The following is a 57671-nucleotide window of genomic DNA, read 5'->3' as shown; positions in this document are numbered from 1 at the left end:
GCCACTGCGTTGCCGCGTCTGTTTAGAGCATTTGAACGTATCGAATCGGCTTACAGCGGCATAGAAGGCACCGGCATCGGCCTGGCGTTATCCAAACGGCTGGTTGAAGCGATGCAGGGCGTGATCGGTGTGGAAAGCGTGGTGGGCGAAGGCAGCGTTTTCTGGGTCGAATTGCCCGCCGCCGAAGTAGTCAGTGATTGCCCGGCATCGGTTGCCTCCGGCGCCGACGCGGTACAGAATAGTTATACCTCGGTGCGCACGCTGCTTTATGTTGAAGATAATCCGGCCAACCTGCGTCTGGTACGGGAAATCATCGCCACCCGCACCGGACTGAAGATGCTGGATGCACATACCGTTGAACTTGGATTGGAAATTGCCGGAATACAGCATCCCGATCTTATTCTGCTAGACATCAACCTGCCGGGCATGGACGGCTTTGAAGCTTTGCGCCGCTTACAAAATGACCCGGCCACCTCCGATATTCCTGTCGTTGCCGTCTCCGCCAACGCCATGGAGCGAGACATAGAAAAAGGCATGGCTGCCGGTTTTGCGGATTATCTGACCAAGCCGATCCAGATACCGCGTTTTCTCGAGCTGGTCGACAAGCTGATTGAAGCAAAATACGATTAACGGATATTCGAATGCAAGTTTTTACTAACATACCTGCCGCTGAAGAAACGGCGGCGATTCGCGCCGAACAGGTAAGATCGCTTTACGCCAACACGCCAACGGCGGTGGTCGGGAATGCGCTGGTAGCATTGATTTTTTCGGCTATGCAGTGGAATATTGTAGCCCCGTCTGCTGTCATCGCTTGGCTGATTCTGCTGATGGTTGCATTGGTCGCACGTATGCTGCTGTTTGTCGCGCATCGCCGCGCAGCGCAGGGTAATGATAGCGTCTGGTTGCAGCGTTTCCGTATCAGTATCGCTGCAATCGGCCTGGTGTGGGGGCTGGCAAGTTTATTGATGTTTCCCTCGCATGATCTTACGCATCAGGTATTTCTGACTTTTGCGCTGGGGGGGATGACCTCTGCGGCCATTACTACGCTGTCAAGCGACAGGATGTCCTTGCTGGCATTCTCATTACCTGCGCTTGCAACGGTGATTGTGCGCTTGTTACTCGAAGGCACGGAAATCCAGACTACTATGAGCGCGATGATTGCGCTGTTCCTGCTGCTGACTGACATGGTCGCGCAGCGTACCTATCGCACTCTGTGCGAGAACGTGATTCTGCGTATCTCCGTCGCCAGACGTGAACAGGAACTCCGCTCCCTGGTGGACAGTTCGCCGGACAATATCATCCGCTACGGCTTGGATTGCCGCGCGGTTTACGTTAACCGCATGATGGAGCAAACGGTGGACGTCAAGTCTGAATCGCTGATCGGCAAGACGCCGATGGAAAGCAGGTTCGACGGCTGTATAGGCGTAGAGAATTATCAGGCGAAGCTGGAACGGGTGATCGCCACCGGCGAACCGGGACATGTCGAAGTTATGGTATTAAGTCCAGACGGCGATCAGCGTATCCATCATGTCCGCTTTGTTGCCGAACGCGGCAGTGATGGCGAAATTATCGGGGCATTCGCCTTTGGCCGCGACATCAGCGAGCAAAAGCAGGCGTATGAGGCGGTGCGCCGTTCGGAGACAAAATTTCACACACTCTACGATATGACCGGCGACGCAATAATGCTGCTGGATGAGAAGGGCTTATTCGACTGTAATAAGTCGGCCCTGACTGTTTTTGGTTGCGCGACGCCGGGAGAGTTCTATTCAAAATATCCCGCCGATTTGTCGCCGCCGGAGCAAGCTTGCGGTACCGATTCAGTGATGCTGGCCGCCCGGCGGATCGTCACGGCAATCGAGAAAGGTACGCATCAGTTTGAGTGGATGCATAAGCGTGCCGATACCGGCGAGAGTTTTCCAGCCGATGTGCTGCTTAGCGCGATGGAGCTGGATGGCAAGACGGTTCTCCAGGCGGTTGTCCGCGACATCTCCGGGCGTAAGCAAGCGGAAGCGGATCTGCGCATCGCCGCAATTGCGCTGGAGTCCCTGGAAGCCATAGCCATCACCGATGCAAATCAGGTTATCCTGAAGGTCAATCAGGCCTTCACCCGGATCACCGGATACACTGCCGAAGAGGCCGTCGGCCAAACTCCCGGCCGCCTGCTTAAGTCCGGTCGTCAGGACGCCCGGTTCTACCGGTCTATGTGGGAGAGTTTGAATCGCAACAAGTGCTGGCAGGGGGAGATATTGAACCGACGCAAGAATGGCGAGGTTTACCCCCAATGGCTGAGCATTATCGCCGCGACTATTGAGGGTAAGCAGGTTACTCATTATGTCGCCACGTTTTCGGATATTTCCCAGAAAAAACAGGCCGAAGAAACGATTCATAATCTGGCGTTCTATGATCCGTTGACTAATTTGCCCAATCGCCGCCTGATGCAGGACAGGCTGCAACAAGCTTTGGCTTCCAGCGCACGAAGTCATAACCACGGCGCAATCCTGTTCATCGACTTGGATAATTTCAAGGAGTTGAACGATACCAAGGGGCATCATATCGGTGATTTGCTGCTGGTTGAGATCGCCGCCCGGATGCAGGCTTGTTTGCGCGAGAATGATACGGTTTCCCGGCTGGGCGGCGATGAATTTCTGGTTATTCTGTGTGAGCTCAGTGCGGTTGCCGAAGAGGCGGCGGTACAGGCCGAGGCTGTCGCCGAGAAAATTCGCGCGGCCATCAATCAGCCTTTCGATTTGCAGGGACACGAATACCATAGTTCATCCAGTATCGGCATTAGCTTATTCCTCAATCATGAACTCACGGTTGATGAATTGCTTAAGCGCTCCGACACAGCGATGTATCAAGCCAAACGGTCCGGTCGCAATGCGATCCGTTTTTTCGATCCCGCCACCCATGCCGCGATGGAGGCTAGGATAGCGCTTGAAGCGGAGCTACGCCGCGCCTTGCCCGAAAACCAGTTCAAGCTTTACTATCAGATGCAGGTTAATAATCTCGGTGCGGTCTTCGGCGCCGAGGCGTTGTTGCGTTGGCTACACCCGGAACGGGGAATGGTTTCACCCGCCCAGTTCATTCCTCTGGCGGAGGATACCGGATTGATTGTACCCATCGGGTTGTGGGTGCTGGAAACGGCTTGCCGTCAGCTCAAGGCTTGGGAATCCGATCCCGGCTTGAGTTGTTTGCACTTGGCCGTCAACGTCAGCGCCTGCCAGTTCCACCAAGCCGACTTTGTCGATCAGGTATCCACCCTGCTGACAGAGATCGCGATCGATCCCGATAAGCTCAAGTTGGAACTCACCGAAACTTTGGTGTTGGGCGACATTGACGATACTATTTTTAAGATGCAGGCGCTGAAGAAGATCGGCGTGCGCTTTTCCATAGACGATTTCGGCACCGGCTATTCATCGCTGGCTTATTTAACCCAACTTCCGCTTGATCAGTTGAAAATAGACCAGAGTTTTGTGCGTAATGTGGCCGTTAAACCGACCGATGCGGTGATCGTGCAGACCATCATCGGTATGGCCACCAATCTGGGTATCGAAGTTATTGCCGAAGGCGTGGAAACGGAAGAACAGCGGACTTTTCTGGAAAGCAACGGCTGTTTCACTTATCAGGGATTCTTGTTCGGCAAGCCGGTACCGGTAGAAGAGTTTGAAAGCGCGCTAAACGTAAAAATCGCAGCCAAGCTTTCCACATAAACGCGTTGCTTAGCCTGATTCAGCAGAAACCGGTTGAATAAAAAAAGGGGGCAGCCGCCCCCCTTTTTTTGTTAAGGATCGTGCATAAATTAATTTAGGCAATTACCATGAAGAGCATGAAGGACATGAAGACTTAAACCTTTCATGCCGCTTCATGTCCTTCATGGTTAAAAAATGAAAAATAAAACTTGCTCAAGTTATTTCATGCACGTTCCTAACTAAATGATTGAGCGTTGATTGAATTACCATCTTCTTTGGTAATTCCCGCCGATTTCATTGCCCAGAAAAGAACCTGCCGCCGCTCCCAGTCCGGTGGCGATAGGGTCGCCGCTGCCCAGTTCATAGCCGAACACGCTGCCTATGACGCCGCCGGCCAATCCCTGGTGCGAGCGTGGATCACTGGAATACCGCGGTTGTGGGTAATAACGAGCCGGTGGCGCTTGATAATAGTGAACCTGGGGCTGCGGGTAATAGTAATGCACTTCCGGTTGCGGATAATAGTCGTGGTGATGATGGTGGTGACGATGTCCCCAGCCGTGGCCACGGTGTCCCCAATCATCGGCATAGGATAGCGGCGAAAACAGGATTGCAGCAGCCGTTAATTGAAGTAACAAAAACAATTTTTTCATGGGATGTTTCCTCGTGTTATTGGGTTCGGTGTTGAGATAACAAAAATCAAACTTGCCGGTCGATCAAACAGGATTAACGTTTTCCAGCCACCCCATTGCCGAGGTAAGAGCCCGCGGCTGCGCCCAATCCGGTAGCAATCGGATTGCCGTTACCCATTTCATAGCCTAAAACGCCGCCTACAATACCGCCTGCTAACCCCTGGTGAGAGAGCGGGTCCTGATAGTTAGAATAACGGGGAGGTTCTGGATAATATCTCTCCTGCTCGGAATGATGATGTCCGCCATGTCTTTCCTTGTGATGCCCCTTACCCCCGGACGCGTAGGATAAACATGAATAGACAGCTGCAAGTGCACACACTGAGCTTAAAAAGAGCGGTTTTTTCATGGCAATCTTCCTTAAATGATGAGTTCTATATTCAGTCGGCAAAGGCGGTGAGGCCAGTGATAAACTTCGGATTCATATTATTCTCCGTAACCTTAATGACTGCTTAACGAATTCAATCGTTTGATGATTGTGTTCAAGCTAATCGCTGCAACATAATTGCCGGAATAATTCTGCCGTGTCGCTTATAATGGCGTCCTATTTGAACCCATATTAACTCAATGGCATTTTAGTAAATGGAACAGTTTATTCCCGGCCAACGCTGGATTAGTAACACCGAGTCAGAGCTCGGTTTAGGTCTTATTCTTGAAGTAGCGCACAAGCGGATTACGGTGCTTTTTTTGGCCTGCGACGAAAAGCGGATGTATGCGCAAGATAATGCGCCGTTAACCCGCGTCCGATTTTCGGCGGGCGACGTTATCGAATCAATCGATGAAGAGAAGGTCATCGTCACGGATTTAATCGAGCAGAACGGCTTGATTACTTATCTGGGCAAAAACGAGAACGGACAGGAAGTCCGTGTCGACGAGGTGGAACTGAATCATCATATTCAATTCAACAAGCCCCAGGACCGCCTGTTTATCGGCCAAGTCGATCCCACCGCCTGGTTTTTACTGCGTTACGAGACCTGGCGCAGATTGCAGCAACATCAGCAATCGCCGGTTAAAGGCTTGTTGGGCGGCCGTGCTTCGCTTATTCCTCATCAGTTGTTTATCGCGCATGAGTCGGCTAACCGGTCGGCGCCGAGAATCATGTTGGCCGATGAGGTGGGCTTGGGTAAAACGATAGAAGCCGGCCTGATTTTGCATCACCGGCTGATTAACGGCTTGAGCAACCGGGTCTTGATTATTGTGCCGGAAACGCTGTTGCATCAATGGCTGGTGGAAATGCTGCGGCGTTTCAACCTGCGTTTCAGCGTTTTTGACGAGGCGCGTTGTCTGGGCGCTTATGTTGAAGACGATATGCTCGCCGATGCCGAATCCTCCCTGAGGACTTTAGGTGGAGAGGATGCGAATTCCGACAATCCGTTTTTAACCGAACAGCTGATTCTATGCAGCCAGGGGTTTTTTTCCAATTATCCGCGCCGACAGCAGCAGGCGATAGATGCGGGCTGGGATATGGTGATTGTGGACGAAGCGCACCATCTGGAATGGAGCGAACAAGCCCCCAGTGCTGATTACCTGTTTGTCGAGCAACTGGCCCGGGTTTCCCCCAGCCTTATTTTATTGACGGCGACTCCCGAGCAATTGGGGAAGGAAAGCCATTTTGCCCGGTTAAGATTGCTTGACCCCGACCGGTTTTACAGTTTTGCAGCGTTTGTCGAAGAAGAGCGCTTGTTTGAGCCGGTGGCCAATGCGGCTAAATCGTTGTTGGCAAAGGAAGCGCTGAATGAAGAGGCGCAACACCATTTAACCGAATTGCTTAAGGATGACAATGTCGACGGTTTGTTGAAAAATCTTAACGACCCTGAAAAATCCGCAGCGGCGCGCGATGCGCTGGTTAACGTGCTGCTGGATCATCACGGCACCGGACGGATTCTGTTCAGGAATTCGCGGCAAACCGTGCAGGGCTTTCCCGAGCGTGAACGTTACGGCTATGCGTTATCAGGCCAGCCGAATAGCGACGATTTGCAGCAAGATCCGCGCTACCTGTGGTTGGTGGACAAGGTTAAGCAATTGGGCGGCATACACACCATCCCTGGCGATCGCCTCGCCAGTTCCCGACTGGCTGACGGCATACACACCATCCCTGGCGATAAAGCCCTGGTGATCTGCAAACACGCGCAAACCGCGATTGACCTGGAGCAAACCCTGAAAAACCGCGCCGGTATTGCCTCAGCCGTTTTCCATGAAGGCATGACCATTATCGAGCGCGACCGGGCGGCGGCATATTTCGCCGATCCTGACAGTGCGGCCAGGTTGTTGATCTGTTCCGAGATCGGCAGCGAAGGCAGGAACTTCCAGTTTGTGCATCATTTGATATTGATGGATTTACCGGTCAATCCCGATTTATTGCAGCAACGTATAGGCCGTCTTGACCGTATCGGCCAGAAACATGTTATCCAGATTCATGTGCCGTATCTGGAGCATAGCGACAATGCGGTGCTGTACCGCTGGTACGATGAAGGTTTGAATGCCTTTGCCAGCAACAGCTCATCGGCCCAACGGGTCGCGGATATTCTGCACGATGAACTGGCTGCTGTGCTGGAGAGTAAGGATTCCGCCGCTATCGATGCGCTTATCGTCAAGACTCAAGCACTTAGCGCCGAGCTTGAAACACAAATGCATAACGGCCGCGATCAATTGCTGGAGTTGAACTCCTGCCGCAAGGAATTGGCCGACGAGCTGATCGGCCAACTGAACAGCTACGAAAAGGAAGGTGTGCTTTGGCCCTATATGGAAGACGTCTTCGAATGTTACGGCGTGGATACCGAGTTCCATTCGCCGGATTGCTTCATTGTTCGTCCCAGCGATCATTTGCGCGTGTCGCATTTTCCCGGATTGACTGAAGACGGCATGACCGTTACCGTTGACCGGCAGATTGCGTTGGCGCGGGAAGACATGCAGTTTATGACCTGGGAGCATCCGATTGTCACTGCGTCGATGGATATGGTGTTGTCCTCTGAAACCGGCAACGCCGCTATCAGCGTGATCAAGCATAGCGATCTTAAAGCCGGACAGTTTTTGCTGGAGTGCCTGTTTATTGTCGAGTGCAGTGCGCCTGCGGAATTGCAGATCGGGCGGTTTCTGCCCCATACGCCGATCCGGGTGTTGATCGATCAAAACCAGAAGGATTTAAGCGCGGCTATCGATCATCGCGATCTGGTTGAAGCAGGCATCAAATTCGATAAACACAAGATTATTGCGTTTTTGAACAGCCAAAGACCGCATCTTATCAACCTGTTGAGCATGGCCGAGCAAACAGCCAAAGCCGGGATGCAGCAGTTAGTCGATGATGCGACTCAGGCCATGCTGGAGTCGTTAAGCAATGAGATCAAGCGTCTGGTCAGGCTGAAAAAAGTCAATCCGACCATCAGGACCGAAGAAATAGAACTGTTAAAGGATATGACCATGCTGGCGCATGAAAACATCCAGGCGGCGCAGCTAAGACTGGATGCGGTGCGGTTTGTGATTACCAGTTGATGTTGAAGATTTACCACGAACGAAGCTAAAAGGACTGACCCCGAAGGACACGAAGAAAAATATAAAACTTCGTGTTTTCGTGGTGAGTTAAAAACGCTTTGTTGAAAATGACGGAATGCATTAAACCCCAATCTATCCAATAAATTATGATAAATATCGGCAAAATAAATAAGCTGAACGTAGTCAAGCAACAGGGCGCTGATGTCTATCTCGATGACGGAACCTCGGGAAAAGTGCTGCTGGCGGACAGAAAATTGCCTGCGAACTGCAAGGTCGGCGATAGCCTGGACGTATTCGTTTACGTGGATTCGGAAGGTCATCTGGCAGCCACAACCAAAAAGCCGCTGGCCCAGGTAGGCGATATAGCCTGGCTGAAAGTGGTGTCTTTGAATTATGTCGGCGCGTTTCTGGATTGGGGCTTGCCGAAAGATTTGCTGGTTCCGTTCAGTGAGCAATATCACGAGATGGAAGTAGGGCGGTCTTATCTGGTCAAGGTGTTCCTCGACGAGCAAAACCGCATTGCAGCGACCACCAAGATTGATAAACTGCTCAGCGATGAATCGACCGATTTTGAAGTCGGCCAGAAAGTGTCGCTGATTATCGCCGATAGAACCGATCTGGGCGTTAAAGCCATCGTCAACAACAGCCACTGGGGCATGCTGTATGAGAACGAGTTGTTTCAGCCGGTCAGAAAAGGTCAAAAGCTGGACGGTTATATCAAGCAGATACGGGAAGACCGTAGAATCGACCTCAGTTTGCATCAGCCGGGATACGGCAAAGTCGTATCGCTGACCGACAGCATTCTGGCCAAACTGAAAGCCAATGACGGCGTGCTGATGCTGAGCGATAAAAGTCCGCCGGAAGCCATTTACGCCGCATTCGGGGTCAGTAAAAAGGTATTTAAACAGGCGATCGGCGCGCTGTACAAGCAACAGTTAATCACTATCGATAAAAGCGGAATCAGGCTTGTCAATTGATAACAGGTAACGGGATATTAAAAAACCGAAAACTGTATGGCTAAATTTAAAACTCACTACGACAACTTAAATGTGTCGCGCAATGCGCCCGCAAGCGTTATCAAGGCGGCTTATAAAGCGCTTTGTCAAAAGTACCATCCCGATAAATTTTCCGGCGGGCATGACGAAGCGGTGCGGATAATGAAAACCATCAATGCCGCTTATGCGGTTTTATCGGATACAGGGAAAAGAGCCGAGCATGATCAATGGATAGACAGGCAGGAAAGGGAACACGCGACCAGTGAAGCGCATCGGATAATGGAAATTATTACAAAGAATTATGTCGCCCCATCGGCAACGGTTAAAAACGAATCTCCCGCCGCTTACCGGATAACGATCAATAAGTTCTGGAACAAGATCTGTGACGGCGGCAAGAAGCTACGGTTCATCAGTTCCCGGTTATCAAAAAAAATAAACGGCTTTTTCTGGCTGGCAGCTGCTGCTTGCATCGTATTTGCGGCAATTATGCTTTACATGCCTGATTTAAAAACAACCTCAGTAGCGCCGGTTAATCAGGATGTTGCAAAAATATTAAGAAAGGCGGAGCTGTTAGTTAAACAAGGCCGAACAGCAAAAGCCTTGCCGCTTTATCTGCAGTTGGCGGAGCAGGGAAATGTTGATGCGCAGTTTCATGCAGGCTTGATATACGCCAACGGCCAAGGCGTGACCAAGGATGATAAACTGGCGGCCGGCTGGCTTGACAAGGCGGCTAAACAGGGCCATAGGGAAGCACAAACCAAATTAGGCTTTATGTATGCGACTGGAAAAGGCGTGGAGCAAAATTACAGCTCGGCCATATATTGGTGTTACAAGGCGGCTGAACAGGGAGACGTCATTGCGCAATATAATCTGGGTTTGATGTATGCAAAAGGGCAGGGCGTGGCGAAGGACAACAATATAGCCGCCTCCTGGTACAGTAAGGCGGCCGCACAGGGCGATGCGCGCGCCCAGTACTATTTGGCCGATATGTACGCTAAGGGAGAGGGCGTCGCAAAGGATGACGAACAGGCGGTTGTTTTGTATCGTAAGGCTGCAGAGCAGGGGTCGGCTGAGGCTATCGCCGCGTTGAAACAGTTGGAGGATAAGTAGAGCAATTAAGCGTTCGCCCTTCGACAAGTCCTGGGCGAAAGGTTATTTTTACGTTCTGTTTTCCAGATCTACGGTCTGCTGGTTCGCCGCATTTCGGGTTGCGGCATACCGATGTGATAGCCTTGAGCGTAATTGATGCCCATGTCTTTCAGCGCCTCCCAAATATTCTGGTTTTCGACAAACTCGGCCACCGTGAGGATATTCAGATCCTGGCATAATTTGGACAAATTATGCACCAAGGCATAGTCCACTTTAGAATTAAGGATATTTCGCACAAACGCACCGTCAATTTTGACGTATTCAAAATGTAGCTCGCGCAAATAATGAAACGAATTATAACCCGTGCCAAAATCGTCCAGCGCAAAAGCAAAACCTTTGCGGCGCAGATTGGTCAGGAACCGGCGCATGTTAGTCATGTCGCCGATCGCATCGCGTTCAAGCAGTTCAAATACAATGCTTTCGGGGGGGAGTTGCAACTCCTGGCAGAGTTCTTCGGCATAGCCCAGAATGCCTCGGCCTTGAATTTCCTGTACCGATAGGTTGATAAAGATTTTCGCGTTCGCTTCCGGGCGGTTGGCGTCCATGCAGGCACGTTTGGCGGCAAAAGAGTTGTTGATCATCGCGATGTCGAGTTCGCGCGCCAAACCGTATTTGTCGATGGTTTCGATAAACATCCCCGCCGAAGTCGTCTCTCCGGTCGGGGCTTTAAGCCGGGCCAGCGTTTCAAAGGCGAATAGTTCGCCGGTCTGGCAGTCGACAATCGATTGATAATAGGGAATGATCCGGCCTTCTTTCAACGCCTCGCGCAGATTTTCCGCGTTATCGCGGGTCTCGCGAATGCTGACGCGCGCTTCTGTCGCATCAAAAGCGCAGACGCCGTCCTTACCCATATCCTTGGCTTTGTACATGGCGGCGTCGACGCCCTCCAACAGGGTGTCTATGGTTTGTCCATCCATCGGGTAACTGCTCACGCCGATGGAGACGGTTAGATGAAAACGGTTGCCTTGTGCCGAGGTGATGGCCATTTCCCGCAGTGCGCGGCCTACATTTTCGGCGACTACGCGCGAGCCTTTGGGGCCGGTTTCGGTCAGGATTATGGCAAACTCGTCTCCGCCGATGCGGGCGCATAAATCGCCATTGCGCGTATGTTCGAGCAAAACATTGGCGATTGAGCACAGCGCCGTATCGCCGGTCGGATGTCCATAGGAATCGTTGATGTCTTTAAAGTCGTCCAGGTCCAGCATCAGTACGCTGAACTCATGTTTATGGCGTTCGGAACGGCCGATTTCATAATGCAGAATATCGTTGAACTGGCGGCGGTTGTGCAGCCCGGTCAAAGGGTCATGCACGGCGTAGTATTCAAGCTCCAGCAGCGTGCGCGACAGCACCTTGCTGGAACCCACCACCATGACCATAACCGCAAGTATCGAGCGGATAACGCTGGCTTCCTGCGCCGACAAATTGTTTTCAGAGGCGTAAGCGACCCCTAATAAACCGGCCAAATTCGGCGAATGGTCAGGTACAGGTACGCTGATCAACCGAATATCGAAATCCTGTTTGATGTGGGCGCCGCAATGGATGTTAAATTCTTCAATATCCAGCGCCGCATCGGGAGGCAGGCCAATGCTTCGAAGCATCTGTTGACTCAATAGGCCACGCGCTTTTACGCGTATGTCATCCGAACACTGGCCCAGATAATACAAATAGAGTGACAGGCCGTTTTCTTCGGCAAAGGCGATGTAAAAAAAGTTGAACGGGAAGATGGCGTAAAAATCCACCAGAATTTCCTGCACAAATTCTTTCCATTGCGAGATGTGTTCGTGCGACAGGATGATGCGTTCCAACACCCGGCTTTGCCGTTCCAGCAAGTCTTTTTCAATCAAAACCGAAGAAAGCTCAAGCAAGGTTTGATTAAACTCGAACATTAAATTTTGGACGTGCTGTTCATTAGCCGCCCACTGCTTGCCGCGTTGTCGGAATAGTAAGTTAAGGCTGCGGTCGAGCCGGGTGCAGGTATTAATGATGTGCGTAATCGTGGGGATCATCGCAATCATGGCGGCGGAATCGTCGGTCGCTATCGTAGCCATAGCCGCCATCAATTTACTGATAATCTCTTGATGCACGTTATGATTAAGCTCGGACAAGCTTGCTGCATAGCGCTGGGTGTGTGACTGGTTTTCCAGGATTTCGGCAATCTGGCTGATCACCTTGAAGCGCAACTCCTCCAGATGATTGGTCTCGGCAATTGCTCCCTGCATTGCTCTACCTCCTGCATCCGTGCAGTCGTGCGATAGATTACTCATGCTCAGTCCACCAGCGGAAATTGCCCGCCAGGCTGCATCAAGTCGATGCCGCATTGCAGTTCGCTGAACCAAGCCAGAAAATCCTGCACTGCTGCGCCCCGGTAAATCGGGCCGTGCTGCGGGGCGATCATCGTGATATCCAGATCGGCGATTGTGTCCAGCCAGCAGCGTATCGCCTTGTTGGAGCACATATAGCGCCGGTGAAAGCCGTTGATATAAGGGATGTGATCGGCAAAATCGTCTACAAATGCATCGTTTTTATCCATAGGCAGCATAGCAGCCCCGATATCGCCGGTGAACAGAATTTTAGAAACCGGGTCGTAAACATTCACTTGCCCTTCGGAATGCAGAAAATGCGCGGGTACTATTTTGAGTTTAAAGCCGGGTGATGGTTCGCAGTCCATGCCTTCGTTCGGCACTCCGATAAAGCGGGTCATGTCTTTCAGACCGTAATGGGGCAAAAAGCGTAGCCAGATGCTGGAGACATAAACGGGGGAGTGGCACAGTTCCAGCCAAGTTGACAGGCCGCCGACGATGTCGGGGTCTTGATGCGACAGAAAAATAGCCTTGATTTGTTCGGGCACCACATAACGCAACATTTCTACAAGAACCCGAGGCATCACCCCAAAACCGCCCGGATCAAGCAACACGCCATCATTATGATGCATGATCAGATATTGGTTGGAACGCACGCCGTCTTCTTCGCCGGGCTCACTCTCGTTGAGTAAAATAAAACGATGCTCGGGAGATTCAAATAATTTAATATTGCGCATATTTTCCTTAATTTTCTGCTTAATTATAATTTTTATATTTCCGTAGTTTACTTCAGGTTATTCTTTAAAGTATAGATGGTTTTTTGTAACTACGCCCTCCAGTCTATCTGATAAGCATCTGATAACCAGCGATTCCGAATCGTCAAAGTAAGCTTTAACTCCAAATATTGGCTTTAAAGCTTGCTCGGTAACTTTACAAAATCACGTTTTTTGCCGGTTTTTTATCGCTGGCTTTGCGTGTTGTTTAACAGAAGCGGTAAGGAAAGAACGATCAGGCACATCAGCCATATCATCAGTTGACAATTGGTGGCGGTATAAACAAAAGCCACGCCGATTCTTTCGGCGACATTCGGATAAGCAAGAATAAAATCGCGGCTCACGATGAAGGCTTTGGTTTCCCAGATAACAAGAATCAAACCCACGATCAGCAACGCGTAACCCAGGATCTTGTCGTGATCTGCTTTGGCCTTAAGGTGTCCTGCCAAGCGGTTAATCTCAATATTACTTAATGGCCATGGACGTTTGGCAATATAACTGAAGAGCATTAAACCGAGCATGCCGGCAACGGGAATATAAACAGCGACGATGGGGAAGCTGATGTAACGCCCATTGATCGCCAAGCCGAAGGTTTTATAAACGGCATATCCGGCAAACACGATATAGAGCGTGTATATCCAGGCGCCGAATTTGGGATTGGCGGTCCGGTTGGCTAACAGGCCGTAGCCGCGCTGCAATATCAAACCGGCCAAGATTGTATTTAAGCCGACGATTAACAGGGTCTGAAAACGTTGCCAGTCGCTATAACTGGTGTACCACAGGTTTTCGAGCATGTTGGGCAGCAAAAAGGACAGCAGCTGCGCAAAAGCTAAGAAAAACGCCAGACGCATTGTGGATAAGGACCGTAACGGCTTCCAGCAATAGGCAACGATGATCAGGAAAAGTATCGTTGACGCGATAACGCCGTTACGCCAATCAGGATTTTCATAGACTTTGCCGGTTAAAGGAAAAACCTCCTTGCGATCGACCGAATAAAGTCCCCAGTTCGCGCCAACCACACCTTCAAGTTCGCTTTTCCAGGATTGGTTAAAGGCTTCGACAATGTTGTAGTCGAAACCGTTTTTATTGGCGACTTCAATTAATGCGCGGATGAATTTCGCTTCGTTGACCACGCTAGGCACTGACCAACCGCGTTGACGGCCTTCACCCGGCCACCCCGATTCGCCGATCAGTATGGGTTTGCCGGGGGCGATTGCTTCGGCTTCCTGTTGAACCTGCTTGAAGATACGCTCAATATGGGCCGGCGCCTGGTCTACGGTGATAGGCTCGTCCTCCCAGTAAGGCAGGATGTGGATGGTGATAAAATCCACTTCCCTGATTAACTCCGGGTATTTCATGTACATAGACCACACATCGGCATAAGAAACCGGCTGTTTGACGGCGCGTTTTACTTCCCGTATGTACTCAATCAGCTGTCCCGATTGCAGGTCGCCTCTAAGCAGCACTTCATTACCGACGATAACACGCTTGACCACATCGGGGTTTGCGTTGGCGGAGCGGATCAGTTCGGCGACTTCGACTTTATTATCTGCTTTTAGGCCGCCTAGCCATGCGCCTTGAATCATCTTCAAGCCATGCTTTTGCGCCAATGCGGGAATGGACGGCATACTGCCTTCCGCACTCGCATAGGTGCGGATCGAGTGGGTTTTTTCCCCCATCAACTGCAAATCGGCGTCAATTTGTTCGGGGCTAGGGAACTTCTCGTCTATAGGTCCTTGACCTTCCCGGAACGGGGCGAACGAGAGACTGTTGAGTTTTCCTGACGGGACGTCCGGTCCAACATCTTGAGGCAAGTTGAATGACCAGCCCAGCAAGCCGTTAAGCAAAACAACCAATACAGCGAATGAAGCAATTTTCATAAATATAAAAGCAATACAAAAAGTTTTAAAGAAGCACGCCATAAAACGTACCGGATATATCTTCGTCAACATCATCTCATAATTGCCACATTTTGAATACGGGTAGCCTTTTTACGGCGGAGACTACGCAAATTCTAAGCGTTCAGCTAAAATGCGTTCCTTTTTGCTTTTTGAAAGATGATGGCTAGAGATATTCGTATTGAAAGATGTAACGGCCCCGCTCTGGAACAATATATTCCCGAGCTTGCCCGGCTTAGAATTGAAGTGTTCCGTGATTTCCCGTATTTGTATGACGGGAATATCGATTATGAAAAAAAATATTTACAGACTTATATCGATTGCCCGGAAAGTGTGATTGTGATTGCCTTCGATGGCGACACAGTGGTTGGTGCATCGACCGCAATCCCGATGAAATACGAAACCGAGGAGCTGAAAAAGCCGTTTCTCGATCATGGCTACAATTTGGACGAAGTTTTTTATTGCAGCGAATCGGTGCTGGACAAGAATTATCGCGGCCTGGGTATCGGCGTTCGGTTTTTTGAGGAAAGAGAGGCGCATGCCGAGGAATTGGGCGGCTTCAAGCATATTTGTTTTTGCTGCGTGGAACGGCCAGTCGACCATCCCAGACGTCCTGCCGATTATGTGCCGTTGGATCAATTTTGGACCAAGCGCGGTTATGTTAAACACCCTGAGCTTCACACGACCTATATTTGGAAAGATTTGGATGACGTTGATGAAACACCTAAACCGATGACTTTTTGGCTGAAACATGAACGTTAAGATTGCAACAGCTCAATACGACATCAGTTTCCTGGAAAACTGGCAGCACTATCAAAGCAAGGCTGAACGCTGGGTTACAGAAGCCGTAGAACAGGATGCGAAGATTCTGCTTTTCCCCGAGTATGCGAGCATGGAACTGGCCTCGCTATTTGGCAAAGACGTTTATTCATCCTTAAGCAAGCAGCTGGCTGCGATGCAGTCATTGCATGACGATTATCTGGATGTGTTCCAGACGTTGGCTAAAAAATACCAATGCATCGTTCAAGCAGGCTCGTTCCCGGTAAGAATAGAATCCGGCGCTTACCGAAACCGGGCTTATTTGTTTATCCCGGACGGACGGATTGAGTATCAGGATAAGCTGATGATGACCCGTTTCGAAAACGAGCAATGGCTGATTCAGAAAGGCGATCAGCTCAAATGCTTCGACACCGATTACGGAAAAATAGCGATCAGCATCTGCTATGACAGCGAGTTCCCGATGCTGGCAAGAAAGCAGGTTGAAGCCGGAGCTAACCTGATTTTAGTACCCAGTTGCACCGATACCCTTGCCGGTTATAACCGCGTTAAAATAGGCTGTCAGGCAAGAGCCTTGGAAAACCAGTGTTACGTGGTTCAATCTCCTGTGGTAGGCAATGCGCCGTGGTCCGAAGCCGTGGACGTCAATGTCGGTGCGGCGGCTATTTATACGCCTGTGGACTATGGTTTTCCTGACGACGGTATTCTGGCCGTTGGCGAGCTTAATGCGGTGCAATGGGTTGTTGCCGAAGTGTCGCTCAGCGCTTGCGCGACAATCCGGGAACAAGGGCAGGTCTTTAACTACAGGGACTGGCCGTTGCAGAATGCGTTTTAGGTTCAAGGTTCAAGGTTCAAGGTAACAGGTTCAAGGTTCAAGGTTCAAAAGATTTTGCACCTTGAACCTGTTACCTTGATTAAAAATCAATTAAAAATAGCTTCAAAAGAATAGCCGTTAAACTCCAGAATTTCTTTCATTTTTTTCAAACCATCCATCTGGATTTGTCTGACACGTTCCCTGGTGACGCCCAACTCCTGAGCGACCTGCTCAAGGGTTGAGCCCTCATAACCGCAAAGCCCATAGCGGCGGCAAAGAACTTCGCGCTGTTTTTCGGAAAGCTGGAACACCCATTTGACGATATTGTGTTTAATGCCGTCTTCTTGTATTTTTTCGGCAGGCGACAAGCTCTCGCCGTCGGAAATGGATTCCACCAGCGGCTTGTCGAAATCCTTGCCGCCCGGCATATCGATAGAGGTAACGCGCTCATTGAGTTTGAGCATTTTTTCGACTTTATTGACCGGTATATCCAAATGGACGGCTATATCTTCGGCATTGGGTTCGTGGTCGAGCGATTGCGCCAAATGGCGTTGGGCTTTAAGGTAAGTATTCATTTCTTTGACAATATGAATCGGTAAGCGAATGGTTCGCGTCTGATTCATAATGGCCCGTTCAATCGTTTGTCTGATCCACCAGGTTGCATAGGTTGAAAACCTGAATCCTCTTTCAGGATCGAATTTTTCAACGGCGCGCATCAAGCCCAGATTGCCTTCCTCAATCAGATCCAGCAGGGGCAAGCCCCGGTTTAGGTAACGGCGGGAAATTTTAACGACCAGCCGCAAATTGCTTTCGATCATTATATTGCGGGCCGCTTCATCGCCCAGCAAAGCCCTGGAACCGTAGATTTTTTCCTGATCGGCGGTCAGTAATTGAGAGCGCGCCAGTTCATTCAAATAAACCCGCGTCGCGTCCATGCTTTTTTCTTGCCGCGATTCAATGGCAATTATCTCATCAATATCTAAGGCTTCGCTGGCGACGGGGGGTGTCTGGAGATCATCATCGTCAAAAGACAAATCGTCATCGAATAATACACAAACATCATCGTCCAATAGATCAACTAATTCCGCCTTCATGATAACCTCGCATTATCCGGCTTGAGCCGGAATGGTTTTATTATTTCCCCGGTAAAAGGCTAAGCGGATTTACCGGTTTTCCGTTTTTTCGTATTTCAAAATGCAGCGATGCCTTGTTTGATCCGGCTTGGCCGACCTTGGCAATAAGTTCGCCTTTTTCCACTTGGTGTCCTTCCGCAACGAGCAACCGGCTGTTATTGGCGTAAGCGCTTAAATACAAATCGTTGTGCTTGATAATAAGCAAATTACCGTAGCCAATCAGACCTTGGCCGCTATATACAACTTTGCCGGCTTCAGCAGCGCTCACGTCTTGCCCCATTTCACCGGCTATATCGATGCCTTTGCTATCAGCGCGAGAAAATGACTTTAAGATTTTCCCTTTTATCGGCCATTGAAAGTTTAACATTAACATATTTTCATTATCAATTGAAATAGTTGATTTTTTTTGTGGATCACTTCCGCTTTTTTCAATGGAATTCCTAATCGGTTTGGTGTCGGACGGCGGTTTGTGATTTGAATCGGTTTTACGATTTAATGAGATGGCGGTTTTATTTTGTGAACCGGCTTTTTTTGTTGCGGGAGCGGTGGCGATTTTTTGTTTTGTCTCTGCGAGTGGTTTGGGTACTCTGGTTCCGTCATTTTTGGAATCGTCGGCAACTGATCCTGCCTTGTTATCGGGGCTTGGGTCGGATAGCCTTATTTTTTGGCCTACTTCTAGCCTATAAGGCGGAGCGATCCGGTTCCATTGTGCTAATTGCCGGTAATCCAGATCAAAAAGCAGGCTTATCCCATATAAGGTGTCGCCTTTTTTTACTAGATGATGTTTAGGTTCGTCCTTGGCGATTTCAGGCGAATTGGTCGTGACTGGAGCGTAGTTTGGCGGCAGTTCGGCGCAACCATTCAATAAAGCCGTCAATAGTGTAATAAGAGCAAGTTTTGAACGGATGGAGGACATGGCAGATTACTTTTTTAACAGAATTTTCTTGGCCAGATTTATTTTTGCCGCCAAATAATTCGATCCGCCGCGGTCAGGATGTATTTTTTGCATCAAGGTGCGATGAGCGGCAACGATTTCGGCCTCCGACGCGCCCATTTTCAGCCCCAATACCTCGTAAGCTTCTTCAACCGACATAGTGCCTTTCGTGTCGGCTTTGTTTTGCTGTTGTGATGTACCTTGTTTCGCCGACTTAAATTCGAACCATAGCCGGTGTAAATAAGGGGCATGACGTAATATTGCCGGCATTAATCGGAGTAAAAAGGCAACAACTACGCCTGCCAGTGCAAATAGCCAGTTCAGACGCCCGGTTGCGGCCAAATAAATAACGATCAGCCCGGTAACCGATAAAAGCAAAATTTTGACGTAACGAGCCAATACTGCGGGCGAGGTTTTTAAAAAACCGCGCATGCCAAAGAATGCAATAATGACTAATAACAAAATCAGATAAATTCGAATCAAGGCTTACTCCCGGATCAATGACCTGTTCAAGACCGTTTTCAAAGTTTTTTGCTCCTTAGCTAGGGCTATATCGATAGTCTTTGGATAAATAATACCTTAAAATATGACATCTTATGATAACAATCTAATGTCGATTGATATGTTGAATGCCAAAATTCCGGTTTTAGGCTTTGCTGCTGCAAGCGGAACCGGAAAAACCACGTTGCTGACCCAATTGATTCCGGTTTTAAAACAAAGCGGTTTGCGCATCGGTTTGATCAAACACAGCCATCATGATTTTGAAGTTGACCGACCGGGAAAAGACAGCTTTCGTTTGCGTGAAGCCGGAGCCTCGCCTGTCATGCTGGTATCCCGGTATCGGCGTGCGATGATTACCGAATTCATCCCGGAAAAAGAACCCCGGCTGGATGAGCAGCTAAAGCAATTCGACCCATCCGAACTGGATCTGATCTTGGTTGAAGGTTTTAAAGCCGAGAAGTTTCCTAAAATTGAATTGCACCGGCCAGTATTGAAAAAGCCCTTGCTTTACCTCAACGACCCGGACATCATCGCGATAGCGACCGATGTAGCGCTGGAAACACCGGCTTATCTGACGCAGCTGGACTTGAATCAGCCCGAAATGATTGCCGCGTTTATCCAAAACCATGTTATGAAAAAGCCATGATTGATGCTTGTAGCCTGGAATCCAGGCCGTTAATGTCTATTGACGACGCGCTGGACAGAATTGAAGCCGCCATCCATCCGGTGAGCGGCGCAGAAAAACTGGCGTTGAAAAACGCCTTGGGGCGCGTATTGGCGGAACCGGTTTATTCACCGGTCAATATTCCTCATGACAGAAATGCCGCTATGGACGGCTATGCCTTCGCCAGCTGTGATGTGGTCGAGGGGCAAGCGTTCACGCTGAACTTGGCGGGAACTTCCTGGGCAGGGAGGCCATTTCAGGGGCGGGTGCAACCCGGCCAGTGCGTCAGGATTTTTACCGGCGCGGTAGTGCCGGAGCAAGCCGATTCGGTCGTCATGCAGGAACATGTGCAGGTCCGGGATCAAGCCATTCATTTCCCCGCGGATACGCGCGCACTGCAAAATATCAGAAAAGTCGGCGAAGATGTAAAACAAGGCGACTTATTGTGCGTCCATCCCAAAAAGCTGACGGCGGTTGATCTCGGTCTGCTGGCCTCCGCCGGAATTGATGAGGTTGCCGTTAAACGTCGGTTAAAAATCGCCTATTTTTCCACCGGCGACGAACTGTCCAGTGTAGGTAAGCCGTTGGAGTCTGGGAAAATATACGACAGCAATCGCATGCTGTTAGGCGGGTTGCTGGAAGATCCCTGCTACAGTGTTTCCGATCTTGGCGTTGTTCCTGATAACAGGCATTTGCTTGAAGACCGTTTTATTGAAGCCTCAAAGAACTACGATGTGATCGTAACCACCGGCGGCGCTTCAGTCGGGGAGGCCGATTACGTTAAGGAAATCCTGCAACGCTGCGGAGAGGTCAATTTCTGGAAAATTGCGATAAAGCCCGGAAAACCGCTGGCTTTCGGCAAAATCGGCTCATGTCATTTTTTCGGATTGCCCGGCAACCCGGTCGCCGTCGTCGTTACCTGTCAGCAAATCGTAGTTCCGGCATTGAGGCGGCTTTCCGGCGCACCGTCGTTCAAAGCATTGAGATTTTCAGCGACTTGCACGACCGCGCTTAGAAAATCCGCCGGGCGGCGGGAGTATCAGCGCGGTATTCTCAGCCAAGATGAAAACGGTGAGTTTTGGGTTGCTTCAGCGGGTCGGCAAGGCTCGAATATTCTCAGCTCCATGAGCCAGAGCAACTGTTACATTATTTTGCCGGAAGCGTGTAATGACGTGCAGGCAGGCGACAAAGTCACCGTTGAACCGTTTAGTTTGCTGATATAGCGGATACGAACAACCGGCAAGAAGACACGAAGAAACATGGCAACTTCGTGTCTTTATTGCGACGATCTTATATCAGGCCTTCTTAACAAATTCCGATTTAAGTTTCATCGCGCCAATACCGTCGATTTTGCAGTCGATATCATGATCGCCGTCAACCAGACGGATGATTTTGACTCTGGTGCCGACTTTGACAACCGATGACGATCCTTTGACTTTGAGGTCCTTGATGACGGTGACGGTATCTCCGTCTTGCAATACGTTGCCGTTTGCATCCTTAACGATACGGACCTCGTTGCTGTCTTCGGAAGCCCCGTCTTTTGACCATTCGTGTGCGCATTCAGGGCAGACGTACATCATATCGTCTTCGTAGGTGAATTCTGAGCCGCATGAGGGACATTTGGGAAGGTTATTCATTGATTTCCTTAATGTAGGGTTGTCTGGCTTTGCGGAATACAAAGCGTATTGAGGCGCTATAATGCCAGATTTAGGTGCTTTTTGTCCATTTCACGGGGCAGGACGTATAGATTCTGGAAATAATCCCCCCTATATATCGATGATTTCACTTTTTGAGTTTTATGGTGTGTAATGCTTCCCAGTATAAAAGCTGGGGCTTTTAATCACGATCGCCAGCCAAACTTTTGCGCCTATATTTATTTAAGGAATATCAAGCCATGCCAGTCACCGAAGAGCTGATGAAAGAACATCAATTGATTTTAAAATACGTCGGCTTAATGGAACGCTATTCCGAATACAGTCTAAAATACCCGGACGCACTCGTATTGCTGGAAAATGCGGCCGGTTTTATAGCATTTATCCAGGAGTTTGCCGATCATTTCCACCATGCGAAAGAGGAAGACATTTTGTTCCGCTATCTTGAAGTACCGGGCGTATTGACGCATTGCAATCCGGTTCCTCAAATGCTGATGGAGCATGAGCAAGCCAGGGAGTTCGTTCGTAACATGGAGCGGGCGGTGCAGGAAAAAGCGTTAAACGAGCTGGCGGACAATGCCGCCCAGTACGCGCAGCTTTTAAAAGAACATATTTTTAAGGAAGACAATATCCTGTATCCGATGGGGGAGCGCGGCTTGTCGGATGAGGCTAAGACAGCTCTGCTGAAGGAATGCATCGAAGCCGATCAGCGTCTCGATAGCCGGGCTGTTTGGGCAAAATACCAAACCCTCCATAAAACTCTGGAGCAGAGGCTGGCTGCATTGACGGACTAATCAAGGCCTCAGGGCGGACCAACCTTTTGCGTTGCCGGTCCGGTTTTAGTTTTGCAACAAGACCCCTTAATCAACCCGGTCGACTTTAATTAAAATATGCCGCTGGTTCTTGTCAACTCGGCGCGTAGTAACAATTTTGCTGTTTGAGTTGCCCCCGTTGTTGTCTCCAACTCCCCCGAGCTCCACCCATTCGCCCAGATTAACTCTGAGTGTTGATTGCATATTCTGGGTGTCGATTTGTCCACGGCCGTTCATTTTTTCCGACCACGGCGAGACGCTAAGAATAACCTGCTGTCCGGCCAGTCTGGGGGTTACCTCAAAACCGGTGGTCGCTTCGATATATTCGGTAGTCGAGGGGTAAAAATAGCCGGGAAAATTTTGTCTTAGATAAGTGCTGCCGACATTAATGTGGGCCGGTACGCCATCCAGCGTTCTAACGGTTTGGGTGCTTTCATCGGTGCTTTTGGCTTGAGTCTGATAGACATCAACGCCCATGCTGCCGCCGGATTTTGATGAATTCCCCCCGGCAACCTTCAGATTGATTCCTGCGGCTGCGTTAAGTTCGGCGGCGGTAGTCTGTTTGCTTTGAATGAGGGTGATGGACAGATTGCTTTGGCGGACATCCAGTTGCTTGACGACGGACTTGATTTCGGCCAATCGGTCGGGCGTAGTCTTGACCAGTAGATTGGAACCGTTATCAACAAGTTGGGCGCTATCTCCAAGCAACGGGGCCAACAGCGGCACAATCTCGGAAGCCGGTCTATTGGTCAGCGGGATTACTTCAATTATTGTGTCTGCGGCAAAGACGCTATTGCCAAGCAGCATTATCAAAATCAAGGCTAAAAGGTTTTTCAAGGTGAAGCTCCGCTAAAAGTAACCATTAACCGCTATGGTATAACGTTGTGTGCGTCATTTGAAATTCTTTTTCCCGATGGGGTAGCCGGCAGCCATGAGGAGAAAATTAAAGCCAATCGTCCACATTGTGTTGGAGCAATTCAGCTCCAGACCGGCATTGAGTTTTTCCACGTACTGATGAGGAACGGTTGATGAATAAACCACAGTTGATCGAGACTGGCGAGCACTTGGAGTTAAGATTGGGCGATATTGAATTGGGCGGCAGCGCGGATAGAAGCCGCAATTTCGAAAAAGCAAAAAGGAGTTCGCCTATGTTCCCTGGGCAAAGGGTACATAGGCCTGTTTCAAACCATATCGTCTGGCATGACGCTACCATTAAACGGGTTCAGCGCGAAGCCCTAAACGGGCATCGCGGCGTTATTTTATGGTTTACCGGATTATCCGGGTCAGGCAAATCCACGCTGGCTCATGCGGTCGAAGAAGAGCTGCACCATCGGGGTTGCCGCACTTTCGTGCTGGATGGCGATAACGTGCGCCACGGTTTGTGCGCTGACCTGGGTTTTTCGGCGCAAGACCGCCAGGAAAACATTCGCCGTATCGGCGAAATGGCCAAGATGTTTATGGAGGCCGGCACTATTGTTCTCACCGCGTTCATCTCCCCTTATTGTGCAGACCGTGAGCGTGTTCGCGGCATAGTGGAGCCGGGCGACTTTATCGAAATTTATTGCGACACGCCTATCGAAATTTGCGAATTGCGCGATGTAAAAGGCCTGTACAAGAAGGCCCGTGCAGGACAATTAGCCGAATTCACCGGCATCACCTCGCCCTACGAAGCGCCTGAAAATTGCGAGCTCACCGTTGATACCGGCACAGAGGAGTTGGATGTTTGCGTGCAACAGGTTATCGATAAAATGATACAGAACGGCATTATCAACGTTGTAAATTTCAGCTATTAAACGGGTACAACCGACATACGTGTGAAAATAGGACATAGGATAAATTCCGGTTGATTTATATAGGCAACGTCGGATCTATCGGCTCTGGAATGGCGTTTGAATCGATAATGTAATCGCCAAAACGCTTGATATGACCCGTGACGTATGGACTGAGTGTTGCCACGCTCTCCCGATTTACCGGGAATCCCTCTTTCTTCAGTATTCGCAGAATACGTGTCTGATCGACCACATATTTGAAATATCACGGCATTAACAACCAAATCATATATTTGATGACCTTTTCCTGTTCTTCGGGATCATTATCAGCAATCACGCCTTCGCCACCGAAAAACAGCCATTTGGAAAATCCGTTGTACGCTTCTACTTTATTTGTGGTCGCCGCAATCTGCTCTCGTAATTGATGTTGCGCTCGGATAGTTTTTGTCCTATTTGTCGCGCGGTAATGGAGTGCGTAGAATGCACTTCGGAGTTGAATCCGCCAAGTTATTCCAGCGGCTGGAGCGCAAGGCCAGCCTTGCACTCCATTTGAACTTAACTTAACGGCAGTAACATAGCGCGTGGGAACGAGAAAACATCAGTTACTAAGCGTTGTGTCCTTCATAACCTTCGCTTACGCCATATCGGTTAATATATGCGATTATATTTTCGAGTGATTTATTCCAAGCATGTTTTTTGCCAAAGATTTTATTGAAACCGCCGAGGGGCTTATTTTTGCCGTGGTGGCACAGGGCCTGGAAGACGGCAAGGCGCTGTGTTTTTTACGCTATGTGCTTACCTCTTCGGGTTGGAAAAAGGTTGCGACTGAACAAGCCAATACTATCCTGAAACAGCAGCATCCCGATTATCTGCATTATTCCCCGGTTTTGGATGCGCATTTGCATGCGGTCGCCGTAGACAGGATCGTCAAGCATCATCAACCCAAACACCGGTTGCAGCAGGTTATGCGGGCAAGTCAGCATGACGCTGTCGAGCGGGATTTGTTCCGGTTATGTGAATTATTTGGGCAACATGGGCTGGATCTGGCGCAAACCGGCGTCACGGGCTCCATCTTGGTTGGCGTGCAAAATCAAGGTTCGGATATTGATTTGGTCTGTTACGGCAGGGAGATTTTTCACCAATGCCGGGCTATTACGACCAAGCTGATCGAACAAGGGCATTTGCAGTCCTTGAATGATCGGGATTGGCAACAATCATACGAACGCCGGTCCTGCGATTTGAGTCTTGACAGCTATATCTGGCACGAACGGCGCAAATGCAACAAGGCTGTGATTAACGGGCGGAAATTCGATTTGAATTTTATCGATCATTGCGCACGGTCTGAGGCGGTCAATTACCAAAAATGCGGGGCGATTACCTTGCAGTGCAGGGTGGTCGACGATGCTCGCGCGTTCGATTATCCGGCTGAATTTAAGATAGACCATCAGCAAGTCAGTTCTATCATCAGCTTTACGGCAACCTATACCGGGCAGGCTGTCAGCGGCGAGATCGTGGAAGTCTCCGGCGTACTGGAGCAATCGGAACAAGGCCTGAGGCGCATCGTGGTCGGTTCCAGCCGTGAAGCGCATGGGGAATACATCAAGGTTATTCAGTGATTAAGTTGGCCGATTTTTCTGCGGTTATATTCGATATGGACGGACTGGTTCTGGATACCGAGAGTACGTTCATGATCGCCTGGCAACAGGCAGCGCATGCGATGGGCTATGATTTTTCAGAGGATTTTTGTCCGTCGCTGTCAGGGTTGCATTACCACGATGTCGAACTGAAGCTGATTGAATATTGCGGGGCTGAATTCGATTTGCAAATTTTCAAGCGCTTGAGCGGCGATTTTTGGCGTGAATATGTTGCTGTCCACGGAATACAAATCAAACGCGGCTTTACCGGGTTGCTTGAATTGCTGAACCAGAAAAAAATACCTTATTGCCTTGCGACTAACAGCTTGATAGTAAATACCCTGGAATGCCTGGAGTTGGCTGGGATTGAACAGGTTTTTCCAATCGTCGTCACCCGCGATCACGTGCAGCACGGCAAGCCGGAACCGGATGTTTTTTTAAAAGCCGCCGAGCTGTTGCAAGTGGACATCGGTCGGTGCTTGGTGGTTGAAGATTCTCATGCCGGCATCGTCGCGGCATCCAGAGCAGGGGCTGTTTCAGTTTTTATACCGTCGACAGTGCAGGTCGATCCGCGGACCATTGAGCTGTGCGATTTAATGGTTAGCGATTTGGCGCAATTGACGGACGTTATCAGCGCTTAGTTCGCAGCCGATAGGCCGATCATGTATACTCCCTGCAATTTTTGCAGCACAACACAGCGTAAACCTTGATAGTTCAACATTCTAAAGTCTCAGTCATAGCCCCCGCCAGATTGCACATGGGCTTCATCGATTTAAGCGGATCATTGGGCCGGCATTTCGGCAGCATCGGCGTTGCGCTTAATGAAATCAGCACCAGCCTGTCAGTAACCGGTGCCGAGCATCTCACCGTTACAGGCCCTGCCGCGCCGCGTGCAAAAAAATGCGTGTCCAAGTTATGCGAGGCGCTACACGTTTCCGACCAACTGAATATCACGATTGAAACAGCGATACCCGAGCATGTAGGCTTGGGGTCTGGCACGCAAATGTCGCTGGCAATCGGTGCGGCACTTAATGAATTTTACGGCTTGGGTCTAACTGTGCGTGAAATCGCCGCCGTGACCGACCGGGGCCTGCGTTCCGGCATCGGTATCGGCGTTTTTGAACAGGGCGGCCTGGTTGTCGATGGCGGCCGCGGCGAAAAAACCGTCACGCCGCCGGTGTTGGCACACATGGATGTACCGGACGACTGGCGGTTTATTCTGGTGTTTGACCAGCGCGGCCAGGGCCTGCACGGCCAGCAGGAAATACAGGCCTTTAAGGAGCTGCCGCCTTTTCCCGAAAACGAAGCCGCGCGGTTATGCTATTTATTGCTGATGCAGGGGCTGCCTGCGGTGGCTGAAAACGACATTATTAAATTCGGCGATGTGATTACCCAGTTGCAACGCTCGGTTGGCGAGCATTTCTCCTCGGCTCAGGGCGGTGTTTTTACCAGTCCCGAAGTTGCGGCGGCCATGCAATGGTTGGAGCAACAGGGCGCGGTGGCTATAGGCCAGACTTCATGGGGACCGACCGGGTTTTGCGCCATTGATGGGCTTCAATTGGCTGAATCGATTGCAGATCGGGCCAGACAGGCCTTTGCGCATTTCGATAAGTTGAGTTTTGTTGTCGCCAGTGCGCGGAATAGCGGGGGCGATGTTTTTGTTGGCTAGCATCTGATGTAACGTGGAAACGCTATTAATAGTCGCCGGTTCAGGACGCATGCTGGCGCAGGCTGCAAAAAACGCCGGCTTGAAGCCGCTGGTCATTGATCTGTTTGCCGATCTGGACACGCAAGGCTGCGCGGAAGATTTCCGCCAGGTAAAGTCATTAGCCGAGCAAGACTTGGCTCCTGCCGTAGATTGCTTTATCGAACGCTATGCCGTCACCCATGCCATTTACGGCAGCGGTTTCGAATGTTATCCCGAAAGCCTGTATTACCTGAATAACCGCCTGACTATCCTAGGTAACCATCCAGATGTTTTTGCACGGCAGCTGGATAAGCCGGCGTTTTTTTCGACGCTGGATCAGTTAAATATTCCCTATCCCGAGCTTGTGTTCAGCATGCCCGAATATGCCGATGATTGGCTGCTAAAGCCTATGCAAGGGCAGGGAGGCACCGGGATAAAACGTTACCATGCCGATGACGAAACTAAGGAACCGGTTTACTGGCAAAAATTTCAAGCAGGCACACCCCATTCGGTGCTGTTCCTGGCTGACGGACAGCAGATGCAAGTCATCGGTTTTAACCGCCAATGGCCGGTTTGTTTAAGCGAGACTCAGGAATTTGTTTTTTCCGGCGTGGTCAATCGCTGTGATCTATCGGATGTACACAAAGCGGTGATAACAGACTGGCTCGAACAAATGGTTCCAGCGTTCAGGCTAAAAGGCTTAAATTCGCTGGATTTTATTCATGCGGATGATTGCGGTTATGTTCTGGAAATCAATCCCCGGCCTTCCGCCAGCATGCAGTTGTATGATCAGGACTTGCTGTCCAGGCATATTCAGGCGTGTTTAGGCCGCAATAGCGTAGCGTATTGCGCCGCATGGCGGGATTATCATTCGGCTTATCAAGTCGTTTACGCCGATCATGATTTAACCATTCCCGACCGATTCGAATGGCCCGATTGGTGTATGGATTTGCCCAAACCCGGCAATATGTGTCGCGCAGGACAGCCATTGTGCAGTATTATTGCGCACCAAAAAAACTCACGGTCGGTAGTGGAACAACTGCGGACTAAACAACAACTTATTATTAGTAAACTAGAAGGTTATGACCGTCATGGAATATACAGCCAGCGTTAACAAATTAACCCAACCCTTGGTTCAGTATTTACTCGATAATGCGGACAAATTACGTTTAGGTGTGGAAAAGTTAGCCAATGGCTGCACCATTATCGACGCGGGCATTAAGGTACCGGGCGGAATCGAAGCAGGCCGTATTATCGCTGAAATCTGCCTCGGCGGCATGGGTACCGTAACCATCAGTCACAGCCCTTACACAACCAACTGGCCGCTGTCGGTAAACGTACACACCGGCAACCCTGTTTTGGGCTGCCTGGGTAGCCAATATGCAGGCTGGAGCTTATCTCATGAAAAATATTACGCATTAGGCTCAGGCCCGGCGCGTGCGATGGCGACCAAGGTGAAAGACGGCAAGCAGGAACCGGTTGAAGAGTTGTACAAGGAACTGGATTATCAGGATACTCATGATGCCACTGTGTTAGTGATTGAAAATGATGCAGTGCCGCCGGTTGAAATCGTTGAAAAAGTCGCCGCCGCCTGCAAGGTCGATCCATCCAAACTGACCATCATTGTTACTCCGACCAGCAGTCTGGCCGGTGGTGTACAAGTGGTTGCGCGCGTACTTGAAGTGGCCATGCATAAGGCTCACGCCTTGCATTTCCCACTTGAAAACATTATCGACGGTAGCGGTAGTGCGCCGATCTGCCCTCCGCACCCTAATTTTGTCAAAGCGATGGGCCGTACCAATGATGCGATCCTGTTCGCAGGTCAAGTGCATATCTTTGTAAAAGGCAGCGACGAAGCGGCTGAAAAACTGGCTAATGAACTGCCAAGTTCAACCTCCAAAGATTACGGCAAACCGTTTGCGGACATCTTCAAGCAGTATGAGTACGACTTCTTCAAGATCGACGCGATGTTGTTCAGTCCCGCCAGTGTCATTGTGACTGCGGTGGAATCAGGTAAAAGTTTCCGCGCGGGGAAGCTGGATAATGCCTTGCTGGATCAGTCATTTGGAGCGTAGATCGTAGCGTGGGTCGTATAGTAATTTTTACCGATGATCCCGGCTGGCATGGCAAACAATTAAGCTTGGCCTTCGCTAGCCGCGGCTATAGCTGTGACTATGTTTCGCTGACAGAATGCCGGTTTGTAATCGAATCCGGCAGACAGCCGATTTTTATTCCAGGCTTTGAATACGCGCTTCCCGATGCGGCTTTTGTGCGCGGCGTACCCGGCGGCTCGCTTGAGGAAGTCGTGTTGTATCTGGATTTTCTACATGCGTTAAAGGCGATGGGGATTCCGGTCTACAATGACGGGCATGCGGTAGAACGCAGTGTCGACAAGGCCATGACCAGTTTCTTATTGCACAATGCAGGATTGCCGACGCCGATGACCTGGGTGCTGCGCGACCGTGACGAAGCCTTAAGGATTGCGGAAGCCGAATTAAAACAAGGTAATTTGTTGATCAGCAAACCCTTGTTCGGCTCGCAGGGCGAAGGCATACGCCGCATTGAAAAATCGACCGACTTATTTTGGCTGACCGGCAGTCATGGCGTCTATTATCTGCAACGCTTTGTTCATTGCGAAGGCGAGGGTTTTTCCGATCATCGCGTTTTTGTAATTAACGGCCGAGCAGTTGCCGCAATGAGAAGGCGCGGGAAATTCTGGCTCAATAACGTTGCCCGTGGCGCGGCCTGCGAGCTGATTGATTTGGAACCTGAAATGGTCGATTTGGCCGTTAAAGCGACGACTGCATTGGCTATGGATTATGCCGGGGTCGATATTATCCGGGACAGGGAAGGGCGTTGCACGGTCATTGAAGTTAACAGCATACCGGCCTGGAAAGGACTGGAAAGCGTTTGCGACGTCAGTATCGCCGGGCTGATGGCGGACGATTTAATTATCCGCAAGATGAACAAAAAAACTGTCGCCGCATGACGATTTCGCCGGAGCAACTCAGCGAGCTTTATCGGCAAGCCTGCGAGGTTGACGTGCAGGCATTTAAGCCCGGCAATGTCAGTGTTTACGCGGATGGTCATGATATGACCGTGGCCGATTTCAGAACCAGCGCCAAGGTCAGCGCGGAGCCTCTTTGCAACCCGGATTATTCCTTGGGCGAAAAAATCTATTATGCGGTCAAAGCTACGCGTGAAGCGGTAGGCTGTAACACCAATTTAGGTATTATTTTGCTTTGTGCGCCATTGATTCAGGCGTCCAGCCACAAGCATTCAGGATTAACGTTAAGACAGGCGGTCACCAAGGTTCTTATCGAATCAACGATAGACGATGCCGACTGGGTTTTTAAGGCCATAACATTAGCATCGCCGGGTGGTTTAGGCAGCTCTGATGAACAGGATGTCAATGAAAAAGCATCGGTTACCTTGCTTGAGGCGATGAAAATTGCCAGCGAGAAAGATCGGATCGCGCTTCAATACCTCACAGGGTACAAAGATATTTTTAATTTCTCGGTTTTAAGATACAATGAGGGCTTTAATCGGTGGGGCGATAGAAATTGGGCGGCAGTCGCGGTATATGCCGATATGCTGAGCCAGTTTCCCGACAGCCATATTGAAAGGAAATACGGAGATCAGTACTCTGAGATGGTAGCCACCAAGATGGCTCGACTCAGTGAGGAGCTGTCTAAAACTGATAATCCTGAACAAATAAAGCCGTTGCTTTTTTGCCTGGATCAGGAGCTTAAGTTTTATAGTATAAATCCGGGTACGACAGCCGACATGATAGTGGCGACAGTATTCACGGCATTTTTAGAGGATCTTAATCAGTAACAAACCTGTTACTAATAGGGCTTCAAAAGGAATTTGTTAAAAACAAATAAGGGGACATTTATAATGTCGATAGTAGATTCAATTTTTTCATTTTTTTCTTCACAGGGGATATTAAGCATGGCTAAAATCAATAAATTATGCGTTGGCGAATCTTTGGTTGGCGAAGGCAACGAAGTTGCTCACATCGATTTGATGGTTGGACCACGTGGTTCAGCAGCTGAAACTGCATTTGCAAACTGCTTAACAAACAACAAAGACGGCTTTTCTAGCCTGTTAGCTGTTGTTGCACCTAACCTGATGGTTAAACCATCTACTGTTATGTTCAACAAAGTAACAATCAAAGGCGCAAAACAAGCTGTTCAAATGTTTGGCCCAGCACAACGCGGTGTTGCTATGGCTGTTGCTGATTGTGTTGAAGACGGCACAATTCCTGCTGCTGAAGCTGATGATTTATTCGTATCAGTTGGTGTTTTCATTCACTGGGCTGCAGAAGACGATGCTAAAATCCAACAATACAACTACGAAGCGACTAAAGAAGCTCTGAAACGTGCTGTTGCCGGTACTCCTACTGCAGCTGAAGTTGTTGCTGCTAAAGGTACTGCTGTACATCCATTCGCTGCTAACTAAGTTTTATTTAGTTATCAAGAATGCTAAAAATACCCCGTTAATCGGGGTATTTTTTTGCCTACAGGATGTGGTGAATGCAGATAAGGCTCCTCGGCAACTGCTCCTGCGTTGCTCTACTACACGCCATCCATGGCGTTATGCTGTAGCTGCATTCACCACATCCCTGTGGTTCGGGCGGTGAGGAGCAGGAGCGGAAGCTTTGCCTGGAGTTCTGCAATATCTTCAGACTTAAGCATGCCGGAATGCAACGCACTGGCGACAAGCGCCTGATCAATCCCCGCTCTGCTTAAAGCGATTAAATCTTGCTTGTTTCTTATGCCGCCCGCCGCAATAAAGTTTTTGCCCGGATATCGCCGGCAAAACTCAGTTAGTTTGTCCAGATCAGGACCATTGTTGCTGCCGACACGCGCCAGCGTCATGATGATGATGTTTTTCGGCCAAAAAGTGTGGTCGGAAAAAAGACTTGCCGCGCCCAAAGCACCGGAATTTGAATAATCCAGCGAAAGAATAAAGTTGTTTTTGTAAGCTTTAATTTCTGCAACAGTTTGATCACTATAGGATTCACTGCCAATAATGGGCAGGCAGTTTTGGGGATGGTCTACGCTAGTTTCATAGGCTTGATAACCCTTGTCTACCCAGAACGTTATTTGAGGGAAACGCGCCAGCACGTCAGCTATCAATTGGTTATGGTCGCCCTGATGGGTAATCGCATCCAAGTCTGCGATATAAAAGGTATCGAACGCATAAACGCCCAGGAACGCCTCAATCACCTGAAAAATATCAAACGATTGGCACAGCGCAGTATTAATCGGTTGATAATGTTCGCGATTGCCTTGCCGGGCGTGAACCACGATGCCGTCCTTTAAGTCTATTACCGGGATTATTTTCATAAAGCATGGTTTGGCTGGTGATACAATATTACGGTCTAATTTATAGCCGTAATAGTGTGTTTAATTGAGTATTGTGAAAATTCTGGTGTTTGAGTATATCACTGGCGGCGGCTTTAATAAGCAGGAGTTGCCGGATTCTCTGGCCGGTGAAGGTCGCTTGATGCTTCATGCGTTGTTGGATAATCTGACTAAATTAGACAGTCTTGAAGTCACTGTCATGCTCGACTGGCGGCTTGACGACTCAGCAGACATCCCCGGAATAAACACAGCTCTCATCAGGCCGGAGCATGATGCCATCGAAGAATTTTCCAAGTTGGCTAAACAATGTGATCTGGTCTGGCCGATAGCACCCGAATTCGACGGTATTTTACAAAACCTGTGCCAAACGGTCGAATCATTGGGCAAGCGGTTACTGACGTCGTCTGCCGCAGCTATTGCCGTTGCCGGTAACAAATTCAAGACTTATCGGCTGCTCAACCGAAATCAGATAGCGACTGTGCCCACCCAGATGCTTGACGATAGTTATTCCCAGCCCTTAGACCGGCTCGGGACGGGCGGTGAATGGATAATCAAACCGGTTGACGGCGTAGGCTGTGCGGACAGTTATGTCGTCACTAACCGGCAAGATGTTGAACAGATGACTGCACACAAAAAGCAATACATCATTCAGCCCCATCTTCAAGGCAAGAAAACCAGCCTTTCATGTTTATTCAAGCAAGGCCGAGCTTGGTTAATTTGCGCCAATTTGCAGCGTTTTGAATTCATCAACCGGCAATATCACTTGGCTGAGATTGCCGTTAATCATCATCCTGACTCAGGCGAGTATCAGCAATTGATCGATAAGATAGGACTCGCTTTGCCTGAGTTGTGGGGATATGCCGGGATCGATTTGATAGAAACCGCCGAAGAAACTTGGGTGCTGGAAATAAATCCCCGCCTGACCAGCTCATTTGCCGGTATATACGATGCTTTAGGCATCAACATTGTCGAGGCCGTTTTGCAGTTAGTGCATGGCGACCCGATACTCAACCCTGTATGCAACAGATCCATTACCGTTCAAACAAAACAGGAAGCCAATGCAAGCTAATGTCGTAGGCTGGGATATAGGTGGCGCTCACGTCAAAGCCGCGGTAATCAGCGCGGATAAGGTTATCGCCGTTTATCAGCAACCTTGTCCGTTATGGAAGGGGCTGGATCAACTGCAACATGCGGTAAACACTATCATGCAGGAACTGGCCGGTTCAAATCACCGTCACGCGATGACCATGACCGGCGAACTGGTCGATTTGTTCGATAACCGGGATCATGGCGTTAAGCAAATCATCCAGACGATGACCGATCTGTTGCCGGGAACTGAAATACTGGTTTTTGCAGGCCGGCAAGGCTTTTTAAAAGCCCCGCACATTGAATCCGGGCGCTATGCGTCTATCGCCTCCGCTAACTGGCTGGCCAGCGCCTTATTCACCGCTCAAAAGCTGGACAGCGGGCTTTTTGTCGATTGCGGCAGCACCACCACGGATATACTCTTGCTTAATGAAGGGCAGGTGCTAGCGGAGGGTTACACCGATTACCAGCGTTTAATATCTGAAGAATTGATTTATACCGGCATCGTCAGAACCGCCGTGATGGCCGTTACGCAAACAGCGCTGGATCAAGGCAAAAAAATCGGCTTGATGGCCGAATATTTTGCCACCATGGCCGATGTCTATCGCGTCACCGGCGAACTGGATGATGCACATGACCAAACCGACACAGCCGATGGCGCGGAAAAAACAGTCCTCGCCAGCGCCAGGCGGTTATCGCGAATGATAGGTTGTGATTTTTATCCCGATGAACTGCCGCGTTGGCTGCAATTCGCTCAAAATATCCGCGCCCGACAAATGCGGCAAATACAATGCGGTTGTGAGAATCGGCTATTCAAACATCAGCTCCCACAAAACAGTCCATTGATCGGTGCCGGAGTAGGGCGGTTTCTGGTTAAACAGATTGCATTGAACTTAGACCGCCCTTATCTGGATTTTTCCGACTTATTGCCGGTAGCCGAAATTCAGTCGGGCATGACGACAGCCGACTGTGCTCCGGCCGTAGCGATAGCCTTTTTAGCCGACAGGGAAAGCAATTAAAAATTCGCACATGCAATATCGATTCGACACTTGATTAAATATGATAGAATATCTTTTTTGTCAACATTAATAAATGTTTACAGGCTCTATGGAAAAAGTTGATGTATTTGAATTAATCGAGCGGATGTCTGCGCTGATCCGGTCCGAAGAACGTAAGAAGTGTACGGAATTAGGTTTGCAACCGGTTCATTTGCAGGTAATGGACTATTTGTCCCGCTGCAACCGTTACAGCGACACCCCGGCAGCGTTGACCAATTACCTGGGTATGACTCGCGGCACCGTTTCCCAAACCTTGCAGTTGTTGGAAAAAAAAGGCTACATTAAAAAAACAGCCGATGTAAACGACCGGCGTATGGTGCACCTTAGTCTTTTGACTGAAGGCGATACTATCCTGAATAAAGCCCGTCCGGAAGATTTATACAGCCAAGCATCGGCAATCTTTAACGAAAATGAAAGCCAGGAAAACGTTTTTGTTAATGCGTTGACGGCATTGCAAAAAGCCAATAAATCCCAATCGTTTGGGCTATGTAAAACCTGTAAACATTTTACCACCACCTCGGAGGGCTTTGTTTGCGGCTTAACTAAAGAACAGCTCAGCCAAAGCGATAGTGAGAAAATATGCCAGGAACATACCGTTATGTGACGATAATCACAGACGAATTGCATTATCGTCACATAAGGGAGGTAACATGACTCAAGCAAAAAGACCCCGGGAATCTATGTAATAAAACAGATGGCTGGCTGAATTCTTTTCAAGAAGCTGCTAGGCTTACGGGGTTGTCTTACCTATTCAGAGAATAACGTGGAAGAAGATTTAACCACCGATTTAACTCAGCTGCAAAGTCACTTGGAAACGATGCTTGAGCGCGTTCAGCAAAACAGCGCTACCTTGCAGAAGTTTCAGGCATTCGAATTGAGATTGTTAAAGCTCAATTCCTTGTCGGATATTATTGATCACTTGCTTGAAGAGGCTAAAAATTATTTCGATCTTGACGTGGTCAGTTTATGCTTGAGCGATGAGACCGGTGAAATCGAAAAGACGCTTAATAGTTACTCGTACAGCTCAAAAAACGGTTTAATACTGCTGGACAAGCCATTAAAGTCAAAGGCCGTTGAAGCCTATGTCGGCGCTTATGACAGCACCCTATGCTCCGGTTTTTTTCCGCACATTGAAAGACAACCGACCAGCGTCGCCATTACGCCTTTAACCCGCCGGGGTAAATATCTGGGGACTTTAAATCTGGGCAGCTATCAGCCTGATAGATTCGCAGGCAATATGGCGACGGACTTCATCGATCACCTCAGTTCTGTCGTCAGCGTCTGCCTTGAAAACAATCTTAATATTGAAGAAATAAGACGGGTCAGTTATATCGACGCATTGACGGGCGTTAATAACAGGCGCTTTTTGGAACAGCGCATAGGCGAAGAATTACGCAGCTGCCAGCGCAATGCAGAGCCGCTATCCTGCCAGTTTTTTGATATAGATTATTTTAAGTCGGTTAATGACCGCTTTGGTCATCAAGGCGGCGATCTGGTTTTGGCGCTGGTGGCCGCCGCCATAAGAAACCAGTTAAGAAACAATGACGTATTTGTCCGTTACGGCGGAGAAGAGTTTGTCGCTTTATTGTCCAATACCGATGAACCCAAGGCTCTTGAAACTGCGGAACGCGTGCGCAAAACAATCCAGGCGCTGGTCATTGCATTTAATGATGTTTCCATCTCGGTTACCGTTTCTGTCGGTGTGTCCACTTACGTGCCGGAAGGCCTATCTATCCCGGTAGACGACGAGATTGCGGCCCGTCTGGTCAAAGCAGCCGATTCCGCTTTATACAGAGCCAAACATAACGGCCGGAATCGTGTCGAAAATGGCGGGGTTGTTTCGGATAAACGGGTGTTATAAATCTGAAAAAATCCTCGGTATGATTAATTGACCACCAAGGTTTGAAGGTGTTAAGCCGTTCATGGTTCGGCAAACTCACCACGAACGGCTTAACCTTATTACCCTTTCAACGCCTTCAACACCGCCTGCATGGTTGCATTGGCATCGCCGAACAACATGCGGGTGTTTTCCAGAACGAATAGAGGATTACCGACGCCGGCATAGCCTGACGCCATGCTGCGTTTAAGCACGATGGTAGTTTCGCCTTTCCAGCATTCCAGCACCGGCATACCGGCAATCGGGCTGTTGGGATCGTCCAGTGCGGACGGATTGACGATGTCATTCGCGCCGATCACGATCGATACGTCAACATGCGCCCAATCGTCATTGATCTCGTCCATTTCATAAACGATGTCGTAAGGCACTTTGGCTTCGGCCAGCAGCACGTTCATGTGGCCGGGCATTCTTCCTGCAACCGGATGGATGCCGAAACCGACTTTCTTGCCTTTATCGCGCAACAGTTTGGTGATTTCATTAACCGTATGTTGAGCTTGCGCAACCGCCATGCCATAGCCGGGAATGATCATGATGTTTTTAGCATCCAGCAACAATTGTGCGGTTTCTTCGGCATTGATCGGCGTTACTTCGCCTTCAACTACCGCAGCTTCACCGCCCGAGGTGCCAAAGCCGCCGGCAATCACGCTGATAAAGTTGCGATTCATCGCGCGGCACATGATGTAACTCAAGATCGCGCCGCTGCTGCCGACCAATGCGCCGGTTACAATCAACAAATCGTTGCTTAACATGAAACCGGTTGCCGCCGCCGCCCAGCCTGAATAGCTGTTAAGCATCGACACCACCACCGGCATATCGGCGCCGCCGATCGCCATGACCATATGTATGCCGAACACCAGCGCAATCCCGGTCATAATCCATAAAGGTAAGGAGCCGCCGCCGGTTTCGGTTTCTTGTAAAAACATCCCGCCCAGAACAATGGAGGCAATCAGCAAAGCTAAATTAAACCAATGACGCCCCGGCAGTAACATCGGCTTGCCGCTGATACGTTCGCTGAGTTTGCCGAAAGCAATCACCGAGCCTGAAAAGGTCACCGCTCCGATCAGTATGCCGATGTAAATTTCCACTTCATGGATAGTTTTTTCTACGCCGGTAAGTGTTGCAGAAGTATCCATGAAATTGGCATAGCCCACCAACACGGCGGCCATACCGACCAAGCTATGCATGATAGCGACCAGTTCCGGCATTTGCGTCATTTCAACTTTTAATGCGGCTCTCGCACCGATAGCGCCGCCGATCAGCAACGCAACGATTAAAATGGTGTATGAGGTAACCGATACGCTTAAGGCGGTAGCGAGAATGGCAATCGCCATGCCCAACATGCCGTAATAATTGCCTCGGCGGGCCGTTTCCTGATTACTTAATCCGCTTAAACTAAAAATGAACAGAATGGTGGCGACGATGTAAGACATCGTGACTAAACTATGGGACATCATATTCTCCTGTTATTTTCTGAACATTTCTAACATACGACGGGTGACTAAAAAGCCGCCGGCAATATTGATAGATGCAATGAGTATCGCCGATCCGGCAAGGATGCTGATATTTAAGGTTGGCGAGGAAACCTGCACCAAAGCGCCTATCACAATAATGCCGCTAATGGCATTGGTCACACTCATCAACGGAGTATGTAGAGATGCGGTCACATTCCATATCACCTGATAGCCGATGAAACAGGCCAGCACAAACACAGTAAAGTGCGTCATGAACGACGCCGGGGCAACCGCACCGATGCCGAATAGAGCCAATCCGGCGATAACCAAGGGTATAAACTGCTTAATCACGCTTGGTTTTTTCGGTTCCTGTACCTCTGCACAAGCGGGCGCTTCGGTTTGCGGGGCAGGGGAGGCGGAGAGTTTGGGCGGTGGCGGCGGCCAAGTGATTTTGCCTTCCTTAATGACCGTCGTGCCGCGTATCACCTCGTCTTCCATGTTGACGTTGATCGTACCGTTCTTTTCAGGGCAAAGTTCCGTTAGCAAATGCCTCAGGTTGGTCGCATAAAGCTGGCTCGATTGGTTGGCCAAACGGCTGGGTAAATTGCTGTAGCCGATAATCGTCACGCCGTGTTTGACGACAACCTGATCTTTCTCGGTCAACGCACAGTTGCCGCCTTGCTCGGCCGCAAGATCGACAATGATGCTGCCCGGCTTCATGGATTCGACCATGCCTTCCGTAATCAGCTTGGGCGCCGGTTTGCCGGGGATCAGCGCGGTGGTGACAATGATGTCCACTTCCATCGCCTGTCTGGCGAACAAGGCCATTTCGGCTTCGATGAACTCCTTGGACATGGTTTTGGCGTAACCGCCGGTGCCGGCGCCTTCCTCCTTAAAGTCCAGCAGCAAAAACTCGGCGTCCATGCTTTCGATTTGTTCTTTAACTTCGGGCCGGGTATCGAAAGCCCTGACGATAGCGCCCATGCCCTTCGCCGTACCAATCGCAGCAAGGCCTGCAACGCCTGCGCCGATCACCAGCACCTTGGCGGGTGGGATTTTACCGGCGGCGGTAATCTGTCCGGTGAAGAACCGGCCGAAATGCTGTGCGGCTTCAATGACGGCCCGATAACCGGCAATGTTAGCCATGGAGCTGAGCGCATCGAGTTTTTGCGCCCTGGACATGCGCGGCACGCTGTCCATAGCCAGAACCGTGGCGTTCTTGGCGGCCAGTTTCTGCATTAATGCGTCATTTTGCGCAGGCCAGATAAAACTGATTAAACGGCCCCCTTCAGGTAACAGATCGATTTCGTCCAATGCCAGCTCAGGGTGTTGCTCGGGTGCGCGAACTTTCATGACGATGTCAGCTGATTTCCATAATGTCTTGGCATCGTCAACGATTTCAACCCCCACTTCTTTGTAGGCTTCATCGGAAATATTCGCGCTAACCCCGGCGCCGCTTTCGACCAGGACGGAAAAACCCAGTTTTATAATTTGTTCTGCGGCCTCGGGCGTAGTGGCCACACGCTTTTCACCTGGGTGAATTTCTTTAGGTATACCAATCTTCATACAGTCTCCAATGCGAGTAGTTTAGAGCATAGTGAGCAAAGGCTTTAACCTTCCAGCCAAAACCTCAGCGTGGAGGATAGGAGATTAGGGCGTGTTTTTCAATAAAAAACATAAAAGGGATGGGTTAATGTAAGTTTTGCGGTGAGGGGCGGATAGAGGCGCATGTGCCGGACGGCGTACTCAAAAAAGGCTCAAGTCGTGAGTGTCGGCAATATATCTGATCCGATGGACTTAACACGCCCTTGCCGTCACTGATCAGAATCTCACCGCGCTCGAAATCCACATACTTAACCCGCAAGCATATGCATCCCGGTTCCGTGCAGCCTATTCGCCATTAGCCCATATACGCCGCTCATCCGTACCAAGCCAGCACCTCCTTGTATAAAAGACAATGCTTGGTTCTGCGTCGAAGCCGATACATGCCCATTAACCGCCAGATGCGTTAAAAACGTCCCACTAAAGTGGACTCCATTTCTTGTGGGTGCCGTTTGCCATGAAACAGAATAAATCGCTTGATCCATTGCGCTATTGCGTTTCTGTACGGATGCTGTAGTGCTTAATGCGGATACGATCACGGACCTGATCCAAGTATGTATTTGAAGTTTGCATAAATAAGGTTGCTATCAATAATGTAATTACTATAGCATCTATTCTAACGGATTAAGTATGCGGCATTATGCGCCACTACACCTCGGCTATTTGAGTTTAATATACATTTTAAATGTGTATATCTAATTGTGGGTTCTTGCAACGGTCGGAAACGAAAGTCGGATTTGACGAGTAGTTTTGCTGAACCTAACGAGAGCGCTTAGGGAGTTTGAAAATAACCGAGTAGTACGACATCGCCGTGTGTAACGGGTCGTCCTAATCAAAAACAATCAAAGAGGATAATTGTATGACAACAGGAAAAATATCAATTCTATCTCCAATGTACACCGAAGATGAACGCTGGGTTGCTGATAGAGTCAGAGCGGAACTCGAATACGGCAAACAAAAATACACAACCTATCAGCCATACATCGACGGATTCGACAAACAACTGTTTGAGTTCTTGTCCAGCCATGATTCAGCGAATGCGTCGGAAGCAAAAAGGGCCATTCTTCTGAGCAGCGCGGTTAATTTTTATAACCTTATCCAAACGAGCGATGCATGTGTCCTCGTCTTGGACGGCAGGACGCCGGACGAAGGTTCGGTGTTTTGGGCGGCTGTTGCATTCGCGACTGGGAAGCCTGTTGTCTTGTATAAATCGGATTATCGGACATTCATGTCAACGGGTGATAATTCGATGATAACCGGTTTATGCTTAAACTACGAGCCGGTGAAAGACATAAAGAACCTTAGCGACCGCGTTAAATCTCAGGTTAGCATGTACAACAGTAATTCTTGGAAAAGCGAGTTTATCCCTGGGTATAACAAATCGCTGCAGAAGCTTGGAGAGAAAGTGTGGACGGGCTACAAAGGCCGTAACTTGGGAGAAATCCTGACGGCAATGAAGGACGAACCATTGGTGGAAAAGCTGCTCACATACGATGGGAAACCGTCGGGTGCCAAGCATGGCAAAGTTTACTGCTCAGGCCCGCTGTTTTGTCCTGCGGAAATCCGTGAAATAGCAAAAATTGCCGAATCTATAGATATAGCGCGGGCAGGAGAAGTGGCAGGGCCACATACTTATCTTCCGCACCGCGACGGCGTAGAAGCCATGATGGGGGATTTGGATAATTCGGCGGGCGTGATAGCGGCGACTGCGCTCCACTATGCGGATATTAACTCGTTTACTATCGACGTATACCATCTGGTCAAATGCGATTATTTCGTCATTAATCTCAACGGCCGGGTTCCTGATGACGGCGCCGTTGCCGAAGCCGGGATGGCCTTTGCCATGGGACGGCCCATTGTTCTGTACAGATCAGATTCCCGTGCTTTTTGCGGCGGAGCCCACGGACTTGTCCATCCGGCACTGCAGATGGCGGGACATCTCTTCGATACCACTGATGATGTCAATGGAATATTTGGCAAGCTGGTTGAACAGGACGCATTCCTTAAGGCCCAGGGAGATCCGCGCTATTCACCTAATATCCATGCTGAAGTCAATAAGGTATACGAGCTAGGAAGCAAATATTATGGTGAACTTAATGAAGCATACGCTAATGGGCTCAAATTATACGTTGATGGGGTATGGAAATTATTGAAATTAGATTCGGGTAACCGCTTTATTCCCTGGCGGACAGCTCACCCCCTGGCAGACAAAGCGTATCATCCCTATGCAACGTGGATGCAGTCCAGTGTTGGCCGACAAAACTGGTATCATGATAGTAGCAGTGGCAGCTTTGGGGCTGCGAAGGCAGGCGGGGAGCTGAGTGCCGTTTTCGCGCCGCAACGAAACCATTCCGAGGTGTTTTTCCGAGGTGAAGACGGTTACCTGCATTACTTTTATGTTATCGATGGCGGCTGGCGACATGATGGCGCGAGCTTCAAAGCGGCGAAAGTCGGCGGTGCGGTCAGCGCGGTTTTTTCCCCGCAACAAAATCATTCCGAGGTGTTTTTCCGAGGTGAGGACGGTTACCTGCATTACTTTTATATCCCTACACCAGAGGGCGGCTGGGCGTATGATGACGTGAGCTTCAAAGCGGCGAAAGTCAGCGGCGCGGTGAGCGCGGTTTTTTCCCCGCAACGAAACCATTCCGAGGTGTTTTTCCGAGGTGAAGACGGTTATCTGCATTACTTTTATGTTAGCGATGGCGGATGGCGGCATGATGGCGAGAGCTTCAAAGTTGCGAAGGTGGCCTGGGACGGGGAGATCAGCGCAGTTTTCTCGGCTCAGCGGCAGCATGCCGAGGTGTTTTTCCGAGGGGAAGACGGCTATCTGCATTACTTTTATGTTAGTGATGGCGGATGGCGACATGATGGCGAGGCTTTCAAAGCAGTAAAAGTCGGCGGCGCGGTGAGCGCGGTTTTTTCCCCGCAACGAAAGTGTTCCGAGGTGTTTTTCCGAGGGGAAGACGGTTATCTGCATTATTTTTATGTTAACGATGGCGGATGGCGACATGATGGCGAGGCTTTCAAAGCTGCGAAGGTGGCGTGGGACGGGGAGATCAGCGCGGTTTTCTCGACTCAGCGGCAACATGCCGAGGTGTTTTTCCGGGGCGAAGACGGTCGCCTCAATAACTTCCATGTTCCGGTGCAAGGAGGCGGCTGGGCGCATGACGATGAAAACTTCAGAGACTTTCCGGTAGCCGCCGGTGCTGGCAAAATTTCCTCCGTATATGCCACCCAGCGAAACCATACCGAGGTGTTTTTCAGAGGAAATGACAACAATCTGAACTATTTCTTTATCCTATGATTCGCTTTAAAGTCAACGTATTCATTTGAGGAGGTTTAGCAGCTTAGGATTTGGTTAAAAAATAACTTCCCGAAATCACTGTCTTCTGTTTTCTATCGTTAAGCCGTTCGTGCTGATCCTTCGACTACGCTCAGGACTAAAGCCTTGTCGAAGCATGATCGGCTTGACGCGGTAGACCGAAATTTTTCCATAACCCCCCATTCGACAGGCTCAGGGCGAACGGAAAAAATTTACCCCGATCCATATTGGGAAGTTATTAATGACCGTATCCTTAACTCAACGAAGTGCAACTTTTTGTGTACTCTTGGTTTTACCGGCTGCTTTAATATCGGTTTTGGGTTTATGAAAGTTTTTGCTTTTAGCCGGGAGTTTGCTGACAGGTTTTACACTGGCCTTGGCTTGATTGATGGTTTTAGGCGGAATCTTGCTCTTGTTGATGGGGTTGATGCTGGTCTTGATCCGAGTGGTGGTTTTAGGCTGAACCGCGTTAACGCCTCTGACATTGGATTTAATTCGGCTGGTATTTTTATGCTTAGGCGTATAGCTGACGTGCCTAGAGCTTGGTATTGAGCGTGTAGCGCCTCCGTTACCGCAATCAAGTTGGTAGGGGGGGCTGCCTGCTGAGTTGGTTAGCATGGTGTTGATGTTTCTAGCCGGATCGATGTTGGTTAGATTGGCGAAACTTGCATCCATTTTTTGCATCATTAGCTGGTAGCGTTCCTGGCTGGTCTTGCCGCCCATGACCACGCCGATCAGGTGCTTGCCGTTTTGATGAGCCGCGCCGATCAGGTTGAAGCCGGAGCCGCAGGTGAATCCTGTTTTCATGCCTTCGGCGCCCGGATAATTGGCTGTGAATTTGTTGATGCCGCGCAGTTCTGCGCCTTTGTAATTAAAGCTGTGCGCGCCAAAGTAGTGATAATATTCGGGGAAATGGCGCTGTGCTTTCCAGGCCAGAACCGCCATATCCCTGGACGTGGTGACTTGCCAGTTATTCGGCAAGCCGGTCGCGTTCATGAAATGCGTGTTGTACATCCCCAATGCATGCGCCTTTTCCGTCATGTTGGCGGCAAAATTTTCTTCCGTCCCGCCAAGATGCTCGGCAAGAACCACAGACGCATCGTTCGCAGAACGGGTGATAATCGCCAAAATAGCGTCTTCGACGGTTAAATGTTCGCCGCGTCTTAAGCCCAGTTTGCTGTTGGGTTGTTGCGAGGCGTGGCTTGATGCGGTTAAGGTGTCGTGCAGACGAATTTGCCCGGCTTTCAGCGCGTCGAATGTCATGTACAACGTCATAAGTTTGGTTAGCGAGGCGGGATACCATGACTGAGTTGCTTCTACTTCGTGCAAGACGTTGCCGTTATCGGCATCGATAATAATTGCGGCATGGCGGCCGTAACTGACCTCGGATACTGCAAACAGCCACACGGCATTTAAGATAAGTAGGGTTAATTTAACTTTAGTCATTTAAAACGGGTCTCAAAAAAAATCGGCAATAATGAAAGTATAGCGGGGTTTGCTGCCCGTGCAACCGGGCCACATAACGTGTCTTTAAGGGATCATATCTAGGAAAGCGTTGAACAAAATGCTTCCGTTCATGGTTCGACAGGCTTACCACGAACGAAATCAATACGTTACCGTTCATCCTGAACCTGTCGAAGGACTAAATCAGCGCTTCCCTAATTCTACTTTGTCAGATTCAATGGACGCACAATCCAGAATCGTCATTCCGGCAGGGATTCATGTCAGGCTATCCTGCCTGACACCCTTCGGGTTAATGCAAATCCGTTCCAGACGGATTTGTGCCGGAATCCAGGCTCCAGGGATGGATTTTAGCTTACCATCCATGGCGCTGGATCCCCGCTCCCGGCGAGGATGACGAGCTTGCGTATAAGCTGACAAAGTAGAAGTAGAGCCATGCGCAATTATAAACTGCGATGATTGTAATGAATAATCGGATTTCAGTTAGGGCGGTTACTCAATGCGACTTACGAACTAAAAATTTATACAGGTGTAAGGCGGCTCTCCTTGGCAAATCCCCCAGAAACGGCCAAAATCACCCTCATCGCCGGGCTTCCAGTTCTCTGAAAACGCCTCAAACACGGTGCCGGACCAGCCTTTTTCAGCCAGTTTTTTGAAGGTCGATTTAACGACAAGCGCCTGATTTTTCTTGCCTGCAACGCCGCAGAGCTGCCCGGTATGTTTATTGCTCTCAATGCCGCCTTCTGGGCCGTTCGGCCAGCCGAACTCAGTCAATATGACTTCTTTACCGGGATAAGTCCGGCGAATTTCCTCAATCCGTGCGATATGAAAATCGGCGGCCTTATTTGCCGGGGTGCAGGGAAGAACGTCGGAATATTTGTTTTCCCACCACGGGAAAACATTGATGCCTATCCAATCGACTTGTTCGCCGAAATTGGTTTGGTGGCAGGGCGAAACGCGGTTGCACCATTCCCACCAGGTATCTATCGTGGTGATCGGTTGGGCTACGCCCGCTTCGTGCATGGCATTGATGCAACGGGTTATTTCGCCGTCAAAGGCATAGTCGTTGCGGGTTCTGACTTCGGAGCCGCAACTCAGCTTGATGATGGTTTTGGGATAGGCTTTTGCGGCCTCAATGCCCGCAGTGATGGACCGCGAATTGACGGCGATGTCGTCATCCAGCCAGATGATTGCAATGACTTTAAGATGCCGGGCTTCGGCGGCGGCGAAGGTATATTCCAGCCCATTCATGACGCCGTAAGTCATGATGCAGCGGAAAGGGGTTTCCTTGACTAATTTATCCAGCAGTTCGTTAATTAATTCTTTGGACGGACGAGCGCCGTAATCGGGGTTAAGTTTGCCGACGTAGGGGCTAAAGGCGGCGCACTGAAGGACGTCTTTCTTGCTGGATTTTTTTGATGGCTCACGCGCCGATGCGGCTTGGCACGTAACCAGCATGATGGAAATTATAACGAACGACAGTAGCTGTTTCATGAGGCCCTACAATTTATTTTTTATGATAAAAAACGGCACAACGCAGCCTATCAACGCGCAAACAATCAACACCGCCCAAGCCGTTTGGTTCCAATCGACCGGATAAATATCGGCTTTGACCGGCTCGCTGATGCCTGGAATGCTGGGTAAATCGACATCGCCGCCATCGACTTTTAATTGCGCCTTCATACCCTTTTCCATATGTTGCGCCAATTCGCAATGCACGAGGTAGGTTTTTTTCTGGCTGGGTACGATCAGTGAGGCTTTCAATTCGCCTTGTCCGTAGAGTTCAAGGTGAAACATGCCCTGTGGGTAGATATAGCCCGGCAAGCCGTGAATCATTAATTGATGGCGTATCTGGTCGTCATTGATAAAGGTGATGTTAATCCGGGAGCAGGGCGCAACATCCCATTCCTGGTTGTCGAAAGCGAACATTTTGCCGGGAAATTTCAGCGCGTGTTTCTGGCCGGCATGGATGGTGATATTGACGTCGCCGGAAATCTTCGGGCAATCCTTGGGCAGGTTGTCGCTGTTGGCATTCATGATCATGCCTTTTTCATCCATCATCATGCTGCCGTGATGCATCATCGCCATGGTCTCGTCTGCAAACGCAGGATGGGAATGTAAGCCCAGCATTATCAGGAGTGTCACTAAGAGTTTCATAGTTTTTGCCTCCGTTTATAAGCCAGCGCTATAAAAATAATCAGTCCTATGGCTAAACCGGCCGCCAAGCCGAAGATGATGATGCGGACATAATCGGGTGCAATCAATCCGGCTTCTCCGAGTAACGGCGCAAAATCGCCTTCTCCCCAGACCGCTTGTTTTTTTGCGTAATAATCCTTGTTAAATATCTGGTCGAGGAAGGCTTCATGCATTTTCGGCATGCCTTGCTCATCAAGCAGGGGCTTGTAGGCCAGGATTGCCATGTTGCCGCCGGGCTCCATGCCGTCGGTAGTGGTGCCGGTCGGTACGTGGTCATGGAACATCCATAGGCCGGGGCCGTAACTGTCCAAGCCGTTGTTTTGGGTGCGCAGGCGCAAATCGAGGCGTTGCGCCGGAGCGATGTCGAAAACGTCCCGCGTTATCTGCGATCCGGCCACTTGCTCGACGCCGTCGTAAGCGGTGATCGTAGCTTTATGTCCGTGGATATGCAGCGCCACTAAAGAACGTTGGGCGTTGGCGACATGCAGCTTTATGTCTTCGTTGTCATTGGCGACAACCACCGCGTCCCTGAGCGTATAGGGAAAGGAATGACCGTTCAGCATGAAATAATTTTCGAACGATTCGGTCATGTTGTATTCGCGGCTCATCCGGTGCGCGATCAGCCTTGGATCGTTCGCATTTTGTATGATTTGCGCCAGTTTTTTATCGACCGACTGATAATATAAGTCGTATTCCTGGCTGTAGGATTTTTGTACCGCAACCGCAGGATGACGCACTTGGCCCGCACCGATATTAAAGGTTTGCACCCAGTTATTCGGTTGATTTTCTTCGACGATAAATAGGCCGTTCAAGCCCATCATGTAATGCTGGGCGGTTTGTACGTGGCAATGATAAAACATGGTCCCGGCATGCCGGGGCTGGATTTCGTAGGTATGGCTTTTGCCGGGGAACACCGGGTGTTCCTCCATGCCGTCATTATCAACGCCGGGACTGCTTTCCCAGGCATGATCGACGCCGTGAAGATGGATGGTGTGCGGCAAATAATGGGTATTTTCCAGCGTGACATAAACCTTGTCGCCCTGTTCGACCCGAATCACCGGCGACGGCGCGCGCAGCAGCGGATTGGCGACCAGTGAGTTGAAATTTTTCAGCGCCATGCCGCTGGATTTGGGCGCGAAGACCCAAAGCCCTGGTTGGATGCCGGGGGCAATGTCGTAAGTGTTGATCAGGAAATCGCCGTCGGGACTTGCGCCGTTTAGTTCGACGACTTCCAGCTTGATGCGGATCACGTCGGGATCGCCGTCATTATCCAGGTCGTCGGTCATGGTCAAGGCGTCCTGGGCCAGATGGGTCTGCATCAAGGTCTGCATCGATACGTTATTGGCGCCTTTGACAGCTACGGCAATATCGTAAGGGTTATCCGGTTCGCAGGACGGCGCTGCCTCGATTTTTACGCCGTCGATAACTTGCGCCTGCCGCCAATCGGGATGTTCATCGGAGCAGGGCTTTTCTACCGCCGCCGTTTCTTCCGAACGGTTATAGATAGTCTCGGGCGGCGTAATGCCGGATTTTTGTGACAGGGTCGGTGCAACATAAACCGCAATAGCGACTAATGCAGGGACAAAAAGCATTAATACAAAGAGGGATCTTTTGGACATATAACAACAGCAAATGGGTGCAAAGTGCCGCTATTGTAAATGCCTGACAAGTTAAAACCTAGATGCATTTTCAAATGCGGCAAAGGTGGTTTTCATACGGAAGACGATATAGTCTGGATGCTTGGGGGATTTTAAATAACACCGTCAGGTATATTAGTTGCTATAATTCCGGCAGAATTTTAAGGGTCAGCGGATGAGTTAATTTTTATACGTGACATAAATGTCGGCCTTTATTTGTACAAATCTTTACTTGGTATTCAATGCATGTCTAACTCAAACTCGTACAACCCTGATCTTGATTGGACTCAAGTCAGGGAAACGTCAAAAATGCTCATTTTATCGGCTATTCAAGTAGAAGACATGCTCAATGAATCCGATGTCTCGGTCAATACGTTAACAGAATCGTTTACCTCTATCGTTGAGCATATGCAGTGTATCAATGAACACTTGCTTGCGCTTGATCCTTGTAAGGTCAGGGAGGACGCGCTAGCTTGCTGCGCGGAAACAACCGGCAAAATCCAGGCCTCCATTATCGCTTTCCAGTTTTATGATCGGATGCAGCAATGCTTGCAGCATGTCACGTTAAATCTTAAAGGCTTGTCTGAGCTGGTGGAAGACCCTGATCGTCTTTATAACCCGACCGAATGGCGGCAATTTCAGCATGAAATCCGTTCCCGATATACGATGGAGTCTGAAAAACTGATGTTCGACGCCATCGTGCATGGCAAGTCTGTAAAGGAAGCGCTTGCGATAAAAAGTGCGCATCAGGAAGATCAGTCCGACAATATAGAGCTTTTTTAATAAATGATCCCAGTTAAACGATTAATTGTCCTTTGCGTTTTGCCGTTTTTTCTGGTCGGTTGTGCCGAATTTTACGGTTCACAGCCACCGGCTCCGGTATATGACGGCAAACCTCAGACCCCAAAGTCTTCTGCCGGCGCACAAAAAAAGAGCAAGTCGCGTAGCGCTCAGTCTGTTCCGTCCAAGGAAGTTGTTAAAACGCAGCCGCTTAAGGAGTTTTCGGAAATAAAGTCAGAGCCATTGCCGCCGACAGAGCAGGCAATACAGCCGTTTTCAGAGTCGACACCCGTCGATACGCAAGCCCCTGCATCGCCCTCTCCGGTAGAAGCGCAGACGCAGCCGTTGCCCTCATCTGTAGAAGTACAGACGCCGCCGGCGCCTCCCGCTCCTGAATTGACGCCGTTTGAGCCGATAGAGGCTACAGCTCCGTTGTCGCCTGTCGTCAACGCTTTAGTCTCGGCGGCGAATCAAAACACTAAGTCGGGCGACCTTGATTCGGCGGCCGCTGCTATTGAGCGGGCCATCAGAATTGAACCGAGAAATGCGACTTTGTTTTATAAATTAGCGTTATTGAGATTAAAACAATCGAAGCCGCGTTTGGCTGAAGATCTGGCAAAAAAATCCGCGCTACTGGCCTCTACTGATAATACGTTGAAAAAACACTGCTGGTTATTGATAGCCCATGCTAGAGAAATGCAGCAGGACTTTGCGGGTGCAAAGGAAGCACGGTCGAAAGCTGACAGTTTCTAGCGTTTTTCCGTCATTACAAACGCAATTCCCCTGCATCAGCCGTATTTCTATCGCGGCTGATCCATATCAACAGCCTTGACATTAGCGGTCAAGGCATAGCATGCCGACAAACAGGCAACGATGCCGGCGACGCGGCGAACTCATAAACCGGGAAAAATAGCTGTTGCACCAGCTCAGTGTTGGTGCATCATACAGCCTGATTTTTGACTCATTACCTATTGTTAGAAAAGCTACAGTCCAAGGCTGTAAATATTTTTTAAATATGTCAGGAGAAAAGCCATGAGTAAACTAGATGACATCAATATCGAAATACAACACATGCAGCGGCAAATGCAGCAATATTTGCAAACGCATTGGCGACTATTTCTGACCGAAGGCGTGTTCTTTATTTTTCTCGGGCTTTGCGCGATAGTGATCCCGCAGTTTTTTACGGTGGCGACAGTCATATTTTTAGGCTGGATTTTGCTGCTCGGCGGGATTGTCCATGTTAGCCGGGCCTTTATATTTTCAAACATGCCCGGCCTTGGCTGGTGGCTATTCATGGGTGTCTTGCAGGTTATTGTCGGCTACTTGTTTATCACCAGGCCGGTTGCAGGGGCGCTGACATTAACGATGTTGATAACCCTGTTTTTTGCACTGGAAGGTGTTGCCAAAATTTCGCTGGCATTCATGATGCGTCCTTTGGCTAACTGGAAGTTAATTCTGTTCAGTGGTGTTACGGCCTTGGTTTTTGCATTGATTATCTGGATGAGTTGGTCTGAAACAGCGCATTGGCTGCTGGGCTTGTTTTTAGGTATCAATATGGTTTTTCTGGGTTGGTCTCTGGTTAGAATAAGCCTGCACTATAAAGCCCAATAAACTGCTTTTTTATGCAGTACAAACATAATAATAGACTGGCTGCAAAGGTGCTGATAGCCGGTGCGGCCATCGCCATACTGAGTTATTTGTTTTATCCCGGCGCCGGGCAGCTCGGCGTGATGCTCAACGGCGATGCGGTCGCAGAGCCGCTGGTTCGTTTTGCTGCTGTGCCGACATTTTTGTTGGTCATGATCATTACCGGCATATTGATGGTGCTGCTGTTTTTAGGCGTCGGCGTGTTTATGTTGTTGTGTGCGATATTTGTTGCATTGACAGGGGTTTTTATTATGGCTCCCTCTTTCTGGCCGGTGCTGGTTATTATTGTGTTGATGATAGCGTCGATGATTGCAGGCAATGGCAATAAAGGCTGAGTTCGCAGGATATGCCTATTTTTCCATCCAAGCGTTACAATATGCGTTATTAGGATTAACTTACCGGTCTTATATTCAATATGGAAAAAATAAAGGTTCTTTTCGTTTGCATGGGCAACATCTGCCGCTCGCCCACGGCTGAAGGCGTTTTTACAAAGCTGATCAAGGAACATGATCTGGAAACGCATTTTGCTATCGATTCAGCCGGTACGCATGCGCATCATACCGGTAATGAGCCGGACTTGCGGGCACAATCGGCCGCTCTTGAGCGCGGCATCGATTTATCCCATTTGCGGGCCAGACAAGTCACTTATGGCGACTTCGAGGATTTCGATTTTTTATTGGCGATGGATGATGAAAACTATTCAATCCTGATCAACGCCTGCCCCGAACACCATCAAGCCAAAATTAAATATTTCCTTGATTACGCTCCGCATTTGAATGAACGCCAAGTGCCGGATCCCTATTATGGCGGTCAATACGGCTTTGAACGGGTGTTGGACATGGTGGAAGAAGCCTCCGCCGGTTTTTTAAAAGCCTTGCGCGAATCGGGCGGCATAAAATAACAACGACTTAGTAACGAGAGTAATGCCATGACAATAATATCGAATACCGTAACTTATCTGGATGGCGACGTGGTGCTGGAAGCCTTTTTTGCATTTGACGATGCGCTTTCAGGCCGCAGGCCGGCGGTTTTAATCAATCATACCTGGGTCGGACGGGACGAGTTTGTCGCCGAAAAGGCCAAAAAACTTGCTGCTTTGGGCTATGTCGGCTTTGCGGTCGATATGTACGGCAAAGGCGTTTTAGGCTCCGGCCCGGAACAAAACATGAAGCTCATGCAGCCTTTTATGGATGACCGGGCTATGCTGCAACAGCGCATGAAAGCGGCTTTGGCGGCGGTGAAGCTGATGCCTTGGGTTGACGACAGTAAAATCGCCTCGATCGGTTTTTGTTTCGGCGGCTTGTGTTCGCTCGATTTGGCCAGAACCGGCGCCGATATTAAAGGCGTAGTTAGTTTTCATGGTTTGCTGGTACCGCCCGGCAATACGCAGGGTACCGCCATCAAGGCAAAGATCCTGGCTTTGTGTGGACGGGACGATCCGCTGGTTCCGGCTGAACAAGTGCTTGCTTTCGAACAGGAAATGACCGAAGCAGGCGCGGACTGGCAGCTGCATGCTTACGGCAACACCATGCATGCCTTCACCAATCCGCTGGCCAATGATCCGGCATTCGGCACTGTTTATCAGCCCGATGCGGACCGGCGTTCCTGGACCGCGATGCAAAATTTCTTAACTGAAATATTCGCTTGACGAAGTGTGTTAACGCGGTATTTCGCGGCGCCAGAAAAAGGATTATTCCAAAACGCTGCAATGGCGGCGCTTACCCCAGTCGTCATGAATAAAACACTATCGGCTTCGACACTATTCAGACAATTTGCTATAATTACCAGCTTATTTCATGCCATATAGTCGTCACGCTTACGGCTGCACGGATGCGGCGGATAGGATCGCAGGAGCAATTGCCGTAACAAGGAAACCAGGAAAAAGTGTGTTCGAACTTAAGTCACGAAACCATGCCGGTATGTATTAACGGCACACTGTGTATATAGGGATCAATGTCAAACTTCGCTAAAGAAATAATACCTGTCAATCTCGAAGACGAGATGAAGCAGTCCTATCTCGATTACGCCATGAGCGTTATCGTCGGTCGAGCCCTTCCAGATGTCAGAGACGGCCTTAAGCCGGTTCACCGCCGTGTATTGTATGCGATGAGCGAGTTGGGCAACGACTGGAATAAACCTTATAAAAAATCGGCGCGTGTGGTTGGTGACGTGATCGGTAAATATCATCCTCACGGCGATACTGCGGTTTACGACACGATGGTGCGGATGGCGCAGGATTTTTCGATGCGCTACATGCTGATCGACGGGCAGGGCAATTTCGGTTCGGTCGACGGCGATTCGCCTGCGGCGATGCGTTATACCGAAGTGCGCATGGCGAAAATCGCTCATGAATTGATGGCCGACCTGGACAAGGAGACAGTCGATTTTGCGCCGAACTATGACGAATCGGAATCCGAACCCAAAGTATTGCCCACACGGGTGCCGACTTTATTGGTTAACGGCTCGTCCGGCATCGCGGTGGGCATGGCGACCAATATTCCGCCGCATAATTTATCCGAAGTGATCAGCGCCTGTCTGGCGATGATAGACCAACCCGATCTGACCGTGCATGACTTGATGGCTCATATCCCAGGGCCTGATTTTCCTACCGCAGCCATTATCAACGGCGCTTCCGGCATCTACAGCGCTTACACCACCGGACGCGGCAAGATTTATCTGCGCGCGCGCTGTCATTTCGAGGACATCGGCGACAGCAGCCGGCAGGCGATTATCGCGACCGAGTTGCCCTATCAGGTCAACAAAGCCAGGTTGCTGGAGAAAATTGCCGAGCTGGTCAAGGAAGGCAAGCTTGAAGGCATTTCCGGTTTGCGCGACGAATCGGACAAAGACGGCATGCGCATGGTGATTGAACTGCGCCGCGGCGAAGTGCCGGAGGTGGTGTTAAACAACCTGTACAAGCAGACGCAATTCCAGACTGTGTTCGGCATCAATATGGTCGCGCTGCTGGATGGCCGTCCGCACTGCATGAATCTCCGCGAGATTATCAGCGCCTTTATCAATCACCGGCGGGAAATTGTCACCCGCAGAACGATTTACAACTTGCGGAAAGCCAGGGAAAGGGCGCATATCTTGGAAGGGTTGGCGGTTGCGTTAGCCAATATCGACGAAATGATTGCGCTGATTAAGGCGGCCGCCACGCCGGCTGACGCGAAAGTCGGCTTGCTGGAAAAGAGCTGGGATGCAGGACTGGTTGCGGCGTTGCTGGATCGCGCCGATGCGGACCGTTCCAGGCCGGAAGATTTGGGTATGGAGTTCGGCATTCATGACGGAATTTACCGCCTGTCGGAAACCCAGGCCCAGGCCATTCTTGAGTTGCGCCTGCATCGCTTGACCGGTCTGGAGCAGGACAAGATCGTCAATGAATACAAGCAGTTGCTGGAGCAGATTGACGAATATCTGTTTATTCTGGGTAGCGATGTGCGTTTGATGGAAATTATCAGGGAAGAATTGGTCGCTATTAAGGAGCAGTATTCCGACGAACGGCGCACCGAAATCATCCAGAATCATTCGGATTTATCCGATGAAGACCTGATTACCGAGGAAGATATGGTCGTTACCATGTCGCACGAAGGCTATGTCAAGTCCCAACCGCTCAGCGATTACAAGGCGCAACGGCGCGGCGGCCGCGGCAAATCGGCGACGCAAACCAAAGAACAGGATTATGTAGACAAGCTGATCGTCGCCAATACCCACGATACTATTTTGTGTTTCTCCTCTCGGGGCAAGATTTACTGGCTAAAAGTCTATCAGTTGCCGGTTGCAAGCCGGGCGGCCAGGGGCAAACCTTTCGTCAATCTGCTGCCGTTGGAAGAAGGCGAAAAAATCAATGCGATGTTGCCGATCCGCGAATTTACCGACAGTAAGTTCATCTTTATGGCGACAACGGCGGGCACCGTTAAAAAGACCCCACTAAAAGAATTCGAGAACCAACGCGCTAACGGTAAAATCGCGATCGATTTAAGGGAAGGCGATACGCTGGTCGGCGTTGCGGTGACCGACGGCCATCAAAACGTGCTGTTATTCAGCAGCACCGGCAAGGCAGTCTGCTTTAATGAAGAAGATGTACGTTCGATGGGCAGAACGGCGTCCGGGGTGCGAGGAATCCGGTTGCAGGAAGGGCAAAAAGTCATTTCGCTGATTATCGCGACCGAAGGCACGGTGCTGAATATCACCGAGAACGGTTTCGGCAAGCGGACCAAGCTGGAAGAATTTACCTGCCATAAGCGCGGCGGACAGGGGCTGATTGCGATACAAACATCAGCGCGCAACGGCGCCGTGGTTGGTGCGGTACTGGTCAACGACCATGACGAAATCATGCTGATTACCGACGGCGGCACCTTGGTGCGCACCCGGGTTGACGGCATTTCGGTGGTTGGCCGAAACACCCAGGGCGTGACGATTATCAAGCCGGACAAGAATGAAAAAGTGATCGGCGTTGACCGTATCGAAGGCTTGGCCGGGGTCGATGACGCCGACGATGAGCTTTCAGACGATGCCGAGTCGGAATTAGATGTATCGGATGAAACAACAAATGACGATAGTGAATCAGGTGAGGAATCGTAATGTCCAGAGTTTATAATTTTAGCGCAGGCCCGTCTGCATTCCCTGAGTCGGTATTAAAGCAAGCACAGCAGGAAATGCTGGAATGGCGGGATAGCGGCATGTCGGTTATGGAAATGAGCCATCGCGGCAAGCATTTCTCAATTATTGCCGAAGAGCTGGAAAGCGATTTAAGAGCGCTGCTGGCTGTTCCTGAAAACTATAAGGTTTTGTTTCTGCAAGGCGGCGCATCGGCGCAGTTTTCGCTGATACCGCAAAATATCCTGAACGGCAAAAGCAAGGCCTGTTACCTGAAAACCGGCGCATGGTCGGAAAAGGCCATCAAGGACGCAGGGGCTTATTGCAATGCGGTGGTCAGCGCCAGTTCGGAAGATACAAAATTCACATCGATTCCCGAGGCTTCAAGTTGGCTCATCGACAGTCAGGCGGCTTATCTGCATTATACCTCGAATGAGACCATACACGGCGTCGAGTTCCAGTCTTGCCCCGACAGCTTTGGTCTGCCGCTGGTGTCGGACATGTCGTCGAACATCTTATCGCGGAAGATCGATGTCAGCCAATACGGCTTGATTTATGCCGGAACGCAAAAAAACATGGGCCCGGCAGGCGTTACCGTGGTCATCGTCAGGGACGATTTGATCGGTCATGCGTCGAAATCGGTGCCTCCGGTTTTCAACTATGCCGAGCAGGCTAAAAACCAGTCCATGCTGAATACGCCGGCAACTTATAGTTGGTATCTGTGCGGATTGGTGCTGAAATGGTTAAAAGAGCAGGGCGGTGTTGACGGTATCGAGCAACGCAATATCGCTAAAGCGGCGAAACTCTATCAGGCCATCGACCAGTCGGCTTTGTATTCCAATCCGGTAGAAACAGCGTCGCGTTCGCGGATGAATGTGCCGTTTATTCTGGCCGATGAAAGCCTGGATAAGCCGTTTTTGGCTGCTGCGGAAGCTAATGGCTTGTTCGAGTTGAAGGGGCATCGTTCAGTGGGCGGCATGCGGGCAAGTATTTACAATGCGATACCGGAGGCCGGTGTGCAGGCCTTGATTGATTTCATGGCAGAGTTTGAACGTACTCATTAATCGAAAACCTAACAATTGAATCAGGCCGCTATGCCATCCGTCACCCCACTTTCAGAATTAAGAGACAAAATTGATGCAATCGATAAGCAGATTCTGCAATTGATCAATCAACGCGCGTCTTACGCAATGGAAGTTGCCAAAACCAAGATTGCGCAGGGTGAACAAGGGTCGTTTTACCGCCCGGACCGCGAATCATTGGTGTTGCGGCGCATCAAGGACTTGAATCAGGGGCCTTTATCGGATGATACTGCGGCCCATTTTTTCAGGGAATTGATGTCGGCATGTTTGGCGCTGGAAAAACCGCTGGATGTGGCGTATTTAGGCCCTGAGGGTACATTTACTCAGCAAGCTGCAATTAAGCATTTCGGCTCCGCGGTTAAAACCGTACCGGCGGCAACCATTAACGATATTTTTAATGCGGTGGAGAACGGCAACTGCCAGTTCGGCGTCGTGCCGGTCGAAAATTCCACCGAAGGCGTTATCAGCCATACGCTGGACCGGTTTTTGAATTCGCCGCTAAAGATATGCGGAGAAGTTGAAATCAGGGTGCATCAAAACTTGTTGGGGTTGGTGGATAGCCTGGATCAAGTGACCGAGGTGTTTTCCCACCAGCAATCCCTGGCGCAGTGTCGGCAATGGCTGGATAACCATTTGCCGAACGCCAAGCGGACTGCGGTCAACAGCAACACCGAGGCCGCAAGATTAGCGTCAACCAATAAAAGGGCCGTTGCAATAGCGGGCATCGTTGCCGCTGAAATTTATCAATTGAATGTCATCGAAAAAAATATCGAAGACGAATCCAATAATACCACCCGTTTTATCATTATCGGGCAGCAAATATCCGCTTCCACCGGCAACGACAAAACCTCGTTGGTCGTTTCCACGGGCAACCAGCCCGGCGCGCTGTACCGGATATTGGAGCCTTTTGCGAGATTTAATATCGGCATGGTGCATATCGAGTCCAGGCCGTCACGCCAGGGATTATGGGACTATGTGTTTTTTATCGACATTGAAGGCCACAGTGAAGATGACGATGTCGCTAAGGCTTTGGCAATATTGAACGACAACGTTAACATGCTGAAGCTTTTGGGTTCTTATCCTAAAGCCGTACTCTAAAATTTCTTTCTCATTCTTCGAGTGAGT

Annotated in this window: 50 protein-coding genes and 1 pseudogene (1 of these 51 only partly in view); 33 read left to right on the top strand and 18 right to left on the bottom strand. The window is 49.8% G+C overall.

Features of this window, described 5'->3' with window-relative positions:
• On the top strand, nucleotides 1-630 hold the 3' portion of the coding sequence (locus B0F88_RS07785) for an ATP-binding protein (protein ID WP_104423381.1). The gene continues 1152 nt to the left of window position 1, outside the view; only the last 630 of its 1782 coding nucleotides appear in the window; its start codon lies beyond the left edge, outside the window; its stop codon occupies nucleotides 628-630.
• A gap of 11 nt (nucleotides 631-641) precedes the next feature.
• The gene (locus B0F88_RS07780) at nucleotides 642-3710 is read left to right on the top strand and encodes an EAL domain-containing protein (protein WP_104423380.1); all 3069 of its coding nucleotides are present in this window, start codon (nucleotides 642-644) and stop codon (nucleotides 3708-3710) included.
• Nucleotides 3711-3952: 242 nt separating this feature from the next.
• Here B0F88_RS07780 and B0F88_RS07775 read toward each other — a convergent pair whose 3' ends face one another.
• Together B0F88_RS07775 and B0F88_RS07770 are read right to left on the bottom strand one after the other, a co-directional pair.
• Nucleotides 3953-4339 carry a glycine zipper 2TM domain-containing protein gene (locus tag B0F88_RS07775; protein WP_104423379.1) on the bottom strand — a complete coding sequence of 129 codons (387 nt, stop codon included), beginning with the start codon at nucleotides 4337-4339 and terminating at the stop codon, nucleotides 3953-3955.
• Between the two features lie 73 nt (nucleotides 4340-4412).
• Nucleotides 4413-4724: a glycine zipper 2TM domain-containing protein gene (locus B0F88_RS07770; protein ID WP_104423378.1), complete on the bottom strand. Its 312-nt coding sequence runs from the start codon at nucleotides 4722-4724 to the stop codon at nucleotides 4413-4415.
• Between the two features lie 233 nt (nucleotides 4725-4957).
• Here B0F88_RS07770 and rapA point away from each other — a divergent pair, with 233 nt between their 5' ends.
• The 3 genes from rapA (at nucleotide 4958) to B0F88_RS07755 (ending at nucleotide 9969) form a co-directional block, all read left to right on the top strand.
• A complete protein-coding gene (gene rapA, locus B0F88_RS07765) occupies nucleotides 4958-7864 on the top strand; it encodes an RNA polymerase-associated protein RapA (RefSeq protein WP_104423377.1) in 2907 nt (968 codons plus the stop codon).
• A 146-nt stretch (nucleotides 7865-8010) separates the two neighbouring features.
• Nucleotides 8011-8841 (top strand): CvfB family protein, encoded by an 831-nt coding sequence (locus tag B0F88_RS07760; protein WP_104423376.1) that lies wholly within the window; start codon nucleotides 8011-8013, stop codon nucleotides 8839-8841.
• 36 nt (nucleotides 8842-8877) lie between these two features.
• Entirely contained in the window at nucleotides 8878-9969 is a 1092-nt protein-coding gene (locus B0F88_RS07755) for a J domain-containing protein (RefSeq protein ID WP_104423375.1), read from the top strand.
• 68 nt (nucleotides 9970-10037) lie between these two features.
• On the opposite strand, the gene B0F88_RS07750 is transcribed toward B0F88_RS07755, so the two are convergent.
• From B0F88_RS07750 to B0F88_RS07740, 3 genes are all read right to left on the bottom strand, one after another.
• A complete protein-coding gene (locus B0F88_RS07750; protein WP_258076594.1) occupies nucleotides 10038-12272 on the bottom strand; it encodes a putative bifunctional diguanylate cyclase/phosphodiesterase in 2235 nt (744 codons plus the stop codon).
• Nucleotides 12273-12274: 2 nt separating this feature from the next.
• Complete coding sequence (locus B0F88_RS07745) at nucleotides 12275-13045, bottom strand: MBL fold metallo-hydrolase (protein WP_104423373.1); 771 nt, start codon at nucleotides 13043-13045, stop codon at nucleotides 12275-12277.
• A gap of 221 nt (nucleotides 13046-13266) precedes the next feature.
• Entirely contained in the window at nucleotides 13267-14961 is a 1695-nt protein-coding gene (locus B0F88_RS07740) for a glycoside hydrolase family 17 protein (protein ID WP_104423533.1), read from the bottom strand.
• A gap of 180 nt (nucleotides 14962-15141) precedes the next feature.
• On the opposite strand from B0F88_RS07740, the gene B0F88_RS07735 reads away from it, so the two are divergent.
• A complete protein-coding gene (locus B0F88_RS07735; RefSeq protein ID WP_104423532.1) occupies nucleotides 15142-15741 on the top strand; it encodes a GNAT family N-acetyltransferase in 600 nt (199 codons plus the stop codon).
• A complete protein-coding gene (locus tag B0F88_RS07730) occupies nucleotides 15731-16591 on the top strand; it encodes a carbon-nitrogen hydrolase family protein (protein WP_104423372.1) in 861 nt (286 codons plus the stop codon). The genes B0F88_RS07735 and B0F88_RS07730 overlap by 11 nt, the downstream gene beginning before the upstream one ends.
• An 86-nt stretch (nucleotides 16592-16677) precedes the next feature.
• On the opposite strand, the gene rpoS is transcribed toward B0F88_RS07730, so the two are convergent.
• The 3 genes from rpoS to B0F88_RS07715 are packed head-to-tail and all read right to left on the bottom strand — an operon-like array spanning nucleotide 16678 to nucleotide 19120.
• Complete coding sequence (gene rpoS / locus B0F88_RS07725) at nucleotides 16678-17664, bottom strand: RNA polymerase sigma factor RpoS (protein ID WP_104423371.1); 987 nt, start codon at nucleotides 17662-17664, stop codon at nucleotides 16678-16680.
• A 40-nt stretch (nucleotides 17665-17704) separates the two neighbouring features.
• Nucleotides 17705-18619: a peptidoglycan DD-metalloendopeptidase family protein gene (locus tag B0F88_RS07720; protein ID WP_104423370.1), complete on the bottom strand. Its 915-nt coding sequence runs from the start codon at nucleotides 18617-18619 to the stop codon at nucleotides 17705-17707.
• A gap of 6 nt (nucleotides 18620-18625) precedes the next feature.
• Nucleotides 18626-19120, bottom strand: a complete 495-nt coding sequence (locus B0F88_RS07715; protein WP_104423369.1) for a DnaJ domain-containing protein — start codon at nucleotides 19118-19120, stop codon at nucleotides 18626-18628.
• Between the two features lie 139 nt (nucleotides 19121-19259).
• Between B0F88_RS07715 and mobB the strand changes: the two genes are divergently transcribed.
• Both mobB and moeA read left to right on the top strand, forming a co-directional pair.
• The gene (gene mobB, locus B0F88_RS07710; protein ID WP_104423531.1) at nucleotides 19260-19784 is read left to right on the top strand and encodes a molybdopterin-guanine dinucleotide biosynthesis protein B; all 525 of its coding nucleotides are present in this window, start codon (nucleotides 19260-19262) and stop codon (nucleotides 19782-19784) included.
• Entirely contained in the window at nucleotides 19781-21025 is a 1245-nt protein-coding gene (gene moeA, locus B0F88_RS07705) for a molybdopterin molybdotransferase MoeA (RefSeq protein ID WP_104423368.1), read from the top strand. Before mobB ends, moeA begins: the two co-directional genes overlap by 4 nt.
• A gap of 72 nt (nucleotides 21026-21097) precedes the next feature.
• On the opposite strand, the gene B0F88_RS07700 is transcribed toward moeA, so the two are convergent.
• Entirely contained in the window at nucleotides 21098-21439 is a 342-nt protein-coding gene (locus B0F88_RS07700; RefSeq protein WP_104423367.1) for a zinc ribbon domain-containing protein YjdM, read from the bottom strand.
• Between the two features lie 257 nt (nucleotides 21440-21696).
• Between B0F88_RS07700 and B0F88_RS07695 the strand changes: the two genes are divergently transcribed.
• On the top strand, nucleotides 21697-22248 hold the full coding sequence (locus B0F88_RS07695; RefSeq protein ID WP_104423366.1) for a hemerythrin domain-containing protein: 552 nt from the start codon (nucleotides 21697-21699) through the stop codon (nucleotides 22246-22248).
• 66 nt (nucleotides 22249-22314) lie between these two features.
• Here B0F88_RS07695 and B0F88_RS07690 read toward each other — a convergent pair whose 3' ends face one another.
• Complete coding sequence (locus tag B0F88_RS07690; RefSeq protein WP_104423365.1) at nucleotides 22315-23103, bottom strand: secretin N-terminal domain-containing protein; 789 nt, start codon at nucleotides 23101-23103, stop codon at nucleotides 22315-22317.
• Between the two features lie 311 nt (nucleotides 23104-23414).
• Between B0F88_RS07690 and cysC the strand changes: the two genes are divergently transcribed.
• Nucleotides 23415-24059 (top strand): adenylyl-sulfate kinase, encoded by a 645-nt coding sequence (cysC, locus tag B0F88_RS07685; protein WP_104423530.1) that lies wholly within the window; start codon nucleotides 23415-23417, stop codon nucleotides 24057-24059.
• A 55-nt stretch (nucleotides 24060-24114) separates the two neighbouring features.
• On the opposite strand, the pseudogene B0F88_RS19690 reads toward cysC, so the two are convergent.
• Nucleotides 24115-24468, bottom strand: a pseudogene (locus B0F88_RS19690) (Tn3 family transposase); the annotation flags it as partial.
• 256 nt (nucleotides 24469-24724) lie between these two features.
• On the opposite strand from B0F88_RS19690, the gene B0F88_RS07675 reads away from it, so the two are divergent.
• The 8 genes from B0F88_RS07675 (at nucleotide 24725) to fae (ending at nucleotide 31820) form a co-directional block, all read left to right on the top strand.
• A complete protein-coding gene (locus B0F88_RS07675; RefSeq protein ID WP_104423363.1) occupies nucleotides 24725-25651 on the top strand; it encodes a hypothetical protein in 927 nt (308 codons plus the stop codon).
• Nucleotides 25648-26310 carry an HAD family hydrolase gene (locus B0F88_RS07670; protein WP_104423362.1) on the top strand — a complete coding sequence of 221 codons (663 nt, stop codon included), beginning with the start codon at nucleotides 25648-25650 and terminating at the stop codon, nucleotides 26308-26310. The genes B0F88_RS07675 and B0F88_RS07670 overlap by 4 nt, the downstream gene beginning before the upstream one ends.
• Nucleotides 26311-26426: 116 nt before the next feature.
• The gene (locus B0F88_RS07665; protein WP_258076593.1) at nucleotides 26427-27338 is read left to right on the top strand and encodes a beta-ribofuranosylaminobenzene 5'-phosphate synthase family protein; all 912 of its coding nucleotides are present in this window, start codon (nucleotides 26427-26429) and stop codon (nucleotides 27336-27338) included.
• Between the two features lie 13 nt (nucleotides 27339-27351).
• Entirely contained in the window at nucleotides 27352-28470 is a 1119-nt protein-coding gene (locus tag B0F88_RS07660; protein WP_104423360.1) for an ATP-grasp domain-containing protein, read from the top strand.
• Nucleotides 28448-29431: a methenyltetrahydromethanopterin cyclohydrolase gene (gene mch / locus B0F88_RS07655; protein ID WP_104423529.1), complete on the top strand. Its 984-nt coding sequence runs from the start codon at nucleotides 28448-28450 to the stop codon at nucleotides 29429-29431. Before B0F88_RS07660 ends, mch begins: the two co-directional genes overlap by 23 nt.
• Nucleotides 29432-29439: 8 nt before the next feature.
• Nucleotides 29440-30345 (top strand): ATP-grasp domain-containing protein, encoded by a 906-nt coding sequence (locus B0F88_RS07650; RefSeq protein ID WP_104423359.1) that lies wholly within the window; start codon nucleotides 29440-29442, stop codon nucleotides 30343-30345.
• Entirely contained in the window at nucleotides 30342-31193 is an 852-nt protein-coding gene (locus B0F88_RS07645; RefSeq protein ID WP_104423358.1) for a triphosphoribosyl-dephospho-CoA synthase, read from the top strand. Before B0F88_RS07650 ends, B0F88_RS07645 begins: the two co-directional genes overlap by 4 nt.
• A gap of 117 nt (nucleotides 31194-31310) precedes the next feature.
• Entirely contained in the window at nucleotides 31311-31820 is a 510-nt protein-coding gene (gene fae, locus B0F88_RS07640; RefSeq protein ID WP_027150261.1) for a formaldehyde-activating enzyme, read from the top strand.
• 152 nt (nucleotides 31821-31972) lie between these two features.
• Here the strand turns inward: fae and B0F88_RS07635 are convergent, their stop codons facing one another.
• Nucleotides 31973-32710, bottom strand: a complete 738-nt coding sequence (locus B0F88_RS07635) for a HisA/HisF-related TIM barrel protein (RefSeq protein ID WP_104423357.1) — start codon at nucleotides 32708-32710, stop codon at nucleotides 31973-31975.
• A gap of 73 nt (nucleotides 32711-32783) precedes the next feature.
• On the opposite strand from B0F88_RS07635, the gene B0F88_RS07630 reads away from it, so the two are divergent.
• The 4 genes from B0F88_RS07630 to B0F88_RS07615 all read left to right on the top strand — a co-directional run bounded on the left by B0F88_RS07630 (nucleotide 32784) and on the right by B0F88_RS07615 (nucleotide 36733).
• Nucleotides 32784-33797: an ATP-grasp domain-containing protein gene (locus B0F88_RS07630; protein WP_104423356.1), complete on the top strand. Its 1014-nt coding sequence runs from the start codon at nucleotides 32784-32786 to the stop codon at nucleotides 33795-33797.
• Entirely contained in the window at nucleotides 33787-34833 is a 1047-nt protein-coding gene (locus B0F88_RS07625; protein ID WP_104423355.1) for a hydantoinase/oxoprolinase family protein, read from the top strand. The genes B0F88_RS07630 and B0F88_RS07625 overlap by 11 nt, the downstream gene beginning before the upstream one ends.
• An 88-nt stretch (nucleotides 34834-34921) precedes the next feature.
• A complete protein-coding gene (locus tag B0F88_RS07620) occupies nucleotides 34922-35476 on the top strand; it encodes a MarR family winged helix-turn-helix transcriptional regulator (RefSeq protein WP_104423354.1) in 555 nt (184 codons plus the stop codon).
• Between the two features lie 159 nt (nucleotides 35477-35635).
• A complete protein-coding gene (locus tag B0F88_RS07615) occupies nucleotides 35636-36733 on the top strand; it encodes a sensor domain-containing diguanylate cyclase (RefSeq protein ID WP_104423353.1) in 1098 nt (365 codons plus the stop codon).
• A gap of 98 nt (nucleotides 36734-36831) precedes the next feature.
• Here B0F88_RS07615 and pntB read toward each other — a convergent pair whose 3' ends face one another.
• Together pntB and B0F88_RS07605 are read right to left on the bottom strand one after the other, a co-directional pair.
• Entirely contained in the window at nucleotides 36832-38220 is a 1389-nt protein-coding gene (gene pntB / locus B0F88_RS07610) for a Re/Si-specific NAD(P)(+) transhydrogenase subunit beta (RefSeq protein WP_104423352.1), read from the bottom strand.
• Between the two features lie 12 nt (nucleotides 38221-38232).
• On the bottom strand, nucleotides 38233-39786 hold the full coding sequence (locus B0F88_RS07605) for a Re/Si-specific NAD(P)(+) transhydrogenase subunit alpha (RefSeq protein WP_104423351.1): 1554 nt from the start codon (nucleotides 39784-39786) through the stop codon (nucleotides 38233-38235).
• An 895-nt stretch (nucleotides 39787-40681) separates the two neighbouring features.
• On the opposite strand from B0F88_RS07605, the gene B0F88_RS07595 reads away from it, so the two are divergent.
• Entirely contained in the window at nucleotides 40682-43126 is a 2445-nt protein-coding gene (locus tag B0F88_RS07595; protein ID WP_104423350.1) for a nucleoside 2-deoxyribosyltransferase, read from the top strand.
• Between the two features lie 276 nt (nucleotides 43127-43402).
• On the opposite strand, the gene B0F88_RS07590 is transcribed toward B0F88_RS07595, so the two are convergent.
• The 4 genes from B0F88_RS07590 to B0F88_RS07575 form a co-directional block, all read right to left on the bottom strand.
• Complete coding sequence (locus B0F88_RS07590; RefSeq protein ID WP_104423349.1) at nucleotides 43403-44590, bottom strand: D-alanyl-D-alanine carboxypeptidase family protein; 1188 nt, start codon at nucleotides 44588-44590, stop codon at nucleotides 43403-43405.
• A gap of 528 nt (nucleotides 44591-45118) precedes the next feature.
• Complete coding sequence (locus B0F88_RS07585) at nucleotides 45119-46099, bottom strand: exo-beta-1,3-glucanase (protein ID WP_104423348.1); 981 nt, start codon at nucleotides 46097-46099, stop codon at nucleotides 45119-45121.
• Between the two features lie 6 nt (nucleotides 46100-46105).
• Nucleotides 46106-46750: a copper oxidase gene (locus B0F88_RS07580; protein WP_258076592.1), complete on the bottom strand. Its 645-nt coding sequence runs from the start codon at nucleotides 46748-46750 to the stop codon at nucleotides 46106-46108.
• A gap of 8 nt (nucleotides 46751-46758) precedes the next feature.
• Nucleotides 46759-48393 carry a multicopper oxidase domain-containing protein gene (locus tag B0F88_RS07575; RefSeq protein WP_258076591.1) on the bottom strand — a complete coding sequence of 545 codons (1635 nt, stop codon included), beginning with the start codon at nucleotides 48391-48393 and terminating at the stop codon, nucleotides 46759-46761.
• 291 nt (nucleotides 48394-48684) lie between these two features.
• On the opposite strand from B0F88_RS07575, the gene B0F88_RS07570 reads away from it, so the two are divergent.
• From B0F88_RS07570 to pheA, 9 genes are all read left to right on the top strand, one after another.
• Entirely contained in the window at nucleotides 48685-49221 is a 537-nt protein-coding gene (locus tag B0F88_RS07570) for a hypothetical protein (RefSeq protein WP_104423345.1), read from the top strand.
• A 3-nt stretch (nucleotides 49222-49224) separates the two neighbouring features.
• Nucleotides 49225-49971 (top strand): hypothetical protein, encoded by a 747-nt coding sequence (locus B0F88_RS07565; protein ID WP_104423344.1) that lies wholly within the window; start codon nucleotides 49225-49227, stop codon nucleotides 49969-49971.
• Nucleotides 49972-50250: 279 nt separating this feature from the next.
• Nucleotides 50251-50829 (top strand): HdeD family acid-resistance protein, encoded by a 579-nt coding sequence (locus B0F88_RS07560; protein ID WP_104423343.1) that lies wholly within the window; start codon nucleotides 50251-50253, stop codon nucleotides 50827-50829.
• 11 nt (nucleotides 50830-50840) lie between these two features.
• A complete protein-coding gene (locus B0F88_RS07555; protein ID WP_104423342.1) occupies nucleotides 50841-51200 on the top strand; it encodes a hypothetical protein in 360 nt (119 codons plus the stop codon).
• A gap of 80 nt (nucleotides 51201-51280) precedes the next feature.
• The gene (locus B0F88_RS07550; protein ID WP_104423341.1) at nucleotides 51281-51766 is read left to right on the top strand and encodes a low molecular weight protein-tyrosine-phosphatase; all 486 of its coding nucleotides are present in this window, start codon (nucleotides 51281-51283) and stop codon (nucleotides 51764-51766) included.
• 27 nt (nucleotides 51767-51793) lie between these two features.
• Nucleotides 51794-52513: a dienelactone hydrolase family protein gene (locus B0F88_RS07545; protein WP_104423340.1), complete on the top strand. Its 720-nt coding sequence runs from the start codon at nucleotides 51794-51796 to the stop codon at nucleotides 52511-52513.
• A 305-nt stretch (nucleotides 52514-52818) separates the two neighbouring features.
• Nucleotides 52819-55449, top strand: coding sequence for a DNA gyrase subunit A (gene gyrA / locus B0F88_RS07540; protein WP_104423339.1), 2631 nt, complete (start codon nucleotides 52819-52821; stop codon nucleotides 55447-55449).
• The gene (gene serC / locus B0F88_RS07535) at nucleotides 55449-56528 is read left to right on the top strand and encodes a 3-phosphoserine/phosphohydroxythreonine transaminase (protein WP_104423338.1); all 1080 of its coding nucleotides are present in this window, start codon (nucleotides 55449-55451) and stop codon (nucleotides 56526-56528) included. The genes gyrA and serC overlap by 1 nt, the downstream gene beginning before the upstream one ends.
• A 30-nt stretch (nucleotides 56529-56558) precedes the next feature.
• The gene (pheA, locus tag B0F88_RS07530; protein WP_104423337.1) at nucleotides 56559-57644 is read left to right on the top strand and encodes a prephenate dehydratase; all 1086 of its coding nucleotides are present in this window, start codon (nucleotides 56559-56561) and stop codon (nucleotides 57642-57644) included.
• Nucleotides 57645-57671 lie beyond the last annotated feature (27 nt).

The sequence above is a fragment of the Methylobacter tundripaludum genome (assembly GCF_002934365.1).
Taxonomy (GTDB): Bacteria; Pseudomonadota; Gammaproteobacteria; order Methylococcales; family Methylomonadaceae; genus Methylobacter_A; species Methylobacter_A tundripaludum_A.
This window is presented reverse-complemented; position numbering and strand designations above follow the sequence as displayed.

Bases quoted from the DNA above. Each gene is read 5' to 3' on its own strand.
- B0F88_RS07700 (WP_104423367.1), bottom strand. From the start codon at position 21,439: ATGAATAACCTTCCCAAATGTCCCTCATGCGGCTCAGAATTCACCTAC.
- pntB (WP_104423352.1), bottom strand. From the start codon at position 38,220: ATGTCCCATAGTTTAGTCACGATGTCTTACATCGTCGCCACCATTCTG.
- B0F88_RS07775 (WP_104423379.1), bottom strand. From the start codon at position 4,339: ATGAAAAAATTGTTTTTGTTACTTCAATTAACGGCTGCTGCAATCCTG.
- B0F88_RS07750 (WP_258076594.1), bottom strand. From the start codon at position 12,272: ATGAGTAATCTATCGCACGACTGCACGGATGCAGGAGGTAGAGCAATG.
- B0F88_RS07675 (WP_104423363.1), top strand. From the start codon at position 24,725: ATGTTTTTTGCCAAAGATTTTATTGAAACCGCCGAGGGGCTTATTTTT.
- B0F88_RS07550 (WP_104423341.1), top strand. From the start codon at position 51,281: ATGGAAAAAATAAAGGTTCTTTTCGTTTGCATGGGCAACATCTGCCGC.
- moeA (WP_104423368.1), top strand. From the start codon at position 19,781: ATGATTGATGCTTGTAGCCTGGAATCCAGGCCGTTAATGTCTATTGAC.
- B0F88_RS07620 (WP_104423354.1), top strand. From the start codon at position 34,922: ATGGAAAAAGTTGATGTATTTGAATTAATCGAGCGGATGTCTGCGCTG.
- B0F88_RS07560 (WP_104423343.1), top strand. From the start codon at position 50,251: ATGAGTAAACTAGATGACATCAATATCGAAATACAACACATGCAGCGG.
- B0F88_RS07585 (WP_104423348.1), bottom strand. From the start codon at position 46,099: ATGAAACAGCTACTGTCGTTCGTTATAATTTCCATCATGCTGGTTACG.
- cysC (WP_104423530.1), top strand. From the start codon at position 23,415: ATGTTCCCTGGGCAAAGGGTACATAGGCCTGTTTCAAACCATATCGTC.
- B0F88_RS07755 (WP_104423375.1), top strand. From the start codon at position 8,878: ATGGCTAAATTTAAAACTCACTACGACAACTTAAATGTGTCGCGCAAT.
- B0F88_RS07745 (WP_104423373.1), bottom strand. From the start codon at position 13,045: ATGCGCAATATTAAATTATTTGAATCTCCCGAGCATCGTTTTATTTTA.
- B0F88_RS07740 (WP_104423533.1), bottom strand. From the start codon at position 14,961: ATGAAAATTGCTTCATTCGCTGTATTGGTTGTTTTGCTTAACGGCTTG.
- B0F88_RS07595 (WP_104423350.1), top strand. From the start codon at position 40,682: ATGACAACAGGAAAAATATCAATTCTATCTCCAATGTACACCGAAGAT.
- B0F88_RS07780 (WP_104423380.1), top strand. From the start codon at position 642: ATGCAAGTTTTTACTAACATACCTGCCGCTGAAGAAACGGCGGCGATT.
- B0F88_RS07665 (WP_258076593.1), top strand. From the start codon at position 26,427: ATGGGCTTCATCGATTTAAGCGGATCATTGGGCCGGCATTTCGGCAGC.
- B0F88_RS07770 (WP_104423378.1), bottom strand. From the start codon at position 4,724: ATGAAAAAACCGCTCTTTTTAAGCTCAGTGTGTGCACTTGCAGCTGTC.
- B0F88_RS07645 (WP_104423358.1), top strand. From the start codon at position 30,342: ATGACGATTTCGCCGGAGCAACTCAGCGAGCTTTATCGGCAAGCCTGC.
- mch (WP_104423529.1), top strand. From the start codon at position 28,448: ATGGAATATACAGCCAGCGTTAACAAATTAACCCAACCCTTGGTTCAG.
- mobB (WP_104423531.1), top strand. From the start codon at position 19,260: ATGTTGAATGCCAAAATTCCGGTTTTAGGCTTTGCTGCTGCAAGCGGA.
- gyrA (WP_104423339.1), top strand. From the start codon at position 52,819: ATGTCAAACTTCGCTAAAGAAATAATACCTGTCAATCTCGAAGACGAG.
- serC (WP_104423338.1), top strand. From the start codon at position 55,449: ATGTCCAGAGTTTATAATTTTAGCGCAGGCCCGTCTGCATTCCCTGAG.
- B0F88_RS07575 (WP_258076591.1), bottom strand. From the start codon at position 48,393: ATGCTTTTTGTCCCTGCATTAGTCGCTATTGCGGTTTATGTTGCACCG.
- fae (WP_027150261.1), top strand. From the start codon at position 31,311: ATGGCTAAAATCAATAAATTATGCGTTGGCGAATCTTTGGTTGGCGAA.
- B0F88_RS07760 (WP_104423376.1), top strand. From the start codon at position 8,011: ATGATAAATATCGGCAAAATAAATAAGCTGAACGTAGTCAAGCAACAG.
- B0F88_RS07730 (WP_104423372.1), top strand. From the start codon at position 15,731: ATGAACGTTAAGATTGCAACAGCTCAATACGACATCAGTTTCCTGGAA.
- rpoS (WP_104423371.1), bottom strand. From the start codon at position 17,664: ATGAAGGCGGAATTAGTTGATCTATTGGACGATGATGTTTGTGTATTA.
- B0F88_RS07625 (WP_104423355.1), top strand. From the start codon at position 33,787: ATGCAAGCTAATGTCGTAGGCTGGGATATAGGTGGCGCTCACGTCAAA.
- B0F88_RS07635 (WP_104423357.1), bottom strand. From the start codon at position 32,710: ATGAAAATAATCCCGGTAATAGACTTAAAGGACGGCATCGTGGTTCAC.
- pheA (WP_104423337.1), top strand. From the start codon at position 56,559: ATGCCATCCGTCACCCCACTTTCAGAATTAAGAGACAAAATTGATGCA.
- B0F88_RS07570 (WP_104423345.1), top strand. From the start codon at position 48,685: ATGTCTAACTCAAACTCGTACAACCCTGATCTTGATTGGACTCAAGTC.
- B0F88_RS07735 (WP_104423532.1), top strand. From the start codon at position 15,142: ATGGCTAGAGATATTCGTATTGAAAGATGTAACGGCCCCGCTCTGGAA.
- B0F88_RS07605 (WP_104423351.1), bottom strand. From the start codon at position 39,786: ATGAAGATTGGTATACCTAAAGAAATTCACCCAGGTGAAAAGCGTGTG.
- B0F88_RS07555 (WP_104423342.1), top strand. From the start codon at position 50,841: ATGCAGTACAAACATAATAATAGACTGGCTGCAAAGGTGCTGATAGCC.
- B0F88_RS07565 (WP_104423344.1), top strand. From the start codon at position 49,225: ATGATCCCAGTTAAACGATTAATTGTCCTTTGCGTTTTGCCGTTTTTT.
- B0F88_RS07590 (WP_104423349.1), bottom strand. From the start codon at position 44,590: ATGACTAAAGTTAAATTAACCCTACTTATCTTAAATGCCGTGTGGCTG.
- rapA (WP_104423377.1), top strand. From the start codon at position 4,958: ATGGAACAGTTTATTCCCGGCCAACGCTGGATTAGTAACACCGAGTCA.
- B0F88_RS07545 (WP_104423340.1), top strand. From the start codon at position 51,794: ATGACAATAATATCGAATACCGTAACTTATCTGGATGGCGACGTGGTG.
- B0F88_RS07720 (WP_104423370.1), bottom strand. From the start codon at position 18,619: ATGTCCTCCATCCGTTCAAAACTTGCTCTTATTACACTATTGACGGCT.
- B0F88_RS07695 (WP_104423366.1), top strand. From the start codon at position 21,697: ATGCCAGTCACCGAAGAGCTGATGAAAGAACATCAATTGATTTTAAAA.